At 73.1% G+C, this 56,630-nt stretch carries 45 protein-coding genes and 2 tRNA genes; 32 read left to right on the top strand and 15 right to left on the bottom strand.

Going from position 1 to position 56,630, the window contains the following annotated elements:
- Positions 1–237: 237 nt before the first annotated feature.
- The 4 genes from ACIGQF_RS32615 to ACIGQF_RS32600 form a co-directional block, all read right to left on the bottom strand.
- A complete protein-coding gene (locus ACIGQF_RS32615; RefSeq protein WP_361563837.1) occupies positions 238–516 on the bottom strand; it encodes a hypothetical protein in 279 nt (92 codons plus the stop codon).
- Between the two features lie 342 nt (positions 517–858).
- Positions 859–1,086, bottom strand: coding sequence for a DUF3107 domain-containing protein (locus tag ACIGQF_RS32610; RefSeq protein ID WP_361563840.1), 228 nt, complete (start codon positions 1,084–1,086; stop codon positions 859–861).
- Between the two features lie 249 nt (positions 1,087–1,335).
- Positions 1,336–1,977, bottom strand: coding sequence for a TetR/AcrR family transcriptional regulator (locus tag ACIGQF_RS32605; RefSeq protein ID WP_361563842.1), 642 nt, complete (start codon positions 1,975–1,977; stop codon positions 1,336–1,338).
- A 147-nt stretch (positions 1,978–2,124) separates the two neighbouring features.
- Positions 2,125–2,340 (bottom strand): hypothetical protein, encoded by a 216-nt coding sequence (locus ACIGQF_RS32600; RefSeq protein WP_399717834.1) that lies wholly within the window; start codon positions 2,338–2,340, stop codon positions 2,125–2,127.
- A 204-nt stretch (positions 2,341–2,544) separates the two neighbouring features.
- Between ACIGQF_RS32600 and ACIGQF_RS32595 the strand changes: the two genes are divergently transcribed.
- The 9 genes from ACIGQF_RS32595 (at position 2,545) to ACIGQF_RS32555 (ending at position 12,867) form a co-directional block, all read left to right on the top strand.
- On the top strand, positions 2,545–3,621 hold the full coding sequence (locus tag ACIGQF_RS32595; protein WP_399717831.1) for an alpha/beta fold hydrolase: 1,077 nt from the start codon (positions 2,545–2,547) through the stop codon (positions 3,619–3,621).
- An 8-nt stretch (positions 3,622–3,629) separates the two neighbouring features.
- The gene (locus ACIGQF_RS32590) at positions 3,630–5,048 is read left to right on the top strand and encodes a DUF3152 domain-containing protein (protein WP_399717829.1); all 1,419 of its coding nucleotides are present in this window, start codon (positions 3,630–3,632) and stop codon (positions 5,046–5,048) included.
- Between the two features lie 242 nt (positions 5,049–5,290).
- Positions 5,291–7,150: a glycosyltransferase gene (locus ACIGQF_RS32585; protein WP_399717826.1), complete on the top strand. Its 1,860-nt coding sequence runs from the start codon at positions 5,291–5,293 to the stop codon at positions 7,148–7,150.
- Positions 7,147–8,817, top strand: a complete 1,671-nt coding sequence (locus ACIGQF_RS32580) for a hypothetical protein (protein WP_399717824.1) — start codon at positions 7,147–7,149, stop codon at positions 8,815–8,817. The genes ACIGQF_RS32585 and ACIGQF_RS32580 overlap by 4 nt, the downstream gene beginning before the upstream one ends.
- Positions 8,818–8,924: 107 nt before the next feature.
- Positions 8,925–9,056, top strand: coding sequence for a hypothetical protein (locus ACIGQF_RS32575; protein ID WP_399717822.1), 132 nt, complete (start codon positions 8,925–8,927; stop codon positions 9,054–9,056).
- Positions 9,053–10,033, top strand: coding sequence for an NAD-dependent epimerase/dehydratase family protein (locus ACIGQF_RS32570; protein ID WP_361563860.1), 981 nt, complete (start codon positions 9,053–9,055; stop codon positions 10,031–10,033). Before ACIGQF_RS32575 ends, ACIGQF_RS32570 begins: the two co-directional genes overlap by 4 nt.
- Positions 10,021–10,836, top strand: a complete 816-nt coding sequence (locus tag ACIGQF_RS32565; RefSeq protein WP_399717819.1) for a spherulation-specific family 4 protein — start codon at positions 10,021–10,023, stop codon at positions 10,834–10,836. The genes ACIGQF_RS32570 and ACIGQF_RS32565 overlap by 13 nt, the downstream gene beginning before the upstream one ends.
- A gap of 63 nt (positions 10,837–10,899) precedes the next feature.
- Positions 10,900–12,078, top strand: a complete 1,179-nt coding sequence (gene moeZ, locus ACIGQF_RS32560; RefSeq protein ID WP_361563866.1) for an adenylyltransferase/sulfurtransferase MoeZ — start codon at positions 10,900–10,902, stop codon at positions 12,076–12,078.
- A 132-nt stretch (positions 12,079–12,210) separates the two neighbouring features.
- The gene (locus tag ACIGQF_RS32555; protein ID WP_399717815.1) at positions 12,211–12,867 is read left to right on the top strand and encodes a hypothetical protein; all 657 of its coding nucleotides are present in this window, start codon (positions 12,211–12,213) and stop codon (positions 12,865–12,867) included.
- A gap of 80 nt (positions 12,868–12,947) precedes the next feature.
- Here the strand turns inward: ACIGQF_RS32555 and ACIGQF_RS32550 are convergent, their stop codons facing one another.
- Positions 12,948–15,998: a lysylphosphatidylglycerol synthase domain-containing protein gene (locus ACIGQF_RS32550; protein ID WP_399717813.1), complete on the bottom strand. Its 3,051-nt coding sequence runs from the start codon at positions 15,996–15,998 to the stop codon at positions 12,948–12,950.
- A 173-nt stretch (positions 15,999–16,171) separates the two neighbouring features.
- On the opposite strand from ACIGQF_RS32550, the gene ACIGQF_RS32545 reads away from it, so the two are divergent.
- From ACIGQF_RS32545 to nudC, 5 genes are all read left to right on the top strand, one after another.
- Positions 16,172–16,645 (top strand): MGMT family protein, encoded by a 474-nt coding sequence (locus tag ACIGQF_RS32545; RefSeq protein WP_399717810.1) that lies wholly within the window; start codon positions 16,172–16,174, stop codon positions 16,643–16,645.
- Positions 16,646–16,985: 340 nt separating this feature from the next.
- Positions 16,986–20,594, top strand: coding sequence for an ATP-dependent helicase (locus ACIGQF_RS32540; RefSeq protein ID WP_399717808.1), 3,609 nt, complete (start codon positions 16,986–16,988; stop codon positions 20,592–20,594).
- A gap of 116 nt (positions 20,595–20,710) precedes the next feature.
- Positions 20,711–24,418, top strand: coding sequence for a UvrD-helicase domain-containing protein (locus ACIGQF_RS32535; protein ID WP_399717805.1), 3,708 nt, complete (start codon positions 20,711–20,713; stop codon positions 24,416–24,418).
- Between the two features lie 10 nt (positions 24,419–24,428).
- Positions 24,429–25,829, top strand: a complete 1,401-nt coding sequence (locus ACIGQF_RS32530) for a dipeptidase (RefSeq protein ID WP_399717803.1) — start codon at positions 24,429–24,431, stop codon at positions 25,827–25,829.
- Positions 25,830–25,920: 91 nt separating this feature from the next.
- Entirely contained in the window at positions 25,921–26,856 is a 936-nt protein-coding gene (gene nudC, locus ACIGQF_RS32525; protein WP_399717801.1) for an NAD(+) diphosphatase, read from the top strand.
- Between the two features lie 95 nt (positions 26,857–26,951).
- Here nudC and ACIGQF_RS32520 read toward each other — a convergent pair whose 3' ends face one another.
- Positions 26,952–27,209: a mycoredoxin gene (locus ACIGQF_RS32520; RefSeq protein ID WP_399717798.1), complete on the bottom strand. Its 258-nt coding sequence runs from the start codon at positions 27,207–27,209 to the stop codon at positions 26,952–26,954.
- A gap of 176 nt (positions 27,210–27,385) precedes the next feature.
- Here ACIGQF_RS32520 and ACIGQF_RS32515 point away from each other — a divergent pair, with 176 nt between their 5' ends.
- The 5 genes from ACIGQF_RS32515 (at position 27,386) to ACIGQF_RS32495 (ending at position 31,760) form a co-directional block, all read left to right on the top strand.
- A complete protein-coding gene (locus ACIGQF_RS32515; protein ID WP_399717795.1) occupies positions 27,386–29,731 on the top strand; it encodes an ATP-dependent DNA helicase UvrD2 in 2,346 nt (781 codons plus the stop codon).
- Positions 29,732–29,924: 193 nt separating this feature from the next.
- On the top strand, positions 29,925–30,278 hold the full coding sequence (locus tag ACIGQF_RS32510) for a hypothetical protein (RefSeq protein ID WP_399717793.1): 354 nt from the start codon (positions 29,925–29,927) through the stop codon (positions 30,276–30,278).
- A gap of 145 nt (positions 30,279–30,423) precedes the next feature.
- Positions 30,424–30,777 carry a WhiB family transcriptional regulator gene (locus ACIGQF_RS32505; protein ID WP_399717790.1) on the top strand — a complete coding sequence of 118 codons (354 nt, stop codon included), beginning with the start codon at positions 30,424–30,426 and terminating at the stop codon, positions 30,775–30,777.
- A complete protein-coding gene (locus ACIGQF_RS32500; protein WP_361563895.1) occupies positions 30,774–31,091 on the top strand; it encodes a hypothetical protein in 318 nt (105 codons plus the stop codon). The genes ACIGQF_RS32505 and ACIGQF_RS32500 overlap by 4 nt, the downstream gene beginning before the upstream one ends.
- Positions 31,092–31,409: 318 nt before the next feature.
- Positions 31,410–31,760 (top strand): hypothetical protein, encoded by a 351-nt coding sequence (locus ACIGQF_RS32495; protein ID WP_399717787.1) that lies wholly within the window; start codon positions 31,410–31,412, stop codon positions 31,758–31,760.
- Positions 31,761–31,877: 117 nt separating this feature from the next.
- Here the strand turns inward: ACIGQF_RS32495 and ACIGQF_RS32490 are convergent, their stop codons facing one another.
- Positions 31,878–33,392: an ABC1 kinase family protein gene (locus ACIGQF_RS32490; protein WP_399717785.1), complete on the bottom strand. Its 1,515-nt coding sequence runs from the start codon at positions 33,390–33,392 to the stop codon at positions 31,878–31,880.
- 269 nt (positions 33,393–33,661) lie between these two features.
- Complete coding sequence (locus ACIGQF_RS32485; protein ID WP_399717783.1) at positions 33,662–34,834, bottom strand: ThiF family adenylyltransferase; 1,173 nt, start codon at positions 34,832–34,834, stop codon at positions 33,662–33,664.
- Positions 34,835–35,236: 402 nt separating this feature from the next.
- On the opposite strand from ACIGQF_RS32485, the gene ACIGQF_RS32480 reads away from it, so the two are divergent.
- From ACIGQF_RS32480 to ACIGQF_RS32465, 4 genes are all read left to right on the top strand, one after another.
- Positions 35,237–35,836, top strand: a complete 600-nt coding sequence (locus ACIGQF_RS32480; protein ID WP_399717781.1) for a M48 family metallopeptidase — start codon at positions 35,237–35,239, stop codon at positions 35,834–35,836.
- Positions 35,837–35,960: 124 nt separating this feature from the next.
- A complete protein-coding gene (locus ACIGQF_RS32475) occupies positions 35,961–37,679 on the top strand; it encodes a TerD family protein (protein ID WP_399717778.1) in 1,719 nt (572 codons plus the stop codon).
- 11 nt (positions 37,680–37,690) lie between these two features.
- Entirely contained in the window at positions 37,691–38,374 is a 684-nt protein-coding gene (locus ACIGQF_RS32470; protein ID WP_399717775.1) for an AIM24 family protein, read from the top strand.
- A gap of 20 nt (positions 38,375–38,394) precedes the next feature.
- A complete protein-coding gene (locus ACIGQF_RS32465; protein WP_399717772.1) occupies positions 38,395–39,153 on the top strand; it encodes an AIM24 family protein in 759 nt (252 codons plus the stop codon).
- 165 nt (positions 39,154–39,318) lie between these two features.
- Here the strand turns inward: ACIGQF_RS32465 and ACIGQF_RS32460 are convergent, their stop codons facing one another.
- Entirely contained in the window at positions 39,319–39,849 is a 531-nt protein-coding gene (locus ACIGQF_RS32460; RefSeq protein WP_399717769.1) for an NUDIX hydrolase, read from the bottom strand.
- Positions 39,850–39,851: 2 nt separating this feature from the next.
- Positions 39,852–41,342: a zinc-dependent metalloprotease gene (locus ACIGQF_RS32455; RefSeq protein WP_399717766.1), complete on the bottom strand. Its 1,491-nt coding sequence runs from the start codon at positions 41,340–41,342 to the stop codon at positions 39,852–39,854.
- Between the two features lie 247 nt (positions 41,343–41,589).
- Between ACIGQF_RS32455 and ACIGQF_RS32450 the strand changes: the two genes are divergently transcribed.
- The 4 genes from ACIGQF_RS32450 to ACIGQF_RS32435 all read left to right on the top strand — a co-directional run bounded on the left by ACIGQF_RS32450 (position 41,590) and on the right by ACIGQF_RS32435 (position 45,137).
- Positions 41,590–42,741 carry an SDR family oxidoreductase gene (locus ACIGQF_RS32450; protein ID WP_362208445.1) on the top strand — a complete coding sequence of 384 codons (1,152 nt, stop codon included), beginning with the start codon at positions 41,590–41,592 and terminating at the stop codon, positions 42,739–42,741.
- Between the two features lie 241 nt (positions 42,742–42,982).
- Positions 42,983–43,462: a molybdenum cofactor biosynthesis protein MoaE gene (locus tag ACIGQF_RS32445; RefSeq protein ID WP_399717763.1), complete on the top strand. Its 480-nt coding sequence runs from the start codon at positions 42,983–42,985 to the stop codon at positions 43,460–43,462.
- A gap of 319 nt (positions 43,463–43,781) precedes the next feature.
- Complete coding sequence (locus tag ACIGQF_RS32440) at positions 43,782–43,967, top strand: hypothetical protein (RefSeq protein WP_361563923.1); 186 nt, start codon at positions 43,782–43,784, stop codon at positions 43,965–43,967.
- 75 nt (positions 43,968–44,042) lie between these two features.
- Positions 44,043–45,137 carry a PDZ domain-containing protein gene (locus ACIGQF_RS32435; protein WP_399717761.1) on the top strand — a complete coding sequence of 365 codons (1,095 nt, stop codon included), beginning with the start codon at positions 44,043–44,045 and terminating at the stop codon, positions 45,135–45,137.
- Between the two features lie 165 nt (positions 45,138–45,302).
- Here the strand turns inward: ACIGQF_RS32435 and ACIGQF_RS32430 are convergent, their stop codons facing one another.
- Positions 45,303–45,857, bottom strand: a complete 555-nt coding sequence (locus ACIGQF_RS32430) for a PPA1309 family protein (RefSeq protein WP_361563929.1) — start codon at positions 45,855–45,857, stop codon at positions 45,303–45,305.
- 136 nt (positions 45,858–45,993) lie between these two features.
- On the opposite strand from ACIGQF_RS32430, the gene ACIGQF_RS32425 reads away from it, so the two are divergent.
- From ACIGQF_RS32425 to ACIGQF_RS32410, 4 genes are all read left to right on the top strand, one after another.
- Entirely contained in the window at positions 45,994–48,933 is a 2,940-nt protein-coding gene (locus ACIGQF_RS32425; protein WP_399718052.1) for a UPF0182 family protein, read from the top strand.
- Between the two features lie 51 nt (positions 48,934–48,984).
- Positions 48,985–49,058 (top strand) — tRNA-Met (locus ACIGQF_RS32420).
- Positions 49,059–49,259: 201 nt separating this feature from the next.
- On the top strand, positions 49,260–51,095 hold the full coding sequence (locus ACIGQF_RS32415) for a tetratricopeptide repeat protein (RefSeq protein ID WP_399717758.1): 1,836 nt from the start codon (positions 49,260–49,262) through the stop codon (positions 51,093–51,095).
- Positions 51,096–51,200: 105 nt separating this feature from the next.
- Positions 51,201–51,274, top strand: a tRNA-Met gene (locus ACIGQF_RS32410).
- 57 nt (positions 51,275–51,331) lie between these two features.
- On the opposite strand, the gene ACIGQF_RS32405 is transcribed toward ACIGQF_RS32410, so the two are convergent.
- From ACIGQF_RS32405 to ACIGQF_RS32390, 4 genes are all read right to left on the bottom strand, one after another.
- A complete protein-coding gene (locus tag ACIGQF_RS32405; protein ID WP_399717756.1) occupies positions 51,332–52,207 on the bottom strand; it encodes an ABC transporter substrate-binding protein in 876 nt (291 codons plus the stop codon).
- A gap of 284 nt (positions 52,208–52,491) precedes the next feature.
- Positions 52,492–53,358 carry an ABC transporter permease gene (locus tag ACIGQF_RS32400; RefSeq protein ID WP_399717753.1) on the bottom strand — a complete coding sequence of 289 codons (867 nt, stop codon included), beginning with the start codon at positions 53,356–53,358 and terminating at the stop codon, positions 52,492–52,494.
- Entirely contained in the window at positions 53,355–54,200 is an 846-nt protein-coding gene (locus tag ACIGQF_RS32395; protein WP_399717749.1) for an ABC transporter ATP-binding protein, read from the bottom strand. Before ACIGQF_RS32395 ends, ACIGQF_RS32400 begins: the two co-directional genes overlap by 4 nt.
- Before the next feature lie 284 nt (positions 54,201–54,484).
- Positions 54,485–54,901 carry a Fur family transcriptional regulator gene (locus ACIGQF_RS32390; RefSeq protein WP_399717747.1) on the bottom strand — a complete coding sequence of 139 codons (417 nt, stop codon included), beginning with the start codon at positions 54,899–54,901 and terminating at the stop codon, positions 54,485–54,487.
- A gap of 154 nt (positions 54,902–55,055) precedes the next feature.
- Between ACIGQF_RS32390 and ACIGQF_RS32385 the strand changes: the two genes are divergently transcribed.
- Positions 55,056–56,519, top strand: coding sequence for a catalase (locus ACIGQF_RS32385; protein WP_399717744.1), 1,464 nt, complete (start codon positions 55,056–55,058; stop codon positions 56,517–56,519).
- Positions 56,520–56,630 lie beyond the last annotated feature (111 nt).

Here is a 56,630-nt window from a genome sequence, read left to right as displayed (position 1 = left end):
GGGGGGGGGCGCCGTGGGCGCGGGGGGGGGGGGCCGGCCGCCCCCCCCCGGGGCGGGTTCCGCCCCCGGCCCGTTTGGGGGGGGCCCCCCGGGGGGCCCCCCCCCCCCGCGGGCGGGGGGGGGCCCCACGGTGCGGAACACGCCGTTTCTCCGTCCCGACATCGGCCGGAAAGCGCCCGTCACGCTCCGCCCGTGCCGGAGTCCCCGCCGGACGGCGGGCGGGCCTCCCACGGCGCCTCAGGCCGTCGCTGATCGGCGCAGCCGACGGGCCGGCCGGGGCGCGGGACGCAGCAGCAGCGAGAGCAGCGCGGCGCAGACGCCCACGGCCACGAGCAGCACCGCGGGCGCCCAGCCCGGGCCGAGGACCGTGTGGGCCAGCAGCGCCCCGAAGACGGCCGCGCCGGGCCCCGTGGCCAGCGTCAGGCTCCGGGTCGGGAAGCGGCCGGGCAGCCGCCGCACGGCGGCGAGGGCGATGGCGAGGCCCAGGACTGCGGCGCCGAGCACTTCGAAGATCATGTTTCCCCTCCCGCGCGATGACGCCGTCCTGATACGGCGGAGTCACTGTCGTTCGTGGGCGGTCGTACCCAGGGCGCGCCACGGGCAATCGTGCCGGGCCGGACAAAGGTGCGATCACGGTCCTGAGCAGGGAAAAGCGGCCGAGAGCGCGCGGCGGCGGGCGAGCGCGGCACGCACAACGGGCGGGGGGGCGGGGGGGGGGGGCCCCCCGGCCCCCCCCCCCCCGCGGGGGGGGGGGGGGGGCGCGGGCGGGCCCGCCCCCCCCCCCCCCCACCGCCCCCCCCCCCCCCCCCGGCCCCCCCCCCCCCCGCCCGTCATGCGTGCTGTGCCTGCGGCAGCGTCCTACAGCGCGCCGAAGCCCACCTTGCGCCCGGCCGGCTCGCCGATCTCGACGTACGCCAGGCGGTCCGCCGGCACCAGGATCTTGCGGCCGTGTTCGTCCTCCAGGCTCAGCAGCTGCGACTTGCCGCCCAGCGCAGCGGAGACCGCGCTCTCGACATCCTCGGCAGACTGCGAGCTCTCCAGGACGATCTCGCGGGGCGCGTGCTGCACGCCGATCTTGACCTCCACGGCTTATGTCCCTCCGACGGTCTCGGTCCCCCCGGTCCGACCAGGGGGCGGGGTGCGCGACGATCCGCGCCGTACGCAGCACACATTAGCCCGGTACGGGGACGGACAGGCCGTCCCGGAGCACGCCCGCAGCGAACACGGGAAGCGCGCGTCGCGCCGCCGTACCCGGAGCGGGCGCCGGGTCGCAGCCGGGGCGTGCCCCGGTGACGGCTGCCGACGCCCGCTTCGGGGGTGGGCCTGCGCCCGCCCTCAGTGGCCTTCCGTGCCGTGCAGCGGGAACCCCGCGATGCCCTTCCAGGCCAGCGAGGTGAGCAGCTGCACCGCGGTGTCGCGCTGCACCGTGCGCTCACTGGAGAGCCAGTACCGCGCGACGACCTGGGACACTCCGCCCAGGCCCACCGCCAGCAGCATGGACTCCTCCTTGGAGAGCCCGGTGTCCTCCGCGATCACGTCACTGATCGCCTCGGCGCACTGCAGCGAGACCTTGTCCACGCGCTCGCGGACGGCCGTCTCGTTCGTCAGGTCGGACTCGAACACCAGCCGGAACGCGCCGCCCGGGTCCTCCACGTACGCGAAGTACGCGTCCATGGTCGCGGCGACCCGCTGCTTGTTGTCGGTGGTGGAGGCCAGGGCCGTCCGCACCGAGTGCAGCAGCGCCTCGCAGTGCTGGTCCAGCAGCGCGAGGTAGAGGTCGAGTTTGCCGGGGAAGTGCTGGTAGAGCACCGGCTTGCTGACGCCGGCCCGCTCGGCGATGTCGTCCATCGCCGCAGCGTGGTACCCCTGTGCCACGAAGACTTCCTGTGCAGCGCCCAGGAGCTGGTTGCGCCGCGCCCGGCGCGGCAGGCGCGTGCCCCGAGGGCGCGCGGCCTCTGTCTGCTCGATGGCGCTCACGCCGCCTCCCAGTGTCGTTCCGTACGAGATGCACACAGCCCGGTGCACCGCGCCCGCCATCGTACTTTTGGGTAACGAGGCTGTGCGCGGTCCGGACCGAGAATTTATCCGCCCGGCGCCTGCGGGAAGCCGACATACCGGCTCAGGTCACCGGTAATCGTCCTCGTCGAGGTCGACGACGCGGGCCTGTTCTGCAAGGTCCGCTTCATTCGCTGTGTCGGGATCGCCGCCGGTCAGGGCGTCGTCGTGGTGCGGAGCGAGCTCGGCCAGCTGCTCCTGGGCGTCCGCCTCCGGTGCTTCCACGTCCATTTCGGCCGCCTCATCCTCGTCGAAGGTTTCCGGATCTGTGGGGTCGACAGGCATGGTGGCTCCCCTTTCCTGGGCGAGCGTCCTTTACACGAGCCTATGAGAGGGGAATGTCCGGCGCGACGTGGTACGCGCCGCGAACGGGTGGCGGCCGGGGTAGTGCGGACACGGTGTGCAGCCCCGCGGGCGCCGACCGTGACGCGAGAGACGTGTGATGGCGAACACACCGGAAGGGGTGTGATCGTCTCGTAACATCGACGCATGTCTTCCACGGAGCCGCCGGACACCCGAACCGCGCTCCCGGTACCGCCCGGGGGGCCGGGCCCGTACGTGGGCGCCGAGGAGACGCTGCGCAGCGTGAGCCTGCCGGGGGTGACGCTCAGCGTGCGCGCGTCCGCCGGAGTGCGCGACGGGCTGCCGCCCGCCCTGTACGTCCACGGCCTCGGCGGCTCGTCGCAGAACTGGTCGGCCCTGATGTCGCTGCTCGCCGACCGGGTCGACGGCGAGGCGCTCGACCTCCCCGGTTTCGGTGACTCCCCGCCCCCGGACGACGGCAACTACTCCATCAGCGGCCAGGCCCGCACGGTGATCCGGTATCTGGATCACCGCGGCCGCGGCCCCGTCCACCTCATCGGCAACTCCATGGGCGGCGCGGTCTCGACCCGGGTCGCCGCGGTCCGCCCCGACCTCGTGCGGACCCTGACGCTCGTCTCGCCCGCCCTTCCCGAACTGCGGCCGCAGCTCAGCGCGCTGCCCACGGGCCTGCTGGCGCTCCCCGGCGTGACCGGCCTCTTCAGCCGCCTGACGCGGGACTGGACGGCCGAGCGCCGCACCCGTGAAGTGCTGGCCCTCTGCTACGGAGACCCGGGGAAGGCCACCCCCGAAGAGGTGGCGGCGGCGGTCGAGGAGACCGCGCGCCGGCTGGCACTGCCGTACTTCTGGGAGGTCATGGAGCGCGCCTCGCGCGGCATCGTCAGCGCCTACACGATCGGCGGCCAGCACAGCCTGTGGCGGCAGGCGGAGCGCGTCCTCGCCCCCACCCTGCTCATCTACGGCGGGCGGGACCGGCTCGTCTCCTTCCGGATGGCCCGCAGGGCGGCGGCCGCCTTCCGCGGCTCGCGTCTGCTCACCCTCCCCGAGGCGGGTCACGTCGCGATGATGGAGTACCCGCCGACCGTCGCCCGGGCGATCCGGGAACTGCTGGCCGACACGGAGGACACGCCCGCCGAGGGCCCGAAGGGCCGTGCCACGCGGGGCACCCGTGGCGGCGCCCTCGCTCCGGAGAGCGGCGCGGACGGCGCGCCGGGTGACACGACCCCCGACGCGGGCAGGAGCTGACGGGCCCAGTGGGACGCCATAGCCGCCGGGCCCAGGACGGGACCGCCGACACGACCGAGACCGACGTCTTCATGGACGGGCAGGCCGCGGCCGCCCCGCCGCCCCGGCAGTCCGCGGAAGCGCGCGGTGCCGCCCAGGGGCCCCGGCCGGACGCGGGGCCCGGCAGGGGCCGCCGGCGGCGCGGCGAGGACGGCCCGCCGGAGGCCCCGCCGGTGCGCGGCGGCCATCCGGCGCACCGGGAGGACACCGGCGGCCCGCGCCACCCGCAGGCGCCGGCCGTCCCGCTGGTGCCGCATCAGCGCGGTACGGGCGGCGGCCGGCCCGGTGTGCTCGGCACGCCCGTCGATCCGGGCGGCGGCCGGCCGGGGCCGCGCCAGGAGTACCTGGACGCCTTCGCCGACGACGGTCACTTCGCCGCGCCCGCTCCCGGCGCGGTGTCCGGCCCGCGTGCCCCGAAGGGCGCGCGGCTCCCGGAGGGGGGCCCGCCCACCGCGCCCGTGCCGCCCTCGGGGGCTGCGCAAGGGGCGCCTCCTGGGTACCCGCCGTCCTCCGGTCCCGAGGAGGACACGGACCTTGCCGCATACGAAGCGGAGTTCGCCGGGCGGGAGCCGTCGCAGGACGCTCCCGCCCGGCGGCGCGGTGCCAAGGGGCGCACGTTCACGGGAGTGGCCGCCGCCGCGGTGACCACCGTGCTCGCGGTGGTGGTCGCGGGCCAGGTCGCCGACGCCCGCAAGAACGGCGTCGAGGGGGCGCCGGTGAGCGGCGGGGACGCCTCGCCGGACGCCGACGCCGCGAGCCCGCGCCCCGGGCCCACCGCCGCACCCGCCACGTACGCGGCCAAGATGGCCAAGGTCTATCCGCTGGCCGCCGATCTGAAGGGGCCGGGAACGTTCCGGCCGGCCGGCGGCGCGGCGGCGGCACCGGGCCGCGGAGACGTGGTGCGCTACCGCGTCGACATCGAGGACGGACTCGGGCTGGACGGCGGACTGTTCGCCGAGGCGGTGCACAAGACGCTGAACGACGAGCGCAGTTGGGCGCACGGAGGGCGGCGGACGTTCGAGCGCGTCGCCTCGGGCAAGGCGGACTTCGTGATCACCCTGGCGAGCCCGGGCACGACGGACGAGTGGTGCGCCAAGTCCGGCCTGGACACCAGCCAGGAGCGCGTCTCCTGCGACTCCGCCGCGACCGAGCGCGTCATGATCAATGCCTACCGGTGGGCGCGCGGCGCCGAGACGTACGGCGCCGACAAGATGTACGCGTACCGGCAGATGCTCATCAACCACGAGGTGGGGCACCGGCTGGGCCACGACCACGAGGGCTGCCACCGGCAGGGGGCGCTCGCGCCCGTGATGATGCAGCAGACGAAATTCCTGAGCACGGACGGCGTCACCTGCCGCCCGAACGCCTGGCCGTTCCCGACCGCCTGACGCCGGCACGTTCCTGGTGCCGCGCCTTCGCACCTGCGGCCGCCACTCCATGTAGCGCTCTGTGTGCGTAGCGCATCAGAACGCCGGGTTCGGTGGAAAGTTACGCCTCTTCACCCCTTTTGGTGGCGCGATGGACAACCGTCCGTCGCGCCACCGGTGCTTCTGCGTAGCGTCGGGGCGCAGGCGGTGCCGGATCCGGCACCGCCCGGAAGGTCGCCGATCCGAGGAATGGGGGTGTACTTGTGCGCATAGGTCTGCTCACCGAGAGTGGCGATACATACGCGTGTGGTGAAACGCGCGCCTGGTGCGACCGGCTCGTGCGCGGGCTCACCGGTCATGACTTCGAGCTGTACGCGCTCTGCCGGGACGCCTCGGCCCAGCCCGGTCCGGCCGGGTTGCCGAAGCGGGTCCGCGTGGCACGCACGGCCCCGCTGGGGGGCGAGCTGGCCGACGCGGACCGCTGGTGGCCGGCCGGCGCGAAGGCCCGGGCCGGGCGCCGCGTACGCCGACGCTTCGCCCGGCACTTCGCGGACCTCACAGCAGCGTTCTGCGGGACGCCCGGTGATCCGGCGGACGAGCCGGCGAAGGCGGCGTACCCGCGCGGCACAGGCGGCGTGAGCAGCGGTGCGCAACCGCAGGCGGACCGTTTCGCCGCCGGGCTGTACGGCCTCGCCGAGCTGGCCCGCAGCGACGGCCTCCTGCCCGAACTGCTCCGCTCCGAGACGGCCGTCCGCGTGCTCGAAGCGGCCTGCCGGGCGCCCGGCGCCACGGTGGCCGCGCGCGCCGCCCAGGTGAGCGACCTGCTGGCCGTCACCGAAGCGCTCGAAATCGCGCTGCGCCCGCTGTCGCTGGACTGGTACGGCGACGGGGAGGGCGGGCAGCACGAAGGTGCGCGGGATGCCGGGTGCGCCGACGAGCGGGGGCTCGGCGGAGTCGACCTCTGCCACGTCACGAGCGGCGGCCCGGCAGCGCTCGCCGGACTGCTGGCCAAACGCTTCTGCAACACTCCGCTCCTGGTCACGGAGTACGGCGTACGGCTGCGCGAGCACTACCTCGCGCGCGGCGCCGCACCGCTCAGCACGCCCGTGCACGCCCTGCTGGCGGCCTTCGAGGCGGCGCTCGCCACGGAGACGTACCGCGTGGCCGACCTGATCACCCCCGGCAACACCCGCATCCGTCGCTGGCAGGAGCGGTGCGGCGCGCCCCGCGACCGGCTCCGCACGGTCTACCCGGGCATGGACGCCGCCCCGTTCGCCGCCGTCCCGGACGCAGCCGCCGACGGCTCCAAGACCCTGGTGTGGGTCGGGACCGTCGAGCCCGAGAAGGACCTCATCGGCCTGCTGCACGCGTTCGCCCGGGTCCGCGCCGCAGAGCCGGACGCGACCCTGCGGATCATCGGCGCACCTGGTGAGGGGCCGGAGTCGGCCGCGTATCTCGCGCACTGCAGGGCGCTCGCCGCGCAGCTCTTCCCGGACGAGGCGGCCGACGCGGTCACGGTCGGCGAGAACCCGGTCTCGTTCGAGGAGATCGGCGATCCCGGCGTGGCACGCCTCGCCGACGCCTACGAGGCGGGTGCGGTGCTGGTGCTCTCCAGCGTCGTCGGAGGGTTCCCGAGGACGCTGGTGGAGGCGATGTTCTGCGGCCGGGCCACGGTCTCCACGGACGTGGGCGCGGTCTGCGAGGTCATCGGCGGCACGGGCCTGGTCGTACCGCCGCGCAACCCCCGGGCGCTGGCCGAGGCGTGCACCGCGCTGCTGAGCGACCCGGCGCGGCGGGCCCGGCTGGGCGCGGCGGCGCGCGCCCGGGCACTCGAACTGTTCACCGTCGAGCAGAACATCGGGGCATTTCGTGGCATCTACCTGGAGCTGATGGCGCACACCCCGCTGCTCCACGCCGAGCGGGACGTGGACGGCGCGCCGCGCCTCTTCGCGCGCACCGCCGAATCGCAGCTTCCGGGCCGGTGGTCCGCCGCCCGCCCGGCGTCCGGGCCGCAGGACCGCGGCCACACCCCCAGCTGGGCCCGACCGCCCGCGGGACCGGACCACGCCGGGCCGCGGGTGCCGGCCGGCGTGGCCCGGACGAGAGGAGGAGCCGACGCATGACCGCGTACCGGACCCGGGCCGCGCACCGGCCCGAGCTGCCCACCACCCCGCGCAGCCCCGGAGGCTGGGACCCCCGCTCCAGCGCGCTGCTCGGCCGGGCCGCCGGGAGCGCCGCTCCCGCGGGCGACGTGGCCCCCGCCGACGGGTCCGCCGCCGGCGGGAAGGCCTCAGGGAGTGCCGCTGCCTCAGGGAGCGCCACCGTCTCCGGGAGCGCCGGTGTATCGGAGAGCGCCGCCGTCTCCGAGAGTGCCACTGCCTCCGCGAGCGCCGCTGCTTCCGAAGGCGGCGCGGCCGACGCCCCAAGAGGGGCCGGCCTCGGACGCGCCCCCGAGGCGGTGCGGGACGCGGGCCACGAAGAGGAGCCGCACTCCGCCCCCGAAGAGGGCCCCGCCCGGAAGGCGCCGCCCCGGAGGGGGCCCGCCGACCCCGTACGGGAGCTGATGCACCGCCACCGGGAGTTGTGCGAACGGGCCGTGGACCCGCTGGAGATCGCCGCGGGACTGGAGGCGCACGGCGTGACCGACCGTACGGCCGCCCGCTTCCGGCACCGTGACGTCTTCTCGCTCGCCGAGGAGCTCTACGCCCGTGTGCCGCGCGCCGACGCCCCCGGCGCCGCGCGCCCCGCCGACCCGGCGCCGCTGCCCTCCCGCCGCGTCCGCGCCGCGCTGCAGGCACTGCCCGGCGCGCTGGCCGCGGCCACCGTCGCCGCCGTCGCCTCGGTCCAGGGCCCGGCGCCCGCCCCGTACGTCCGCCCGGCCCTGGCCGTCGCCGGCGCGGCGTGCGTCTTCCTGGCGCTGCGACTGTGCCTGCGGAGCGGACCGATGGGCGGCGGGCACCGCACCGGCCGCGTGGCGACCCTGTGGACCGGCTGGCTCGCCGGTTACGCGCTCTTCGGGGACCGGCTGTTCCACCTGCTGCAGTCCGGCGGCCCCGACGTGCCCTCGGGCGGGTGGCGGGCCGCCTTCGAGGCGCTGTTCACCGCGGCCCCGGAGGCTGTCGGCGGCCCGCTCCGGCTGCCCGGCCTGACCCCGTACGGCACGGCGACCGCGGTCGCACTGTGCTGCGCGGTCGTGCCCGCGGCCTGGTGCGCGCGCCGGTTCGCGGTACGCGGGCGGCGCCGGCTCGCGGCCAGCCGGGGCCTCGGCGAGTTCGCGGCCCGGATGCGGCCCCTGCTGATCGGCACGGTGCTGCTCTTCGTGGCCGCGGTCACCGTGCTGCTCACCGCCGCCGGCCTCTTGACCGGCACGCCGGGCGCCGGCCCCGGGCCGCTGCCGCTCCGCGCCCTCGCCCCCTCCGCCGCCGCCCTGGCCCTCGCCGCGCTGCTGTTCCTGGCCCGCCTCCTGGCCGTCCACGGCTTCCCGGCGGCCGCGGGCGCCGGCCTCGCCGCGGCCGGCGCGCTGGAGGCCGTGGCCCTCGCCACGCTGCCCGCCGGGCGGCTCCCGGGGCTGGACGCGGTGGCCCGTCCCGTGGAGGCGGCGGCCGGCCTGCTCGGCCCCGCCGTCGTACCGGCCGTCGCCTGCACCGCCGCCGCGCTCGGCCTGTTCGCGTACGGACTGCGGGCCCTGACCGGCGCCTCGGCGCACTCCCCGGAGCCCGGCACCGCCGCGCTCCGGCCCGGTCCCGCCGGCCCGCAGCCGCCCGGCCCGCCCGCGGCGACCACCCCCTGATCCACGCGGCCGCGCAGCCACGCAGGCACCGGCCGCGCACCGCCACCCCCCGCTCCGTACCCCGAACCCCGACCCCCTTCACGACCCCCTCTGAGGAGCCCTCGCCCATGACCGTCCAGCACGCTGTACGAGGACCACTCGTACGTGAACCGGCCGTACGGAAGCCGGCCACCGCCCCGGCCCTGCGCGAGCGGGCCACCGTCCGCCCGGCCGTTCCGGAACTGGGGGGCGCGCGATGAGGGTTCTGCTCGTCGGTGCCAATGGGTACCTCGGCCGGCACGTCGCCGACCGGCTGCTCGCCGACCCCGCCGTCCAGCTCACCGCGCTCGGCCGCGGCGACGACGCCGACGTCCGCTTCGACCTGGCCTCGGGCAGCCCGGGCGCGCTCACCCGCTTCCTCGACGCGGTGCACCCCGGCGTCGTGATCAACTGCGCGGGGACGACGCGCGGCGGCGCCCGCGACCTGACCCGGCACAACACCGTCGCGGTCGCCACGATCTGCGAGTCGCTGCGGCGCAGCGGCTGCGGCGCCCGTCTGGTGCACCTCGGCTGCGCCTCCGAGTACGGGCCGTCGCAGCCCGGGTCGTCCACCGCCGAGGACGCGGTGCCGCGCCCCGGCGGCCCGTACGGCGTGAGCAAGCTCGCCGCGACCGAACTGGTGCTGGGCTCCGGCCTGGACGCGGTCGTGCTACGGGTCTTCTCGCCGGTCGGCCCCGGCACGCCGGCCGGATCCCCGCTGGGCCGGCTCGCCGAGGCGATGCGCCGCACCATCCAGTCCGGCGAGGGCGAGCTGAAGCTGGGCGGGCTCGGCGTGCAGCGCGACTTCGTCGATGTGCGCGACGTGGCGCGCGCCGTGCACGCCGCGTCGCTCTCCGCCGCCCAGGGAGTGGTGAACATCGGCACGGGCAAGGCCGTACGACTGCGTGAGGCCGCCGCCGTGCTCGCCAGAGTCGCCGGGTTCGGCGGCGCGCTGCACGAACTGGACACGCCGCCCGGATTCGCTCCGGGCGGCCACGCCCCCGCGCGGGTCGCGATCCCGGGCCAGAGCGGCGAGCACCCCGGCGGCGGCCTGCCCGCCTACCCGTACCCGGACGGCTGCGGCAGCTGGCAGCAGGCCGACGTCCGGACCGCCCGCGACCGGCTGGGCTGGCGCCCGCGCATCGGGCTGGAGGAATCGCTCGCGGACATCTGGATGGAGGCCGCATGTCGCATCTGACCGCGCCGACCCCGAGCCTTGAGGCGGCGCTCGGCGCCGGCCCGCTCGGGGTCGGGGTGCCCGGGTACGGACACCCGCTGCTCGCCCCGGCCGAATGGGGCGAGCTGCACCGGCTGGCCCAGGAGGGCCCGCATCCGTACGGCGGCGGGCCGCTGCACTGGGCGGTGCTGAACGTTGCCGACGGCCCCGGCTCCCGGCCCGACCCGCACTGCCTGGCCGCCGTCGCCCGGCTGCGGGCGGCGACCGGCCCGGACCGGGGAGCCGGCGGACGGCGGCCCGGTCCCCGGCTGCTCGGCCACCTGAACGCGGCGTACGGCTCCAGGAGCTTCGGCGAGCTGGTGTCCGAGGCGCACCGGTACCTCGACTGGTACGGGGTGGACGGCTTCGTCCTGGACCGCTGTCCCACGGAGCGGACACACCTCGCCGAGACCCGCCGCGTCGCCACCACGCTGCGGGCCCTGACGGACGACGCGTACCTCGTCTTCCGGCACGGCGAGCATCCGTGCGCCGGGTACGCGGAGAGCGCCGACCAGCTGGTCACCTTCGCCGGCCCGTGGACGGAGTACCGCTGGTCACAGGTGGCGGAGTGGACCGCGGACCATCCGCCGGAGCGGTTCTGCCACCTGGTGCACGGCATCCCGCGCACGCACCTGGAGGAGGCGCTGCGCATCGCCCGGTGGCAGGGCGCCGGCACCGTCTTCTTCACCGACCGCCGGGACACCGGCGCCGGGGACGCCTGGCAGACGCTGCCCGGTTACTGGGACGAATTCGTCTCGCGCATCGGACCTGGTGTCTCGGAATGAAGAAGGGCGTGGCAGTGTTACCGACAGAGCAACTGTCATGAATTACCGACCAACGGAGTCCCCGTGTCGCTGCCACCCCTGGTAGAGCCCGCTTCGGAGCTCACCGTCGATGAGGTCCGCAGGTACTCCCGCCACCTGATCATCCCCGATGTCGGGATGGACGGGCAGAAGCGGCTGAAGAACGCCAAGGTGCTGTGTGTCGGCGCCGGCGGCCTGGGCTCGCCCGCGCTGATGTACCTGGCCGCGGCGGGTGTGGGCACGCTCGGCATCGTGGAGTTCGACGAGGTCGACGAGTCGAACCTGCAGCGCCAGATCATCCACAGCCAGGCGGACATCGGCCGCTCCAAGGCGGAGTCCGCGAAGGACACCGTCCTCGGCATCAACCCGTACACCACGGTCAACCTGCACAAAGAGCGCCTCGACTCCTCCAACGTCATGGAGCTCTTCGCGCAGTACGACCTGATCGTCGACGGTACGGACAACTTCGCCACCCGTTACCTGGTCAACGACGCCTGCGTGCTGCTGAACAAGCCGTACGTGTGGGGTTCGATCTACCGCTTCGACGGCCAGGCGTCGGTCTTCTGGTCCGAGCACGGTCCCTGCTACCGCTGCCTGTACCCGGAGCCCCCGCCGCCGGGCATGGTGCCCTCCTGCGCCGAGGGCGGCGTCCTCGGCGTGCTGTGCGCCTCGATCGGCTCCATCCAGGTCAACGAGGCCATCAAGCTGCTCGCCGGCATCGGCGACCCGCTGGTCGGCCGCCTGATGATCTACGACGCGCTGGAGATGACCTACCGCCAGGTCAAGGTCCGCAAGGACCCCGACTGCGCGGTCTGCGGCCCGAACGCCACCGTCACCGAGCTCATCGACTACGAGGCCTTCTGCGGCGTCGTGTCGGACGAGGCCCAGGAGGCGGCGCTCGGCTCGACGATCACTCCGAAGCAGCTCAAGGAGATGATCGACGGCGACGAGAAGATCGAGATCATCGACGTCCGCGAGCCGAACGAGTACGAGATCGTCTCGATCCCCGGTGCCAAGCTGATCCCGAAGAACGAGTTCCTGATGGGCACCGCCCTGCAGGACATGCCGCAGGACAAGAAGATCGTCCTGCACTGCAAGACGGGCGTCCGCTCCGCCGAGGTCCTCGCGGTCCTGAAGTCCGCGGGCTTCTCGGACGCGGTGCACGTCGGTGGCGGTGTCATCGGCTGGGTCAACCAGATCGAGCCGGACAAGCCGGTCTACTGACCGTGCGCGCCCGCTGAGCGCAGGAAGGCCCGTCCGCATCGCGGACGGGCCTTCCGCATGCTGGGCGCACGGCATCATGGCCGCGCCGTAAACCGGTACCGCGGCGGAACGGCGCCGCCGTACGGTTGCCGCATGGACTTCTTTCCGCCGCCCCGGCCGAGGGACGAAGAGCCGGTCGAGGAACCGGTGTTCATGCGGGTCCCCTGGGAGGGAGCGCCCGAGGACGTGATCGGCGGCATCGTTCCCCTGGAACGGGTGCTGGCCCGTAACGACCACCTCGCGATCGTCGCGACCCAGGCCGTCGCCTACGAGGACGGCGTGGAGATCCGGCTGCGGCTGCGTGCCCGGCGCCGGCCCGGCATGGGCCGTGAGGAATGGGCGCTGGTCTCCCGCGGGATGTGGGGGTACGACGACGATCCCTGGCAGGTGGCGGAGGCGGAGGAAGCGGCCGCGCAAGGCCGGCACCCGGACGGGCTGCTGCGCTTCGGGGTGCGCTTCGCGGACGGCTCCGTGGTGACCACCGTCGACGAGCACGACGAGGACGAGGACGACTGGCCCGGGCAGCGCCCGGAGCGGCCGGTGCTGAGCCTGAACGAGGAGGGCGGCGGCAGCTCCGGCGAGGACATCGACACCGAGTACGCGCTCTGGCTCTGGCCGCTGCCCCCGCCGCAGCTCTTCGAGCTGGCGGTGGAGTGGCCCTTGCTGGGGGTGGACCTTGCCTTCACACCCCTGGACGGCGCGGAGATCGCGGCGGCCGCGGCCCGCGCCCGGCCCTTCTGGGACGACTGACCGGGCGTACGAAGGCGCGCGGCAGAAGCCACGCGCCTTCGTACGCTCGTCCCGCCGTGCCTAGCGGCTCTCCGGCCGCCTCACAGCGATCCCTTGCGCGTCAGGAACGTGAAGGACAACCAGCCCGGCAGCACCGGCAGCCAGAACGTCATCAGGCGGAAGAGCAGCACCGCCGACAGGGCCGTGTCACTGCCCAGGCCGGCCGCCGTCAGCAGACCGGTCAGGGCCAGCTCCACGGCGCCGACGCCGCCCGGTGTGGGCGCGGCGGAGCCGAGCGCGTTGCCCGCCAGGAAGACGACCGCGATGCTCGCGTAGGAGATCTGGTCGCCGCCCCCGAAGGCCCGGATCGAGGCGTCCAGGCACATCACGTTCGCCGCCGTCAGCAGCAGCATGCCGCCGATGCCGGCGACCAGCTTCTTCGGGCGCTGCAGCACGTCGAGCAGGCGCGGCACCACGCCGGCGAACAGCGACCGCACCCGGGTCACCACGAACTTGCGCAGCGCCGGAATGGCCGTGACCACCAGGGCCAGTACCGCCGCCGTCAGCAGCCCCGCGATGACCGTACGGGACGGCGACAGCGAGGGCGTGCGTTCGGTGCCGGTCAGGTAGCCGAAGGTCAGCAGCAGCAGGATGTGGCTGCCGAGGCCGAACAGCTGGGACGCGCCGACGCTCGCCACGGCGAGACCCGGCCGGATGCCGGCCCGTTGGAGGAAGCGGGCGTTGAGCGCCACGCCGCCGACCGCGGCCGGCGCGACCAGCTTCACGAAGTTGCCCGCGACCTGCGCGATCACCGTCCGTACGAAGGAGACCTTCTCGGGGACGAAGCCCAGCAGGGCGAGCGCCGCCGCGATATAGGTCAGCGCCGAGAAGAACATCGCGGCCGCCACCCAGCCCCAGTTCGCCTCGCCGATGACCTGGTCGAACTTCACGTGTGTGAGCTGCGAGAGCAGGAAGTACGCGGCGAACGCGCCGGCGATCCAGCTCACCAGCGTGCGCGGGCTGATCCGTTCCAGCTTGGCCGGTTCCACCGGCGCGGTCGGCCGGATCAGCAGCACCTGGCGGCGGATCTGCGAGAGCAGGTCCTCCTCGCGGGCCTCCTCCATCGCCTCGTCCAGCGCCCGCTTCTCGGCGTTCTTCTCGGCGCGCAGCGTCTTGCGGTCGGTACGGCCCTCCTCGGCCTTCGCCGCCTTTGCCGCCTGCGAGGCCGCCAGGACGGCCTCACGCTCCCGCTTGGCCCGCTCCCTGGCCAGGTGGCGCAGGGTCGCCCGGGTGGTCCGGCTGAGCGCGATCGGCTGCAGCAGCGGCAGGCTGTCCGCCACCGCGTCCGGGCCGAGCACCTCCACCGCCGCCTGTACGCTGCGCTCCGCGCCGACCCGCAGGCCCAGCGTGGTCATCAGCTGTGCGACGTCCATGCGCAGCACCACGTCACCGGCGGCGATCTCACCGCCTCGAAGGTCGGTGAGGACGACCGTGCCGGAACGATCCACCAGGAGCGCGTCACCGACCAGTCGCCGGTGCGCGATGCGCCGCGACTGCAGTGCCGCGACCTGCTGCCAGGCGTTGTCCATCAGCTCGTCGGTGATCTCCTCGTCCGCGAGCGCGTCCAGGGTGCGGCCCCCGACGTGCTCGTACACGAGCATCACGGCGTCCGGGCCCAGCTCGGAGGTGGCGATCAGCTTGGGCGCGTTCGCCCCGGCCGCGATCGCCGCGTACGCCAGCAGCGCCTCCTGCTCCAGCGCCTGGCGCAGCGACTGAAGGCTGCGGCGCTGGTTGATGCCGCGCAGTGAGAGCCTGCGCCACACGCGGTAGAAGAAGCCCTGCGCCTGCTGCTCACGGTCCACGACGGTGACGTCGATGGGCGGGCCGTCCTCCAGCGTGACGATGTACCGGCGGCCGCGGTCGGAGTGCTCCGGGTACGCGGTGTCCTCCGCGCGCAGCGCGCTGACCGGCCGGAAGCCGACCCGGCGCAGACCGGCGAGGAGGTTCTGGCCGGTCGGCCGGACGTTCGGGGAGCCGACCGCGTACAGCGTGCCGAAGGCGACCGTGTAGCCGATCAGTACGGTCGTGACGATCGCGAACGGGGTGGTGTACCGGCCGACGAGCACCGCGAAGGCGTCGAGCAGCAGCACGCACCACATGGCCACGCGCCAGCGCGGCCTACGGGACATGCCGACGGCCGTCATGTAGGCGATGACGGGCGCGAGGTAACTGTGCACGGGTGCGGTGATCGCCCCGTTGGCCAGCGGCTGGGTGAGCGCGTCCCGGATGGACTCCGGTGCGGCCTCGGCCACCCAGAGGTCCGTCGCGAGTGACACCCCGTGGGCGAGGACGGCCGCGAGCACGCCGTCGGCGATCCGCAGGCCGTCCCGTTTGATCAGCCGTTCGATCGCGAAGGCCACCGGAACGATCAGGACCGCGATGCTCGCGGTCAGCCCGGCGAAGGTGATCAGCAGCTGGGGTGCCTGTCCGGCGCCCTTGCCGATGTCGTTCTCCAGGCCCTGCGTGGTGCCGTGCGCGAACGTCGCCAGCCCCAGGACCAGCGCGATCCCCACGATGCCGAGCAGGAAGCGCAGCAGATCGAAGGGCCGGTGCACGCGCGCGGGCAGCAGGGGCTCGTCGCCCGAGACGTGGTCGACGTGGAACTCGCTGCCGACCCCCTCGTCGCCGACCCGGTCGCCCTTGGTGAGGCGGTCGTCCCCCTCGGGGCGGTCGCTCCGCTCCGTACGGAGGCGCTGCGCCGTCCCGGGTCTGTCGGCGTCCTGGCCGCTCGCGTCGTCGCGCGTGGCCCCCGGCGGCGGACGCTCGTCCTTCGGGCTCCGGCCGGCGGCTGCGCCCGCCCCTTCGGGCACGTCGGCCCGTCCGGCCTGCTCGGTCTTGCTTGCCATGTCGGTGGTGGAAGCCCTTCCCCGTTGTAGCGGCTGTCCCGGTGTCTTCTCCGGCTGGTCCGGCTGCTCCGGCTTCCTCTTGATCGTTCCGTCGTTCTCGTGCTCGGCGGTGCTGGTGTCGGCCTCGGTGGAGCGGTGGTCGGCGGTGCCGCCACCGGGCCCGGACAGCGCGTCGGGAGCGCCCGCCTCCCCAGGAGGCGCCGCGCCCTGATGTTGCTCAGCCGTCTCTTCTTGATCTCGTATCACCAGTCACCGCCCGGAAGATGGTGGCACGGCCCCGGAGCGGAGGGGGGCATCAGGGTGCATTTCGGAGGCGCGGGAAGCGCAGCGTACGCCGCGTCGGCCCTTCGTGCACGCGGCGTCACCGCCGTGGCGGGGAACGGCGGGCGTTGTCGGTGGCGTACGGCAGGATGGGCCGAATGAGTGGGACCGGAGAGAACGGGGGCGACGCCCCGGGCGGCGAGCTGCCGGAGTACGCGGACCGCGTGCTCGACCTGGCCGATCGGATTCCGCCGGGCCGCGTGATGACCTACGGGGACGTCGCCGAGTACCTCAGTGAAGAGGTGCACCCCGATGCGCACCCGGAGGCGGGCGGTGGCGGGCGCCGGATGGGGCCGCGGCAGGTGGGACGCGTGATGGCGCTGTACGGCGGCGCCGTGCCGTGGTGGCGCGTGGTCCGCGCCGACGGCGTCCTGCTGCCGGGCAGTGAGCGGCGCGCGCTCCAGCACTACCGCACCGAGGGCACGCCGCTGCGCGAGCCGAAGCGCACCGCCGGCTCCCGCGAGGAGCGCGGGATACCGCGGCTGGACATGGCGCGGGCGCGCTGGGACGGCAGCGAGCCGGACACAGGCGGTTCTCCGGACGCGGGCGGCGCCCCGGACCACGAGGACTGAGCGCGCGGCTTCCGGAGGCGCGTACGGGACGCGTGAGACCCGCTCCGGAGGCGCGTGCGGGACGTGCGCGGTCAGCGGTTCACGCCGCTCGCTCGCGGGACGCGCTGCGGCTCGTGCGCCACCTGGCGTAGCGTCGGGCGCAGCCCGCACGACGGACACCAGCACCCATACCACCCCGCACTTCGGCATCACACGTATCGACAGCCTTGTCCGTACCACCAGCATCACCGCAGATCGGACGTCCGGCATCACTCACCGGACACCCGTCTCCACCGCATCCGCACACCAGGACCCCAGTACCACCGCAACCGCACCTCAGACCCCGGCACAGGCGATCCACGTGAGTTCCTCCCCCTCGGCGATTCCGCAGCCCCGGCCGTACCCACGGCCGGAGCGGCGGGATGCGCCCGGCGCGTACCGCCTGGTCCGCAGCCGGCCGGACGCGGTGCGCCCTCCTGTCTTGGACGCACGTCAGCGCGCGGTGGTTGACCATGAGGACGGCCCGCTTCTCGTGCTGGCCGGCCCCGGTACGGGCAAGACCACGACGCTCGTCGAGGCGGTCACCCGGCGGGTGCGGGAGGGCACCGACCCCGAACGGATCCTCGTCCTGACCTTCAGCCGCAAGGCGGCCGTCGAGCTGCGCGACCGGATGGCGGCCCGGCTGAGCCACGAGAGCGCGTCGGAGGACAGGCCGGGGGACGTGGGAGGGGCAGTGCGCCGGGCGGGCAGCCCGCAGGCCACCACCTTCCACTCCTTCTGTTACGCGCTGGTCCGCGCCCATCAGGACGCCGACCTCTTCGCCGACCCGCTGCGCCTGCTGTCCGGACCCGAGCAGGACCTCGTCGTGCGCGAGCTGCTGGCGGGCCAGGCGGAGCTGGCCCGGGAGGGCCGCGCGCCGGTCGGCTGGCCGGACGAGCTGCGGGCCTGCCTGACCACCCGCGGCTTCGCCGACGAGGTGCGCGCCGTGCTCGCCCGCAGCCGCGAGCTGGGTCTCGGCCCGGACGCGCTGGGCGACTTCGCGCGCCGCACGGGGCGGCCCGACTGGGGCGCCGCCGCCGGCTTCCTCGCCGAGTACCTCGACGTCCTCGATGCCCAGGGGGTGCTGGACTACGCCGAACTGGTGCACCGCGCTGTGCTGCTCGCCGAGCGCCCCGAGGTGGCGGCCGAGCTGGCGCGCCGGTACGACGCGGTCTTCGTCGACGAGTACCAGGACACCGACGCCGCGCAGGTCCGGCTGCTGCACGCGCTGGCGGGGAACCGCGGGCCCGCGCGTCCCGGGGCCGGCGGCGGCCGCACCCTGGTCGCCTACGGCGACCCCGACCAGTCCATCTACGCCTTCCGCGGCGCCGACATCAACGGCATCCTCGACTTCCCGGAGACCTTCCGGCGCGCGGACGGGGCGCCCGCGCCCGTAGAGGTGCTGCGCACCGCGCGCCGTTCGGGGGCCGCGCTCGTCGCCGCCACCCGGCTGCTCACCCGCCGCATGCCGCTCAACCGGCTGCCCGCCCGGCAGGTCAGGGAGCACCGCGAGCCCACGCCGGTACGGGACGGCGGCCGGGCCGAGGTGTACACGTACCCGACGGCCGGGGCCGAGCTGGACAACATCGCCGACATCCTGCGCCGGGCGCACTTGGAGGACGGCGTTCCCTGGCAGGACATGGCCGTCCTCGTGCGCGCCGGCGGCCGTTCGATCCCTTCCGTACGCCGCGCTCTCACCTCGGCGGGCGTCCCCCTCGACATCGACGGCGACGACCTCCCGCTGCGCCACGAGCCCGCGGTCGCGCCGCTGCTGCTGGCGCTGCGGGTGGCGGCGACGGACGCGCCGGTGGCCGGCGCGCCGGGCGCGGACGAAGCCGGGGAGGAGCCGGCGGACGGCCTGGACGCGCTCTTGACGGCCGACGAGGAGGCCCGGGCGCCGGAGGAACCCCTGGGGGAGGCCGGAGCCCCGGACGAGGCCGCAGAGGAGCCCACGGAGCCCGCCGCGTCCGCTGCGCCGTCCGGGGCCGCTGAGCCCGCCGCGTCCGCTGCGTCGTCCGGGGCCGAGGCGCCCGCCGCGTACACGCGCATAGCCCCCGAAGTGGCCATAGAGCTGCTGACGTCGCCGCTGGGCGGGATGGACGCCGCCGATCTGCGGCGGCTCGGGCGCGCCCTCCGGGAGGAGGAGCGGGCCGCCGGGCAGGCCGTGCCGCGCCCTTCGGACGTACTGATCGCCGAGGCGCTGGACGAGCCGGAGCGCCTCGTGGCCCACGACCCGGCGTACGCACGGGGCGCACAGCGTCTCGGGGTGCTGCTGCGCAAGGCCCGCGAGCTGCTCGCCGGCGGCGGCACCGCCGAACAGGCGCTGTGGGAGCTGTGGGACGGAACGCCCTGGCCAGGCCGGCTCGAACGGACCGCCCGGCGCGGCGGTGCCGCGGGCCGGAACGCCGACCGCGACCTGGACGCGGTGGTCGCCCTGTTCGAGACCGCGGCGCGCGCCGAGGAGCGCACCGGCGGCCGGGGCGCCCTGAACTTCCTGGAGGAGCTGGACAACCAGGACATCGCCGCCGACACGCTGACCCGCCGCACGGTGCGGCCCGAGGCGGTCCGCCTGATGACCGCGCACCGCTCCAAAGGCTTGGAGTGGCGCCTCGTCGTGGTCGCCGGCGTGCAGGAGGGGCTCTGGCCCGATCTGCGCCGCCGCGGCTCGCTGCTGGAGGCCGACCGGATCGGCCGGGACGGTCTCGCCGAACCGCTCACCCCGGGGGCACTGCTCGCCGAGGAGCGCCGGCTGTTCTACGTGGCGGCCACTCGCGCCCGGGAGCGCCTCGTCGTCACCGCCGTGAAGGCCGCGGCCGACGACGGTGACCAGCCCTCCCGCTTCCTCACCGAGCTGGGCGTCGACCCGGTCGACGTCACCGGGCGGCCGCGCCGCCCCCTCTCGGTGGCCGCGCTCGTCGCCGAGCTGCGCGCCACCGTCGTCGACCCCGCCGCCTCCGAGGCGCTGCGCACCGCCGCCGTCGAGCGGCTCGCCAGGCTGGCCGCGCTCCGGGACGACGAGGGCCGCCCCCTCGTGCCCGCCGCGCACCCGTACCGCTGGTGGGGCCTGTACGAGCCGACGCACAGCTCCGTACCGCTGCGCGACAAGGACGCCCCCGTGGCGCTCTCGGGCAGCGCGCTGGACCAGCTGGCCAACACCTGCGCGCTCCAGTGGTTCCTGGGCCGGGAGGTCAAGGCGGACGCGCCCGCGACCGCCGCGCAGGGCTTCGGCAACGTGGTGCACGTCCTGGCCGACGAGGTCGCCTCCGGCCGCACCCCGGCCGACCTCGCCGTGCTGATGGAGCGGCTGGACTCCGTATGGGACTCGCTCGCCTTCGACGCACCGTGGAAGTCGCGTCAGGAGAAGGACAGCGCACGCGCCGCCCTGGAGCGCTTCCTGCGCTGGCACGTCATGGAGCGTGAGACGCTCGGCCGCGCCACGGTCGCCACCGAGCACGGTTTCGACGTCACCCTGAAGGCCGGTGCCGCGGAGGAGTACGCGGTCCGCATCCGCGGCAGCATGGACCGCGTCGAGGCCGACGCGGACGGTCATGCGTACGTCGTGGACTTCAAGACCGGCAAGAGCCGGCCGACCGGCCCCGAGGTGGCCCGGCACCCGCAGCTCGCCGTGTACCAGCTCGCGGTGCGCGAAGGGGCCGTCGACGAGGTCTTCGGGGGCCGCACCCCGGAGGCCGGGGGAGCGGAGCTGGTGCACCTGCGCCAGGGCGCGGCCAAGAAGGACGGCGGCGACGCGCTGCCCGTGGTCCAGGGGCAGCAGCCCCTGGAAGGCGAGTGGGTGGGCGACCTGCTGGCCACCGCCGCCGGCCGCGTCCTGGAGGAGCGCTTCGTCCCCTCGACCGGCCAGCACTGCACGCACTGCGCCTTCAAGAGCTCCTGTTCGGCGCGGCCCGAGGGACAGCACGTCGTCGAGTGACGGCATGCTTCCGGGGAAAGCCCGCGGGCGCGTGACGGTCCGCGTCCGAGTGCCGGCCCGCCCCACTGACCGGCTGTTTTGCTCCGTTGTCAGTGCCGCCCGTTACCGTCTCGGACGTGTCCGCGCGCATCACCGACCCCGAACAGCTCAAGGAGCTGCTGGGCATCCCGTTCACCCCGGAGCAGCTGGCCTGCATCACGGCACCGCCCGCTCCGCAGGTGATCGTGGCCGGTGCCGGCTCCGGCAAGACGACGGTGATGGCCGCGCGCGTGGTGTGGCTGGTGGGCACCGGACAGGTCGCCCCCGAGCAGGTCCTCGGTCTGACGTTCACGAACAAGGCCGCGGGCGAGCTGGCCGAGCGGGTGCGCGCCGCCCTGCTCGCGGCCGGCGTGACCGACCCGGACCCGGCGCCGCCCGGTCACGGGAGCGCCGACGAAGCCCCCGGCGAGCCCCGTATCTCCACGTACCACGCCTTCGCCGGCCAGCTCCTGAAGGACCACGGGCTGCGCATCGGGGTCGAGCCCAGCGCCCGGCTGCTCGCCGACGCCACCCGCTTCCAGCTCGCCGCCCGGGTGCTGCGCGAAGCGCCGGGCCCGTATCCCGCGCTCACCACCTCGCTGCCCACCCTCGTGGAGGACCTCCTCGCCCTCGACGGTGAGCTGGCCGAGCACCTCGTCGCCCCCGAGGAGCTGCGCGCGTACGACACCCGGCTGCTCGCCGAGCTCGGCGCCGCCAAGCTCAGCAACGCCGAGCTGCGCAAGATCCCCGAGGCGGTGCAGGGCCGCCTGGAGCTGCTCGACCTGGTCGGCGCGTACCGCAGCGAGAAGCGCCGCCGCGACCTCCTCGACTTCGGCGACCAGATCGCCCTCTCCGCCACGCTCGCCACCACCCGCGCCGAGGTGGGCCGCCTGCTGCGCGAGGAGTTCGCCGTCGTTCTGCTGGACGAGTACCAGGACACCTCCGTGGCCCAGCGCCTGCTGCTCTCCGGACTCTTCGGCGGGGGCACCGGCCACGCCGTCACCGCCGTGGGCGACCCCTGCCAGGCCATCTACGGCTGGCGCGGCGCCTCGGTGGCCAACCTCGACGACTTCCCCCGGCACTTCCCGTTCGCCGACGGCAGCCCGGCGCGCCGCTTCGCGCTCAGCGAGAACCGCCGCAGCGGCGGCCGCCTGCTGGACCTCGCCAACGGCTTGGCCGCCCCGCTGCGCGAGCGCCACGAAGGCGTCGAGGCCCTGCGGCCCGCCCCGGGTGCCGAGCGCGACGGCGTCGTGCGCTGCGCCCTGCTGCCCACCCACGCCGACGAGATGCGCTGGCTCGCCGACTCCCTCGCCCATCTCGTCCGTACGGGCACGCCGCCCGGCGAGATCGCCGTCCTGTGCCGCACCGCCGGCGATTTCGCCCGCATCCAGGGCGAGCTGGTCGCCCGCGACGTCCCCGTGGAGGTCGTCGGCCTCTCCGGGCTGCTGCACCTCCCCGAGGTCGCCGACACGGTCGCCGTCTGCGAGGTGCTCCAGGACCCCACGGCCAACGCCGCCCTGGTCCGCCTCCTCGTGGGGCCGCGCTGGCGCATCGGCCCCCGGGACCTCGCCCTGCTGGGCCGCCTCGCCCGTACGCTCGTCCACCGCGACGGGCCCTCCGACGACCCCGAGCGGCGCCTCGCCGAGGCCGTCGAGGGCACCGACCCGGCGGAGGCCATCTCGCTCGCGGACGCCCTGGACACGTTCCTCGGGACGGACGCCGGCGCCCCGGGGGAGGACGGGCCGGGCGCCGCGCTGCCCTTCTCGGCCGCCGCGCGGGTTCGCTTCGCGCACCTCGCCGCCGAGCTGCGCGAGCTGCGCCGCTCGCTCGGGGACCCCCTGATGGACGTCCTGCACCGCGTCCTGGCCACCACGGGGCTGGACGTCGAGCTGTCCGCCTCCCCGCACGCCCTGGCCGCCCGCCGCCGCGAGACCCTGGGCTCCTTCCTCGACATCGCCGCGGGGTTCGCGGCCCTGGACGGCGAGGCCACGCTGCTGGCCTTCCTCGGGTTCCTGCGTACGGCCGTGCAACACGAGAAGGGCCTGGACAGCTCCCTCCCGGGCGGCGAGAACACCGTCAAGGTGCTGACCGCGCACAAGTCCAAGGGGCTGGAGTGGGACGTGGTCGCGGTCCCCGGGCTGGTCGAGAAGCAGTTCCCCAGCAGCCGGGCCCGCGAGTCCTGGACCAGCCAGGCCAAGGTGCTGCCGCACGCCCTGCGCGGTGATGCCGACACCCTCCCCGACGTACCGGAGTGGGACAGCCGCGGCCTGAAGGCCTTCAAGGAGGCGATGAAGGACCACCAGGCCACGGAAGAACTGCGCCTCGGGTACGTCACGTTCACCCGCCCGCGCTCCCTGCTGCTCGGCTCCGGCCACTGGTGGGGGCCCGACCAGAAGAGGCCCCGCGGCCCGTCCGCCTTCCTGGACGCGCTGCGCGCGCACTGCGAGGCGGGCCACGGCGAGATCGAGGAGTGGGCCGACCCGCCCGGGGAGGACGCGGAGAACCCCGCCCTCGTGGCCGCGGACGACGACGCAGGGGAGTGGCCGCTCCCGCTGGACCCGGAGGCGATGGCCCGCCGCCGGGCCGCGGCCGAAGCGGTACTGGCCCGGGTGCAGCGCCTGGAGCACGGCACGGAGCAGGTCGGGACGGACCTCTCCGCGGCACCGGAGGCCCCGGCCGGCCCCGGCCCGGCGGACGACCCGGAATGGCCGCCCGAGGAGCCCGCGTACGAGGACGAGGAGAGGTACGGCGATCCGTACGGCGAGGACGAGGCCTACGAGCCCCGGCACGGAGAGGACGACGAGGACGGGCCCCACGAGCCGCCGTACGGCGAGGACGGCACGTACGCCGCGCCGGACGACGCCTCGCACCCCGGCCACCCCGCACGCGCCGTCCCCGACCGCACCGGGCACACGCCCGCCGTTCCCGCCGCCCGGGACGGCGACGAGGCGGACGCCATGGCTTCGCTGGTCCCCGAGGAGCGGCGGGCCGTTGCGTCCTGGGACCGCGACCTGGACGCGCTGGCGGGCGAGCTGCGCCGGTCCCGGGCGCGCGTCCAGGAGGTGCCGCTGCCGTCCTCGCTCAGCGCCTCGCAGCTGATGCGGCTGGCCGCCGACCCGGACGGCTTCGCGCGCGAGCTGGCCCGGCCGATGCCGCGCCCCCCGCAGCCCGGCGCGCGCCGCGGCACCCGCTTCCACGCCTGGGTCGAGTCCCGCTTCGAGGAGCTGACGCTGCCGATGCTCGGCCCCGAGGAGCTGCCCGGCGCCGACGAGGAGACGCCGGCCGAGGAGGGCATCGCGGACGAGCGGGACCTCGCCGCCCTGAAGGAGGCGTTCGCGCGCACCCCGTATGCGCGGCGCACGCCGTACCGGGTGGAGGTGCCCGTCCAGCTCACCCTCGGGGGCCGCATCATCCGCGGCCGCATCGACGCCGTCTACCGGCTCGCCCCCGACCCGGAGGCGACGGACGGCCACGACGGCCCGGTGTACGAGATCGTCGACTGGAAGACCGGCCGCAGCCAGGACGCCGACCCGCTCCAGCTGGCCCTGTACCGCCTGGCCTGGGCGGAGCAGCGCGGCGTCCCGCTCACCGCCGTGCGGGCCGCCTTCCTGTACGTGCGCAGCGGCGAACTGGTCCGCCCCGCGGGGCTCCCCGGCCGCCGTGAGCTGGAACGCATCCTGCTGGGCGAGCCCCCGGGCGGCACCGACGGAACGGCCGCCGCACCGGGCGCGTACGGCGCCGACACGGCGTACCCGGCCGGTCACGCAGGCGAGACCGGCGACCGTACGACCCATACGGGCCGATAGGCTCAGGGGTATGAGCAGCACCCCGGACAGCGCTGTCCGCACGTACATCAGCAGCCGACGTGAGGCCTTCCTCGACGACCTCGGCGCCTGGCTGCGCATCCCCTCGGTGTCGGCCGACCCCGGCCACGCCCCCGATGTACGCCGCAGCGCCGAATGGCTGGTCGCGAAGCTCGCCGAGACCGGGTTCCCGACCGTCGAGATCTGGGAGACCGAGGGGCTGCCCGCGGTGTTCGCCGAGTGGCCGTCCGGTGATCCGGACGCCCCGACGGTGCTCGTCTACGGCCACCACGATGTGCAGCCCGCCGCCCTGGAGGACGGCTGGCACACCGACCCCTTCGAGCCGCACACCGCCGACGGCAAGCTGTACGCGCGCGGCGCGGCCGACGACAAGGGCCAGGTCTTCTTCCACACCCTCGGGGTGCGGGCGCACCTCGCCGCGACCGGCCGTACCGCCCCCGCCGTCAATCTCAAGCTGATCGTCGAGGGCGAGGAGGAGTCCGGTTCGCCGAACTTCCCCGCGCTGATCACCAAGCACGCGCACCGCCTCGCGTGCGACGCGGTGATCGTCTCCGACACCGGCATGTGGGCGGCGGAGACGCCGACCGTGTGCACGGGCATGCGCGGCCTCACCGACTGCCAGATCGACCTGTACGGGCCCGGCCAGGACATCCACTCGGGCTCCTTCGGCGGCGCCGTGCCGAACCCGGCCACCGAGGCGGCCAGGCTGGCCGCCGGGCTGCACGACGCGGACCGCAGGGTCGCCGTCCCCGGCTTCTACGAGGGCGTGGTCGAGCTCACCGAGCGGGAACGGGAGCTCTTCGCCGAGCTGCCCTTCGACGAGGAGGCGTGGCTGCGTACGGCGCATTCCCACGCCGCGCTCGGCGAGGCCGGTCACACCACCCTGGAGCGCATCTGGGCCCGCCCCACGGCCGAGGTCAACGGCATCGGCGGCGGCTATCAGGGCCCCGGCGGCAAGACCATCGTGCCGTCCCGGGCCCGGCTGAAGCTCTCCTTCCGGCTGGTCGCCGGCCAGGACGCGGCCGCCGTCCAGGAGGCCGTCCGCTCCTGGGTCGCCGAGCGGCTGCCGGCCGGCATCCGGCACGAGATCACCTTCTGGGGCGCCACCCGGCCCTGCCTGACCCCGCTGGACCACCCCGCCCTGCAGTCGGTCGCCCGCGCGATGGGCCGCGCCTTCGAGCAGAAGATCCGCTTCACCCGGGAGGGCGGTTCGGGGCCCGCCGCCGACCTCCAGGACGCGCTCGGCGCCCCGGTGCTCTTCCTCGGCATCTCCGTGCCCTCCGACGGCTGGCACGCGCCCAACGAGAAGGTCGAGCTGGACCTGCTCATGAAGGGCGTCGAGACCGCGGCGTACCTGTGGGGCGACCTGGCGGAGAACTGGCGCCCGGCATGACCCGACCACCGCGGCCGCGGCCCCCTGCCGGCCCGCGCCCCGCATCCGTACGCAGCCCGCACCTCTCGCACAGGGGGAGTTGGAAACACCAGTGACCACCCGGACCGATCACGACGCACACCGGCCCATCACCTTCAGCGCCGACAGCGGCATCGACCGCAGCGCGCATCACCGACTCGACGAGGCATGGCTCGCCGCGGCGTGGAGCCACCCGACGACGCGCGTCTTCGTGGTCTCCGGCGGCCAGGCCCTGGTGGACGACACCCCCGACGGCCGTACGGAACTGGTCATGACGCCCTCCTTCGAGGCGCCGATGACCGAGACCCACCGTTACTACCTCGGGCAGGACGAGGACGGCGTCCGCTACTTCGCGCTCCAGAAGGACTCGCTCCCTGGCCGCATGGACCAGTCCGCGCGCCCGGCGGGCCTGCGGGAAGCCGGTCTGCTGCTGTCCGAGCGCGACGCCGGCCTCCTCGTGCACGCCGTCGCCCTGGAGAACTGGCAGCGGCTGCACCGCTTCTGCTCGCGCTGCGGCGAGCGCACGGTCATCGCGGCGGCGGGCCACATCCGCCGCTGCCCGGCCTGCGGCGCCGAGCACTACCCGCGTACCGACCCGGCCGTGATCATGCTCGTCACCGACGAGGAGGACCGCGCGCTCCTGGGGCGGCAGGTGCACTGGCCCGAAGGCCGGTTCTCCACGCTCGCCGGCTTCGTGGAGCCGGGCGAGTCCATCGAGCAGTCGGTGCGGCGCGAGGTCTACGAAGAGGCCGGCGTGGTCGTCGGGGACGTCGAGTACGTCGCCAGCCAGCCCTGGCCCTTCCCCTCCAGCCTGATGCTCGGCTTCATGGCCCGTGCCACGCACCCCGAGATCCAGGTGGACGGCGAGGAGATCGAGGAGGCCCGCTGGTTCTCCCGCGAGGACCTGCGCGAGGCCTTCGAATCGGGCGAGGTCCTGCCGCCGTACGGCATCTCCATCGCGGCCCGCCTGATCGAGCTCTGGTACGGGAAGCCGCTGCCGAAGCCGTAGCTGCCGCGGGCATGCGCGAGGGCCGGAACCGTACGGTTCCGGCCCTCTGCGTGTCCGGCCTCACAGCGCGGGCCGCGCAATGGTGTGCGCGGGCCTCAGGCGGCGAGCTTCTCCTTGATCCACGCGAGCGGCGGGTTGCCCATCGCATGCTGCTCGCCGCCGGCCTCGGGGACCACGACGACGGTCGGCACCAGCTGGTTGCCGCCGTTCACGGTCTCCACGTACTTCGCGGACTCGGGGTCGTGCTCGATGTTGATCTCGGTGTACGCGATGCCCTCGCGGTCCATCTGGCTCTTGAGCCGACGGCAGTAACCGCACCAGGTGGTGCTGTACATCGTGACAGTGCCCGCCATGAGTCTCGCGCTCCTTCTTGCTGCTGCTTGGCGTGGTGCGGCGGATTGCCGCGACCGCAGTGGTTCAACGCGCACCTACCCCGGACCATTCCCCGGTCCTTCGGGGCGCTCGCGGGTGAGTATTCCCGCCTCCTTCCGGCGCTTCCCGCCCCGCGCGCTTCCGGCCCCTTCGGGACGTGCGCACAAGTACGACCACCGGCCGCGCCTGTGGACAACATTCCCGGCCGCCGCCACGGACCTGGCAGCATGGCGGGGTGACAGCAGCATCGGACCCCACCCTCTTCCCGCAGGCACCGTCGGCGACGAACTTCCCCGCCGCCCCGGCGGACGCCGACGCGGTGCTGGAAGGGCTCGACCCCGAGCAGCGCGAGGTCGCCACCGCGCTGCACGGCCCCGTCTGCGTGCTGGCCGGTGCGGGGACGGGCAAGACCCGCGCGATCACCCACCGCATCGCGTACGGCGTCCGCGCGGGCGTCCTCCAGCCCAACACCGTCCTCGCCGTCACCTTCACCAACCGCGCGGCGGGCGAGATGCGCGGCCGGCTGCGCCAGCTCGGCGCCGCCGGCGTCCAGGCTCGTACGTTCCACTCCGCCGCGCTGCGCCAGCTCCAGTACTTCTGGCCCAAGGCGGTCGGCGGCGAGGTCCCCCGGCTGCTGGACCGCAAGGTCCAGCTGGTCGCCGAGGCCGGCGCCCGCTCCGGTATCCGGCTGGACCGCACCGAGCTGCGTGACGTCACCGGCGAGATCGAATGGTCCAAGGTCACCCAGACCGTCCCCGCCGACTACCCGGCAGCCGTAGCCAAGGCCACCCGTGAGGCCCCCCGCGACCCCGCCGAGATCGCCCAGATCTACCGCACCTACGAGGACCTCAAGCGGGGCCGCGGCGTCATCGACTTCGAGGACGTGCTGCTGCTCACCGTCGGCGTGCTCCAGGACCGCCCCGACATCGCCGAGCAGGTCCGCTCCCAGTACCAGCACTTCGTCGTCGACGAGTACCAGGACGTCAGCCCCCTCCAGCAGCGCCTCCTGGAGCTGTGGCTCGGCGACCGCGACAGCCTCTGCGTGGTCGGCGACGCCAGCCAGACGATCTACAGCTTCACCGGCGCCACCCCCGACCACCTGCTCAACTTCCGTACCCGCCACCCCGGCGCGACGGTCGTGAAGCTGGTCCGCGACTACCGCTCCAGCCCCCAGGTCGTCCACCTCGCCAACGGCCTCCTGTCGCAGGCCAGCGGCCGCGCCGCCGAGCACCGCCTGGAGCTGGTCTCCCAGCGCGAGGCCGGCCCGGACCCGGTCCATGTGGAGTACGGCGACGAGCCCGCCGAGGCGGAGGGCACGGCGCGCCGCATCCGCGACCTGATCGCCTCCGGCGTGCCCGCGGGCGAGATAGCCGTCCTCTTCCGTATCAACGCCCAGTCCGAGGTCTACGAACAGGCGCTGGCCGACGCGGGCGTGCCGTACCAGCTCCGTGGGGCCGAGCGGTTCTTCGAGCGCCCGGAGGTGCGCGAGGCCGGTCACAAGCTGCGCGCGGCCGCCCGCTTCGGGGGGAACGACGCGCTGCTGGACGATGCCCAGGACCTGCCCTCGGAGGTGCGGGCCGTCCTGAGCGAGATGGGCTGGGGCGACCGGCCGCCGGCCGGCTCCGGCGCCGTGCGCGACCGCTGGGAGTCGCTGGCGGCGCTGGTCCGGCTCGCCGAGGACTTCGCCCGGGCGCGCCGCGAGGCCACCCTCGCCGACCTGGTCGCCGAGCTGGACGAGCGGGCGAGTGCCCAGCACGCCCCGACCGTCGACGGTGTGACGCTCGCCTCGCTGCACGCCGCCAAGGGCCTGGAGTGGGACGCGGTCTTCCTGGTTGGCCTCACCGACGGCATGCTGCCGATCACGTACGCCAAGACGGACGAGCAGCTGGAGGAGGAGCGCCGTCTGCTGTACGTGGGCATTACCCGCGCGCGGCGCCATCTGAGCCTCTCGTGGGCCCTCTCGCGTTCTCCCGGCGGCCGGGCCCACCGGAGCGCCAGCCGCTTCCTGAAAGGCCTGCGGCCGGGCTCCGGGGCCGTGGGGCACCGCTCGCCCGGCGGGGGCGGCGGCATCGAGCGGGGCGTCGGCGGCACGGCTGCCCGGGGCGAGGAGCGGGAGGCGGTCCGCCGCACGCGGCGCGGGCCGATCCGCTGCCGGGTGTGCGGCCGGGTGCTCTCCGACGGCGGCGAGATCAAGCTGATGCGCTGCGAGGACTGCCCCTCCGAGCTGGACGAGGGGCTGTACGAGCGGCTGCGGGACTGGCGCGAGGGTCAGGCCGCTGCGCTGGGCCAGCCGGCATTCTGCGTCTTCACCGACAAGACGCTGATGGCGATCGCCGAGGCCGTGCCGGGAACCGAACAGGAGCTGGCGGGCATCCCTGGAGTTGTACGGCGCAAGCTCGGCAGATTCGGTGCCGACGTCCTGGCCCTGTGCGCGGGGGAGGAACTCCCGGGTGGAGAACTCGCGGCGGGCCGGGCCGAAGGTGACGAGGACGCTGCGGAATGAAGGCTTCCGGGGAACGTCTCCGATGACGCGGAAAAGTCGTCGGAAAAATAGTTTGCGCGCGCGGAGCGCATCCCCATAGCCTTCGGAAGCACGGAGACAACGGGCCTTCCGAGAACCGTTGGATTCGTGCTGTACTGAACAACCCGGACCGGTTCGCGCCGGTCCCCGAAGACGCCGAAAGGAGGCGAGACCAGTGATCAGCTTCATCGAGACCCAGAAAATGACCGATCTCTCGGTCGTCGCCACCTGCCCGCTCGGCTCTTCGCTCCGTGGCACCGGTCTGTCCGGAGCCGGCCTGTCCGGTTCCGTCCGCCTGTCCGGCGTCGCGGCCCCGCGTCCCGCGTCCCTCGCGATTCTCCCGATTCGCGAGCGCAGCGAGCGACCGACCGAGGCACCTGAGGTAGCAGCAGCGGCAAACGCGCATGCCTTTGCCTTCGCGGCGGCCAATGGTGCCGAATCCCTGACGCAGTACGGCACGACCGAGTACACGCAGCAGAACGACATGTGGGCCTTCCGCGGGCTCGAACCCTGGAGTGATCCAGCCTGATCGGCGAGATCAGGTCGGCACCTTCCAGGGCCGCGGAACCCACACCGGGATCCGCGGCCCTTTTGTTTGTCCTCCGCAGCCGGCGGAGGACGCGATACGACAGCCCAGCCACCAGCCGGGCCGAACAGACGAGGAACACACCACCGTGCAACTCCAGACGCACACCCCGTCCGTCGCCACCGACCTGATTCCCCCGCCCGACGCCCAGGAGAACTCCTTGCTTCCCCTCACCGAGCTCGACGACGAGATCGACCGCCTCGGCGCCGCCGTTCCGTGTCGTACCTACGACCCGGAGGTTTTCTTCGCCGAATCCCCGGCCGACGTCGAGTACGCCAAGTCGCTGTGCCAGACCTGTCCGGTGCGCGAGGCCTGCCTGGCCGGCGCCAAGGACCGCCGCGAGCCCTGGGGTGTCTGGGGCGGTGAGCTCTTCGTCCAGGGCGTTGTCGTCCCCCGGAAGCGCCCGCGTGGCCGTCCGCGCAAGAACCCGGTCGCGGCATGAACACCACCGGCACAGGAACGATCGACCGTCCCGTCACCCGGGACCCCCAGAAGCAGGATCCGACGATGAACCCATCCCTCACCGACATGCCCGCCCCCGCGAACTCCGGCGCGAACGAGCGTCGCCAGAACAGGACCCGCGAAATGCAACTCATCCCAGAAGCCCTGGCTCGCGCGCATATCCATGAGAGGTTGCGCGAGGCCGAGAGGGACCGCAGAGCTCACCGGCTCGCCACGGCCCGCCGCATGCAGCGGCGTGCCGAACGCGCCTCGCTCCGCGCCCGCCGCGCCCTGGCCATGGCCGTCATGCAGTGACTGCCCCCGAGCCGTTCGACTCACATGGCGCGCCCCACGCCCTTCCCGGGCAGTGCGGCGCGCTATGCGCTTTTCCGAGCGATGACGGGGGAGGGAGACCCGGGGGAGACCAAGGGCATGGGGGAGCGGAAAGCACGTAAACGTGCGCCGTGGCTTCCGTTCCATGCGCCCGTTGGATGGCACATGCACCCGATGGTCGAACTGTGCGCCGGGTCGCCCGCACCGTGCGCCGGAAAGGCGAACCCGTGCTCCGACACGATCCGCATTACCAGTGTCTTCTGCACGTATTGTCGGCCTTGACGGAGATATCGTCGGGCAGTGGACGACGAGACGCATGAGCGGGCGGAGTTGACCGGCAAAACCGACCGGGAGGGCGGCACCCTCAGAACGGACGCACACCCCCGAACGACGGACCCACACCCCGGACGGACGGCTCCGAACTCCGGAACGCCGGACCCGCGCCCCGCACCGAATGACACGCCCGAGAGCGGCGAAACGTTCGGGCCCGAGGAGACCACGGTTTGTGCCCGATGCGGCGCCGTGACCGACGGCACCCCGCCGACCTGGACCTGCTCCGTCGAAAACGGCACCCGCCGCTACTTCTGCGAAGCCTGCGCCCGAACCCACCTGCGGGCCATCGAATCCCGCCTGGACTCGGCCTGGTGGTGACCCCACCGCCCCCTGTCAAGCAGCCGCCCGCACGGCAATGGCCCTGACCCGCCCCTCCGGGGCCGCCCCGGCTCCCGAGGGCCGGGGACGGGGGCCGGAGTCACCTGGTGCGGAGGGTCAGGCGGAGGACTCTTCGGCGGTGTCCTCCTCCGTGGCATGTGCTTCCGTGGTGTGTGCCTCCGTGGTCTCGGGGCTGGTCTCGGGACCGGTCTCGGGACCGGTCTCGGCACTGGTGTCGCGGGTGGCCTGGGTGGGGATCGGGGCGGACTCGGGGTCCGGCACGGGGATCGGGGCGGGCTGGACGAAGCCCGGGAGCCAGCTGATGAGTTCGTCCCGGAGCCGGACCGTCGCACCCAGCTGACACAGCACGCCGATCGTGCTCAGCGTCACCCGGTGTATGAGGAGGTACGACGGCGGGAGGTTCAGCTGCTTGCCCAGCTGGTGGGCGGGGGAGCGGGGGTCGGCGATCCGGGTGGCCTGGTTCCGGATCCAGCCGCGTGTGAAGGTGAACTCCTCGGCCTGGGCCGGCTCGATGATCGGAAGCAGGTAGTCCAGGACCGCGTCCGGTTCCAGCTCGATGGAGTCCTTGACGAACCCCTCCTCGCACAGCAGCTCGTAGACCTCATCGGCCCGGCCGTCCAGCGTCATCCGCAGCGACGTACCGATCGTGGGCGGCAGCCCGTCGGGCAGTCGGTCGACGGTGCCGAAGTCCAGCACCCCCAGCTGCCACTCCTCCGGCGGTCCGTCGGGTGCGTCACCGGTCAGCAGGCGGAAGTTGCCCGGGTGCGGGTCGGCGTGCAGCAGGCCCGTACGCGCGGTGCCGGAGAAGAGGAAGCGGGCCAGCAACTGCCCGGCACGGTTCCGCTGCTCGGGCGTACCGTGCGAGACGATCTCGGAGAGCGGGATTCCCTCCATCCACTCCGTGACCAGTACCTCGTCACCCTGGTGGACGACGGCCGGCACGACGACGTCCGGGTCGCCGGCGAACTCCTCGGCGTACGTCCGCTGGGCTGCCGCCTCCAGGCCGTAGTCCAGCTCCTCCGAGACCCGGTCGCGCAGCTCGGTGATCAGCGGCTTGACGTCCATGCCGGGCACCAGCGGCCCCAGCAGCCGTGCGAACCGCCCCAGTTGAGCGAGATCGGAGAGCAACGCCTCGCCGGCGCCCGGGTACTGCACTTTCACCGCGACCTCGCGGCCGTCGTGCCAGACCGCCCGGTGCACCTGCCCGATCGAGGCCGCGGCCGAGGGCTTGTCGTCGAACTCCGCGAACAGCTCCCGCCAGTCCTCCCCGAGCCGCTGGGCGAGAACTGTGTGCACGGTGGCCGAGGGCAGCGGCGGGGCCGCCTCCTGCAGCTTGGTCAGTGCGGCACGGTAAGGCCCGGCGATCTCCTCAGGCAGCGCCGACTCGAACACCGACAGCGCCTGCCCGAACTTCATGGCACCGCCCTTGAGCTGGCCCAGCGTCGCGAAAAGCTGCTCGGCGGTGCGCTGCTGGAGCTCGGTGGCGATCATCTCCGCCGGGCGTCCGCCGATGCGCTTGCCCAGTCCGAGTGCGGTGCGCCCGGCGAAGCCCAGGGGGAGGGCGGCGAGCTTGGCCGTCCGCACGACGGCCTTGCGCGGCAGATCAGACATGTGCGCGTCCTCCCAAGATCCCCGCTCCGGCGGGGCGCGTTGTTCCCACGAGTCAGGTCAGTGCTCGGTCAATCGGGTTGCTCGGGTCAATCGGGCTGGTCGGATCAATCGAGGGGCGGATCGGCCGGACCGGCCCCACCGGGGGCCCGTGGCACCGGTCGCACCCTTCGGGACGGCCGGGACGGTCGGTCGAGGGGAAGGCGGCGGACGTGTCGGCTCGGTGTGGTGCCGCCATGTGCCCCTCCAACTCGCTCCGGTCCCCTGTGGGGTTACTCCGTCATTGTGGCGTGTCGGGGACGAGGATCCGAGGCGGCTGCGGTGGCAGGGGAGCGCGCCGCGCCACAGACGCACTCAGGATGCGCCTCGATCCGATCGATGTCCCAGCTCGTACAGGGGAGCGCAAGCTCTGTCCGTGCGCCCGTACAGGGTGGCAGATACCCGTCGAGGAAGGTCAGGACCTGTGTCGCGGCGAGCCCTGCCACCGTCGTCGCCAGCGCCGCGTCACACGCGGGAACGGCCGGGGCGGCGCGGCCGGAGCGCCACTGGGCCAGCAGTCGCGGCCAGGCCGGTTCGACCTCCGTGCGGCGCAGCTCCCAGCAGCCGGCGCAGGCCGTGTCCCCGGGGAGCACCAGCGGCCCCACCACTCCCGTGGCCTCGACGACGCCTGCGTACAGATGCGGTATGCCGGAGGTGAGGAGCGGTTCGGCGAGCCGGGGGTCGGGGGCGTAGGCGGCCAGGCCGTCGCGCGGAGCGAGCACTGTCAGGACGAGAGGGCCCGGCTCGCCGATCCGTTCCTCACCTGAGGGCGGTGTGGTGCCGGACGGCGCGGCTCCGGGCGAGGAGCGGGGGCGCTTGGTCCATGGAGAGCATTCGTTGACCAGGCGCCGGGCGGAGACGTCCCGGCGTGCGCCGACGCGGTCGGCGGAGAAGCCGGCGGGCAGCACGTCCCACGGCTCGACCCGGCCGCCGTCCAGCACCTCCACCTGCCCGACGCCCGCCGCGGAGAGCAGCGCCGCGATCGACGCGCCCACCCGGCCCGTACCGCGTACGCGGACCCGCGCCGAGCGGCGTGCCCACATCCGTTCGTCCGGACCCGTCCTGTCGCGATGGTGCACCGACAGGCCGGCCAGGTCCGGGCGCAGCCGGTCGAACGCGGGGAGGTCGGTCGGGAGCGCTTCGCCGACCGGGGTGGCGGGCGTCGGGGTGTCCAGCAGCCCGGCGGCGTCCAGGCGGTGCACCACTTCTCTGGTGTGCTCCGGCGGCAGCTGCAGCGCGGTGGCCTCACGCTCCAACTGCTCGACGCTGCGGGTGCCGTCGATCAGGCTCAGCAGACTGCCGGTCGCGCTGTCCACGGGGCCCATCACCACGGCATGGGCCGGTGCGACGCCGAAGCGCACGGTGGAGCTGTCCCGCCAGCCGCGCCGCAGGGCGGGCTTGAGCATCGGCCGCGGACCAGAACGTGAAGCCGGACGAGTGGTGGAAGAAGAGAGGGACGGGGAAGAGGGAGGGGCGTGTGGCGTCGTCGGGTGTGGGTGTCGCATGTCGTCCCCCGTTGGTGTGGTGCTGGTCGGTGTGTGACCGGGCGGTGGTGCGGATGCGACGTGGGGCTCGCGGAGACGCCTGCCGGTCGTTCGCCGAGGCCCGGATCTGTCGCACGGATCGAGCATGCGGCAAGTGCCTGGGCCGGCGCCCGAAGTTGTCCACAGGCGGCGGAGATAGTCGTACTAACGTCGAGTGTCTCTGTGTACCAGTGCCGGGCGTCCGCGTACTCGTCATGGAGGGATTCGCCGGCAACCCGGCTCGGGGACGGGACTTCCCCCGCCGCCAACAGGTAACGTCGGGGCGTGCCCGCCGACCCACTGCAACGTGCCGCCGACCCGCAGCGCCGGAACGCCGCGAGCCCGCAGGGCAGCGGCGCCACGACCAGCGCGGTCGAGGTGCGCAGAAGCTCACGGCGGCGGCGGACTGTCTCGGCGTACAGGGAGGGCGACCGGACGGTCGTCCTGATCCCGGCCCGGATGTCCGAGGCCGAGGAGCGCCGCTGGGTGACGGTCATGCTGGACAAGCTGGCCGCGCAGGAGAGCAAGCGGATCCTGGGCGACGACGAGCTCGCCGAGCGCGCCGAGCGGCTGTCGGCGCAGTACCTGGGCGGCCGGGCGCGCCCCGCTTCGGTGCGCTGGGTCACCAATCAGAACACCCGCTGGGGATCGTGCACCCCCGCCGAGGGCAGCATCCGGCTCTCGCACCGGCTCCAGGGCATGCCGGAGTACGTCATCGACTACGTGCTGCTGCACGAGCTGGCCCACCTGCTCGTCCCCGGGCACGGCCCCAGCTTCTGGGAGCTGTTGACGTCCTACCCCCGTACGGAGCGGGCGCGCGGCTACCTGGAAGGGGTGGTCGCCGCCGGCCGGCTGCCGCACCTGCCCGCCGCGCGCAGCGAATGAGCCGCACGGCGCTCCCGGGATTTTCGTGACCGAACCGTCGAACCCCGGCATCGTCCCGTGTCCGAGCCAGCCGTTAGCCTGACGCGCAACGCAATCAAGCTCGGATGGGGGACGGTCGTTACGTATGGCCAGGGAATTCCAACGGGGCCACAAGGCCAGGATCAGTGACCTGACCGCGGGTACGGATCTGTACGTGGGCGTACAGATCGCCGCTCCCGGTCTGACCTTCGACATCAGCTGTTTCGGCCTGGACGCCGACGAACGGCTGTCCGACGACCGGTACTTCGTCTTCTTCAACCAGCCGAAGTCGCCCGAGGAGTCCCTCCAGCAGCTCGGCCCTCAGGCCGGCGACACCGAGTCCTTCCGGGTCACGCTCGACCGGATCCCGCAGCACATCCAGAAGCTGTCCTTCACCGCGGCGATCGACGGCGCGGGCCAGATGTCGCAGATCGGCCCGGGCTACATCCGCATCGTCGCCGGGGGGCAGGAGGTCGCGCGCTACTCCTTCACGGGCGCGGAGTTCAGCACGGAGCGTGCTGTCATGCTCGGCGACTTCTACATGAAGGACGTGTGGCGCTTCGCCGCCGTCGGGCAGGGCTTCGACGGCGGGCTGGAAGCGCTGCTGAGGAACTTCGGCGGCGAGGTCGCCGAGGAGGCCGAGGCCGCGCCGCAGCCGGACGCCGCGCCCGGCTTCGCCCCGCCCGCAGCCGCCGAGCCGCCGCCCGCTTTCGCGCCGCCCGCCGCTTCCGAACCGGCCCCGGACTTCGGCGTCCCGGCCCAGCAGTCGGCCGCCCCGGCGCCCGTGCCGCCGCACGCCACGCAGCCGGAGCCCGTCGCCCAGCAGCCGGACGTGCCGCAGCAGTACCCGGCTCCTCAGGCACACGTCGCCCCGCAGCATCAGGCACCCCAGCCGCCCGTCGCCCCGCAGGGCGACCAGCAGGCGCAGATGCACGCGGCCCCGACGATTGCCGCGCCCATGGCGCCGCCCGCAGCAACGCCTCCGCCCCAGGCCCCCTACGGAGCGCAGATCCAGCCCGCTCCGTACGGGGCTCCGGGAGCGCACCCGGGGCAGCCGGTGCCGCCGCCCGGCCAGCCCGGCCCGTACGGCCAGCAGCCGCCCGCCTACGGGCAGCCGGCGCCGCAGGGAAGCGGCGCTTACGCCGTGCCGCAGCAGGGTGCGGGAGCGGGTCTGGAGGCCTCGCTGCAGAAGTACCGGGAGGCCGCCACCGGGCAGCGCTGGACGCCGCAGAGCGAGAAGCTGATCCGCGCCGACCTCGGCATCGACGGACAGCCGGTGCTCGCCCGGCAGGGCAGCATGGTGCTCTACCAGGGCAAGGTCGACTTCAGCTACAAGGGAGCCGGCTTCCGCGGCCGCATCGTGGGCAACGCCACCGGCCAGGAGATGCAGCTGATGCGCTGCTCCGGCCAGGGCCAGGTCTTCTTCGCCGAGAACAGCGCTCACGTGCACCCGATCGAACTGCAGGGCGACGCCATCTGCGTCAACGCCGAGAGCGTGCTCGCCTTCGACGAGTCGCTGCAGCACGAGGTGCGGCGCATCGAAGGGCACGGCATCCCCGGGGGCGCGCTGTTCACGATGCAGTTCCAGGGCACCGGCACGGTCGTCGTGAAGACCTCCGGTACGCCCGTCGTCCTGCCCGTCACGCCGACCACCTTCGCGGACGCCAACGCCATCGTCGCGTGGTCCGCCGCGTCCCAGGTGATCGTCTCCAGCCAGGTGCGGCTGCGCCGCAACGCGTACCCCGGGCACTCCGGCGAGACCGTGAACCTGCAGTTCCGGGGCGCCCCCGGCAACTTCATCGTCGTCCAGCCCTACGAGGTCTGAGGGAGCCCGTCATGACTCAGCAGCAGCTTTCGGGCTATGCCCCGACCGCACCCGCGGCCCGCATGGAGAACCACGGCAGTGCGATGGTGAAGATCGCAATGCAGAGCGGCCAGGACGTCTTCTGCCGCACCGGTTCGATGGTCGCCTACGAGGGCTTCGTCCAGTACGAGCCGAACCCGCCGGCCGTCCGCCAGATGGCCTCCCAGTGGCTGACCGGCGAGGGCGCGCCCCTCATGAAGGCCAGTGGGGACGGCCTCCTCTACCTCGCCGACTACGGCGCGGACGTCGTGTGCCTGAACCTCAACGACGACGCGATCTCCGTGAACGGCACCAACCTGCTCGCCTTCGACGCGCACCTCCAGTGGGGCGTGCAGCGCGTCAAGGGGATGGCGAAGTTCGCCGGGCAGGGATTGTTCAACGTGGGGATCTCGGGGACCGGATGGGTCGCGCTGACGTCCCGCGGCACCCCGATCGTCGTCGACTGCGGTCGTGGTGAGGACGAGACCTACGTGGACCCCGACGCGCTCGTGGCCTGGTCGACGAATCTGAACGTGAAGGGCAAGCGCAGTTTCAAGGCGTCATCGATGATCGGGCGCGGCAGTGGCGAGGCGTACCAGCTCGGCTTCTCCGGCCAGGGCTTCGTGGTCGTACAGCCCAGCGAGGACAGCGCCGACCGGCTCCGGTCCCGGGGCTGAGGGGGAGGACTTACGTAACCATGCAGAGCCCGCTTTTCGCCTACACAGAGGCGCAGACGCAGGACCGGTACGCACTGCAGAACCCGCAGCTCCTGCGGGTCGCGCTGACCGGTCACGAGGACCTGCTCGCCCGTAAGGGCACGATGGTCGCCTATCAGGGGCTGCTCGAATTCGACGGGGAGTACCAGACCCCGAACCAGCGCCGGCAGCGCGCCAGGGCCGGTGAGGGCCTGGACCTGATGCGCGTGTCCGGGCAGGGCACGGTCTACCTGGCCAACCTCGCCCAGCACGTGCACCTCGTGGACGTCGACCACGACGGCCTGACCGTCGACAGCAACTACGTGCTCGCGCTGGACTCCACGCTCCACTGGGAGGTCATCTCCGTGGACAGCCAGTACGGCATCTCGGGCACCGGCAAGTACCAGCTCAACATCTCCGGGCAGGGCAAGGTCGCGCTGATGACCTCGGGCCAGCCGCTGATGATGCAGGTGACGCCCGACAAGTACGTGAACGCCGACGCGGACGCGGTGGTCGCCTGGGCCACCTCGCTGCGCGTCCAGATGCAGGCCCAGACGCACTCCTCGGGGGTGTGGCGGCGCCGCGGCAGCACCGGCGAGGGCTGGGAGCTCAGCTTCCTCGGGCAGGGCTACGCGCTCGTTCAGCCCAGCGAGCTGCTGCCCCCGCAGAACGCGGCCATCGGGCACGGCCTCGCGGCGCAGTACGGCATGGGCCAGCACGGCGCCCGCGGGCAGAATCAGGGCAACATCTTCACGAACTGACCGGGTTCACGACCCGACCGGATTCAGGAACCGACCGGACGCCGCCGGTCCGGATGCGCAGGGCGCCTCCGGACCGACAGGGCGCCCGCCAGGGACACGTGGGAGGGCCCGGCACCTTCCCGGCGCCGGGCCCTCTCGTGTCCCCTCAGAACCGCGCTCGTCGCCTCAGAGCAGCGCCCGGGTCCGTTCCACGAGCCGGACCACCGACTCGTCGGCCACGCCGGGCACCTCGTCGTACGGGAACCAGCGGAGGTCCAGCGACTCGTCGCTGATCGCCTCGGTGGCACCCTCGGGGGCCAGCGCGGCGTACTGCACGTCCAGGTGCCACGCGCACGGCGTGTGGTGGCGGTCCAGGCGCACCGGGCCGCCGGGCAGCAGCGTCAGGCCCCGGGCGATGCCGGACTCCTCACGCGCCTCGCGCAGCGCCGCGTCCGCCAGCGTCGCGTCCTCGGGCTCGCAGTGGCCGCCCATCTGCAGCCACATGCGCAGCTTCTTGTGCAGCGTGAGCAGCACCCGGCCGCGCGACGGGTCGACCACCAGGGCGCTCGCCGTGACGTGCCCGTCGCCGCAGGGCTTCCACATGCCGTCGGGGTGCGCGGCAAGGTGGTCCAGGTAGGCCAGGCGCAGCTGCTCCTGATCGGGCGCGTGCGCGGGCCACTCCTTCAGGACCCGCGCCGCGTCCTCATGAAGGCTCACGGTCACTTGCCGCCGTCGCCCTCGTCGCCGTCCTCACGCCCGGAAGCGTCACCCTCGGGGCGCTCGCCCTCGGCACCCTCGCGCTTGGTCAGGTCCGGCCGGCCGCCCTCGGCCGTGCCCTTCGCCGCCTCGCCGAGCATCTTGTCCAGTTCGGAGAAGTCCAGCTGCTCGCGGTGCACGAAGCCGTCCGGGTCGTCGAGGTCCTGCGCCGTGGGCAGCATGTCCGGGTGCGACCACAGGGCGTCCCGGCCCTCCAGGCCGCGCGCGTCCGTGAGCGAGGCCCACAGCCGCGAGGCGTCCCGCAGGCGCCGCGGACGCAGCTCCAGACCGATCAGGGTGGCGAAGGTCTGCTCGGCCGGGCCGCCGGTCGCCCGGCGCCGCCGCAACGTTTCTCGCAGCGCGTCGGCCGACGGGAGGTGCGGTGCCGCCGCGGCGTGCACGACCGCGTCCACCCAGCCCTCGACGAGCGCCAGCGCCGTCTCCAGACGGGCCAGCGCGGCCTTCTGCTCCGGGGTGTCCTCGGGCTGGAACATGCCCTGCTGAAGGGCGTCCTGCAGCTGCTCGGGGTGGGCCGGGTCGAGCTGGCCGACCGCGTCCTCCAGCTTGCTGGTGTCGACCTTGATGCCGCGCGCGTAGCCCTCGACCGCGCCGAAGAGGTGCGAGCGCAGCCACGGCACGTGGGCGAAGAGTCGCTGGTGGGCGGCCTCGCGCAGGGCCAGATACAGCCGCACCTCCTCGGGCGGCACGCCCAGGCCGGAGCCGAGCGCCTCGGCGTTGCCCGGCAGCAGCGCTGCCTTGCCGGCCGGTCCCAGCGGCAGCCCGACGTCCGTGGAGCCGACGACCTCGCCGGCCAGAGTGCCGAGCGCCTGCCCGATCTGCGTACCGAACATCGCGCCGCCCATGGAGCGCATCATCCCGAGCAGCGGGCCCGCCATGGCCTGCATCTCCTCGGGGAGCACATCGCCCATCGCCGCGCCGACCCGCGCGGCGACCGGGTCCACGAGCTCGCGCCACACCGGGAGGGTCTCCTCGACCCACTCCGCACGGCTCCAGGCCACCACGCTGCCCGCACCCGAGGGCAGCGACGTCACGCCGTCCAGCCACAGGTCGGCCAGGCGCACGGCCTCCTCGACCGCCGCCCGCTCACCGGGCGCGACGCTGGCGTCCTTGCTGCCGTCCGGGGCGCCCTGCGCCACCGTCTGCCGGGCGATGTCCTTGGCCATGTCCCAGTTCACCGGGCCGCCCTCGTACGAGAGCATCTGGCCGAGCTTCTGGAAGGCGGCTCCGAGGTCACCGGGGTTCATCTCGCCCCCGGGCCCGCCCATGCCGCCGAAGAGCGCCGCGAACGGGTTGTCCGCGCCGCCGCTCCCGCCGCCGAACCCGAACGGATTCGCGGGGCCCTGGCTACCTCCCTGGCCGCCCTTCTGCTTGCCGTTGTCGCCGTCCTCCGGCTCCTCCGGCGGAAGGCCGAATCCGAATGGGTTGTCACTCACGGGTTTCCTCGGCTCGTAGGGCCGCCGGCCCCGGGCCGACGGCGGCTGCCCGACATTCCCTTCCAGCCTAGAGGGTGCCCGGCCGTTCTCCGCGGCCACGGAGAAGACGGTCCGACGCCCCTGTGACACCCCGCGCCGCTGAGGGGCTCGGTGCTTGGCTGTCGGGGTGCCTGCGGCAGGATGGACGCACGCTGGTCCGTACGCGCCGGTGCGCATACGTACTGAAGACAACCGCTGGAGACGCCCGGTGAGTTCCCCAGATCCGACCGTTCGCGCAGCGCGAAACGACGCTGCCAGGCCCGAGAAGACGCCCGAGACGACCCTCGCCGCGGCAGGGGCACCGCAGCACCGCCCCGTCGTGGCGGTCACCGGCGCCGCGTCCGGGATCGGCACCCTGCTGACCCGCGCCCTGCTGGAATCGGACGAGGTCAAGCGGGTCGTGGCCATCGACGAGCGACGCGGGGACGAGGAGGGCGCCGACTGGCACGTACTGGACGTCCGCGACCCCGCCATCGCGGAGAAGCTCCGGGGCGCCGACGTCGTGGTGCACCTCGCGCTCGACCTCGACCTGGAGACCGATCCGGCCGCCCGCACCGCGTACAACGTGCGCGGCACCCAGACCGTCCTCACGGCGGCCGCCGCGGCCGGCGTGCACCGGGTCGTGCTGTGCACCTCGGCGATGGTCTACGGGGCGCTGCCCGACAACGACGTCCCGCTCTCCGAGGACGCCGAGCTGCGTGCCACCGCCGACGCCACGGGGGTCGGCGACCTCCTGGAGATCGAACGCCTCGCCCACCGGGCGCCGCGTGCGCACCCGGGACTGAACGTCACCGTGCTGCGCCCCACCGTCCTCGTGGGCGGCACCGACACGGCGCTCACCCGGTACTTCGAGTCGCCGCGCCTCCTGGTCGTCGCCGGTTCCCGCCCCACCTGGCAGTTCTGCCACGTGGAGGACCTGGTCAGCGCGCTGGAGTACGCGGCGCTGGAGAAGGTCGAGGGCGAACTCGCGGTCGGCTGTGACGGCTGGCTGGAGCAGGAGGAGGTCGAGGAGCTCACCGGCATCCGCCGCATGGAACTGCCCTCCTCGGTCGCCCTGGGGGCCGCGGCCCGGCTGCACCGCATCGGGCTCACGCCGTCGCCCGCCGGCGACCTGGCGTACACCATGCACCCGTGGGTGGTCAGCGGCAGCAGGCTGCACGAAGCGGGCTGGCGGCCGCGCTGGACCAATGAGGAGGTGCTCGCGGAGCTCCTGGAGGAGGTCGCCGGGCGGCACACCGTGGCCGGGCGCCGGCTGGGCCGCAAGGACGCCACCGCGGCCGGTGCCGCGGGCGCGACCGTCGCCCTCCTGGGCACCGCTGCCCTCGTGCGCCGCGCTCGTAAGGCCCGGCGGCGCCTCTGAGCGTGCCGGGCGCCGCCTCCGAAGCGGACGGCCGGCGACCCGCCCACGCCTCCCGGGCCCCGCACGCCCCGGACGTGCCGGGGACCGTACGGAAGCGGTGGCTCCCTCCGGACGGCGGGAAGGCGTCGTCCGTACTCGCCGTCCGTCCCCCTACGGTCTGGTAGGACCCTCCATACGGCGGTCCGTACACCAGGTGAAACAGCCATTCCCCAGCGCCGTGTCCGTGGGGCACGATGGGCGCATGTCAGGTACGAACCACCACCCGTCGACACATCCCGACCACCCCGGTGAGCAGGGGGTGGCGGATCCGGTCCGGCTGCTGGCCGTCCGGGACACGCCGCTGTCCGTGGACGAGGTCTTCGCCGCAGTGGGGGACGCCGCGTCCGGCGGGACCGCCCTGTTCGTCGGCACGGTCCGCTCGCACGACGGCGGCTCGGACGTCGACGGGCTCGGCTACTCCGCACACCCGTCGGCCGAGGCGGAGCTGCGCCGGGTCGCGGAGAAGGTGGCGGCGGACTTCCCGGTACGGGCGCTGGCCGCGGTCCACCGGGTGGGGGACCTGGCCATCGGAGACCTCGCGGTCGTCGTCGCGGTGTCCTGCGCGCATCGCGCGGAGGCCTTCGAGGCGTGCAGACGGCTGATCGACGACCTCAAGCACGAAGTACCGATCTGGAAGCACCAGACGTTTTCGGACGGGACAGAAGAATGGGTGGGCGCGTAAGCGCCGTCTCTTCTGGGGGGAGGTCGGGCGACGGGAGGGCGGGTCGGCGCGTAACCCCCCACTGTGGTCCGGGGCCCACGCCCCGAATGGCGTAAAGAAAGCGTGTAGGACGCATACATGGGGCGCACGGGGGCGGTGAGCTGTTCCTGAGTGGGTACGCGCTCTCCACGGGTGCCCCGCCGCAGTCGCCCGTTGATCAGCCGGACAGCCGACATCATCCTCCGGTTGCGTAACCCGCACCCGGGCGTGAGCGTTGAGCTGGCGGATGGTTAATCTGCTAATTCTTCGTTGCGGTTGTACAAGGGGTCGGGAGGCCGCTATGGGTGCGCTCCTCTGGTTGCTGATTCCGCTTCTCGCCGCGCTGGCTGCCACGGTGTGGAGCAGTTGGACGACGCGTAACCGCAAGGCCGGCGACGTCGCCGAGCTGGCCGGTTATGCCCGGTTCCGCGAAGCGATGGAGCGGTCCGAGGACGCGCGTCCACGGGAGCATTCGGACGCGGCCTGAGCCGCCGGGGCGAGCCGGGACCCGTACGGACGGCCCCGCGGGCCGCTTGTCATACTCGTCCCGTACTGTCGTTCCATGCCACGCCGGACCGCGACGCTCCTCGCCTCGACCCTCCTGCTGATCGCGCTGTTGTGCGCCGGGGTGCTGATCCCCGTGCCGTACGCGCAGATGACGCCGGGGCCGACGGTCAACACGCTGGGCGATCATGCCGGCGAGCCGGTGCTCCAGATCGAGGGCCGCAAGACGTATCCGACGACCGGTCATCTGAACATGACGACGGTCCGCGTCACCGGCCCCGACTACCGCATGAACCTCTTCGAGGCGGCGTACGGCTGGCTGGCCCACGACAACGCCGTGGTGCCGCACAAGACGCTCTACCCGGACGACCAGACCGCCGAGCAGGCCGACCAGGAGAACGCCGAGGAGTTCAGCCAGTCCCAGGAGAGCGCCAAGGTGGCGGCCCTGAAGGAGCTGCACATCCCGGTCGACACGCAGGTCGTGGTCGCCTCCGTCATGAAGGACACCCCGGCCGACGGCGCGCTGCACGCCGGTGACGTGATCAAGGCGGTGGACGGCAGGGCCGTGAAGCAGCCGACCGACGTCGCCGGGCTGGTCACGAAGCGCAAGCCGGGCGAGAAGGTCACCTTCACGCTGATCCCGGCCAAGGAGGCGGCCGCGGCGGAGAAGAAGGGCAAGAAGCCCACGGGCGGCCGTGACGTCTCGCTGACGACCAAGAAGGCCACCGACGGCCGGGCGATCGTCGGCATCCAGGCCGGGCTCGACCACACGTTCCCGTTCGACATCGACATCAAGCTCGCCGACGTGGGCGGTCCGAGCGCCGGCCTGATGTTCGCGCTCGGGATCGTCGACAAGCTCACGCCGGCCGATCTGACCGGTGGGAAGTTCGTGGCCGGTACGGGCACGATCGACGACAAGGGCGTGGTCGGGCCGATCGGCGGCATTTCCATGAAGATCGTCGCGGCCCGCGACAAGGGCGCCGAATACTTCCTGACGCCGAAGGACAACTGCGCGACCGCGGCCAAGGACACTCCGGACGGCCTCCGCCTCGTCAAGGTGAACACCATTCACGACGCGACGCGGGCTCTCGCGAAGATCCGGAAGGGCGACACCAAGGATCTGCCCAGCTGCACGCCGGCCGGGCGTTCCTGACGCCGGAACGGCCTCCGTAGCAGAGCGGGGCGCTCCCCCCCCCGGAGCGCCCCTACGGCATCCCCAAGCCCCCCCCGGCACGTTGGAGCCCCCCGGCGCTGGCCCCCCAAGGCCCCGACAGCGCCCCGCCCCCCCCCGGAGCGCCCCCGGAGCCGCTGCTTCTCTCTACTCCTCGAACGTCGCCGTCAATGCCTCGGCCAGACCCGGTACGAGGTCGGCGCCGGTGAGCACCTCGGCGGTGGAGTCCTTCTCGCGCAGCCGCAGCGCCGATTCGCGCCGGCCGTCCCGCAGCACCGCCACGGTCATCCGGACCTCCTGGCGATCGGGGTGCTCGGCGACCCACTTGGCGAGCTCGTCCTCGTCCATGCCGGCCGGCACGGATTCCTCGGCGGACGGCGGCAGCATCAGCCGCTCCACGGTCATGGCGCAGCCGGCCACCGCGTCGGGCCAGGCGATGGTGGCGAGGAACTCGTCGAGCGGCACGGTGGCGGGCACCTCGTCCTGCTCCACGGGGGTCAGGGAGGCGTCGGCGTTCTCGTCGATGCCCAGCTGGGCGGCGAGGGCGGGTTCCTGGTCGCGCAGGCGCGCGGTGTCCACAAGAGCGAAAAGTCGGGCGGGCTGGTCCCAGCCGATCCCGGCCGCGTACTCGTCGATTTCGAGCACGGCGCGGGTCAGCGGGTCGGCGGCGAGAGGGGTGCCGTCCACGGGGAGGTTGGTCATGTGGAATATCGTGCCCTGAACTTCCCGGAAAACGGGAACCGGGTAAAGCCTTAGTAAGTTGCAACAGTGGGTCCTACTATCACCGGGCCCGCTTCATACGACAGCGAACTTCGAGGTGCGCACCTTGGCTTTCCAGATGCCGGACCGCGGCTCAGGCCCATCGGGGCCACGGACGAGAGTGGGCCGCCCGTCCCGGCGGATGCGGACCGGGCTTTTGACCCTGGGCGTGCTGGCCGTGCTGGCCATGCTCTTCGTGATGTTCTCCGGGTTCTGGACCGACTGGCTGTGGTACCGCTCGGTGAGGTACTCCTCGGTCTTCACCACGACCCTGTGGACCAAGGTCGGGCTGTTCTTCTTCTTCGGCGTGCTGATGGCGGCGGCCATCGGGGTCAACGTCTGGCTGGCCCACCGGCTCCGCCCGCCCCTCAGCGCCATGTCGCTGGAGCAGCAGAGCCTGGACCGCTACCGGATGAGCATCGCGCCGTACAAGAAGTGGGTGCTGGTCGCGGTCACCGCGCTGGTCGGTCTGATCGCGGGTGCGTCCGCCTCCAGTCAGTGGCGCACCTGGCTCCAGTGGGTCAACGGTGTGCCGTTCGGCCAGAAGGACCCGCAGTTCGGCAAGGACATCTCCTTCTACTCCTTCGACCTGCCCTGGTTCCGCTTCCTGCTGAGCTTCGGCTTCGCGTGTGTGGTGCTGTGCCTGATCGCCGCGGCGCTCACGCACTACCTGTACGGCGGTCTGCGCGTCACGAGCCCGGGTTCGCGGGCCACGGCCGCGGCCACCGGCCATCTCTCGGTGCTGCTGGGCATCTTCGTGTCGCTGAAGGCGATCGCGTACTGGCTGGACCGGTACGGCCTCGCGGTGAAGTCCAGCGGGCTGAAGTCCGCCGAGGGCTGGACGGGCCTGCGGTACGTCGACGCGCACGCCTACCTGCCGGCGAAGACGATCCTGTTCTTCATCGCGGCGATCTGCGCCGTGCTCTTCTTCGCCACCCTCTGGCGGCGGACCTGGCAGCTGCCGGTCATCGGCTTCGGCCTGATGGTGCTCTCCGCCGTCCTCATCGGCGGGCTGTACCCGGCCATCGTGCAGAAGTTCCAGGTCCAGCCGAACGAGCAGGCCAAGGAAGCGCCGTACATCAAGGAGAACATCCAGGCCACCCGGGACGCCTACGGCATCGGCGGCTCCAAGGTCACCGGCTACAAGGGCGACTACAAGCCCACGGACAAGGCGGACAACGAGCGGCTGCGCGCCGACGCGGACACCACCGCGAGCATGCGCCTGCTGGACCCGAACGTCGTCTCGCCCACGTTCCAGCAGCAGCAACAGGTCCGCGGTTACTACCAGTTCCCCGCCACGCTCGACGTCGACCGGTACAAGGACGACAAGGGCAAGGAGCAGGACACGGTCATCGGCCTGCGCGAGCTGAACATCGCCGGCATCCCCGAGCGCAACTGGATCAACGACCACTTCAAGTACACCCACGGGTACGGCGCGGTCACCGCCAAGGGGACCGGCACGGTCAACGAGGGCGAGCCGGACTACACCGAGAAGAACCTCCCGGCCAAGGGCCACCTGGGCAAGTACGAGCAGCGCATCTACTACGGCGAGAAGACCTCGCAGTACTCCATCGTCGGGGGTCCGCAGAAGGAGCTGGACTACTCCGACGACAGCGGCGAGAAGAGCTACAGCTACACCGGCAAGAGCGGGGTGAACCTCGCCAACCCCGTCAACCGGGCGGCGTACGCCGTGGCCTTCGGCGAGCCCCAGATCCTGTACTCGGGCGCCATCGGCGACGGCTCGCGCATCCTGTACAACCGCACGCCCAAGGAGCGCGTGGAGTCGGTCGCGCCCTGGCTCACCATCGACGGTGACGCCTACCCGGCGGTGGTGGACGGCCGCATCAAGTGGATCGTGGACGCGTACACCACGAGCAACGGTTATCCGTACGCCTCCCGGACCACGCTCGGCGACACCACGGCGGACTCGCTGACCGACGGCCAGCGCGCGGTGGTGGCCCAGCAGAACCAGGTCAACTACATCCGCAACTCCGTGAAGGCGACGGTCGACGCGTACGACGGCTCCGTCAAGCTCTACCAGTGGGACAAGAAGGACCCGGTCCTGAAGACCTGGATGAAGGCCTTCCCCGGCACGGTCGAGTCGAAGTCGAAGATCAGCAACGATCTGATGGAGCACCTGCGGTATCCGCAGGACCTGTTCAAGGTGCAGCGTCAGCTGCTGACCACCTACCACGTCACCGACGCGAACACCTTCTACACCGGCAGCGAGCGCTGGCAGATCCCGAACGACCCGACGACCAAGTCGGCGACCGCGGTTCCGCCGTACTACCTCAGCATGAAGATGCCGGACCAGAAGAACCAGACGTTCTCGCTGACGACGACGTTCACGCCGAACAAGCGGGACAACCTGGGCGCCTTCATGGCGGTCGACGCCAACGCCAAGAGTCCGGACTACGGGAAGATCAGAATCCTCAAACTCCCGTCCGAGACCACGGTCCCGGGTCCGCAGCAGGTGCAGTCGAAGTTCAACTCCGACGACACGGTGGCCAAGACGCTCAACATCCTCAAGAAGGGCGACTCGGAGATCGAGTACGGCAACCTGCTCACCGTCCCCCTGGACGGCGGCCTGCTGTACGTCGAGCCGGTCTATCTGAGGGGCGCGGGCACGAACTACCCGCTGCTGAAGAAGGTGCTCGTCAGCTACGGCAACAAGGCGGCCTTCGAGAACAGCCTCGGCGAGGCGCTGGACGTGGTGTTCGGCAAGAAGGCGCCGAACATCGGTGACGACGGCGAGGAGGACACCACCACGCCGCCGGACGAGGGCAGTACGACCCCGCCCTCGGACCAGTCGGTGCAGGACGCGCTGGACGACGCGCAGCAGGCCTACGAGGACGGCGAGAAGGCCCGCGTGGAAGGCGACTGGAGCGGCTACGGCGAGGCGCAGGAGAAGCTGAAGGCCGCGCTGGACCGGGCGGCCGCCGCCGAGAAGAAGGCGGGCGAGAAGGCCGGTTCGTCGGACAAGGGCGGCTCGGACAAGGGGGACAAGCAGGGCGGCTGACCGCGGATTATGGCTGCGACTCCGCGCCGTGGTACCTTAAATACACAACGGCGCGGGGTGGAGCAGCTCGGTAGCTCGCTGGGCTCATAACCCAGAGGTCGCAGGTTCAAATCCTGTCCCCGCTACTGAAGACGAAGGCCCGGATCCTCAGGATCCGGGCCTTCGTCATGTGTGGCGTCACATATATGCGCGTTAAACCACTCGCATTGGGGAGACTCGTCTTCCGAGCGTTTGGCATGTCGTCGTGTCGGGAAGTCGACAAAACGCTGTAGTGACCTCACTGGCTGCGGTATACCAGGTGTACCCGGGCTTCGGGTGGTGCGACGATGGCCCTTATGGGGGACAAGGCAAGGTTGTTGGAGACAGGACCGTTTGTGCATGCGCCCGACGACGGGCGCGAATCCGAGCTGCCGCCGGTCGCGGACGACGCGACGGACGCGGCCGAGACCGCCGAGCCGCCCGAGGCCGCCGAGGTCCTGGACGAGGTGGGGCACCGCAAGGCGGCCGCCGCCGGCGATCCGGCAGCGGCGAGCATGCTCGGCGCGATGCTGCTGCGGCGCGGCGATCTGGACGGTGCCGAACCGTGCCTGCGTACCGCCACCGTCGCGGGCGACCGGGCCGCGGCCAACAACCTCGGAGTCCTGCTGCACCAGCGCGGTTATGCCGACGAGGCGGCCGGCTGGTGGCGCATCGCCGCCGTGGCCGGCTCCGCCGCCGCGGCGCACGCGCTGGGCCGCCACTACCGCGAGCGCGGCGACGAACCCGCCGCCGAGTACTGGCTGCGCCAGGCCGCGGAGTCCGGCCACTGCCTGGGCGCTTACGCGCTGGCCGACCTGCTGGACCACCGTGGCGAGGAGGGCGCCGAGCAGTGGTTCGTGGCCGCCGCCGAACACGGCCACCGCGAAGCGGCGTACCGCCTCGCGCGCATCCTCGACGAGCGGGAGGCCGACGGCTCCGCGTACGGCGAGCACGCCGAACCGCGCGCTGCAGCCGAACAGTGGTACCGCCAGGCCGCGGCCCGCGGTCACCGCAGGGCGGCGCTGCACCTCGGCACGCTCCTGGAGGAGCGCGGCGAGCTGAAGGAGGCCGGGCGCTGGTACCTCATCGCGGCCAAGGACGGCGAGCCGCGCGCCGCGTGCGCGCTCGGCTTCCTGCTCAAGGACGCGGGCGACGAGGAGAGCGCCGCCGAGTGGTGGCGCCGGGCGGCCCAGGAGGGCGACGGCAACGCCGCCAACGCGCTGGGCGCGCTGCACGCCGACCGCGGCGAGCTGCAGACCGCCGAGCGGTGGTACCGCGCGGCGCTGGAGGCCGGCGACGTCAACGGCGCGTACAACATCGGCCTGCTCTGCGCCCAGCAGGGCAGCGACGGTCGCAGCGAGCAGTGGTACCGCCGGGCCGCCTACGCGGGTCACCGGGAGGCGTCCAACGCGCTCGCCGTGCTGCTCCTGCAGCGCGGTGACGCGTCCGGCGCCGAGCCGTGGTTCTCCAAGGCGGCCGAGGCCGGCAGCGTGGACGCCGCGTTCAACCTCGGCATCCTGCACGCGGGCCGGGGCGCGGAGCGCACCTCCCGCAAGTGGTACGAGCGGGCCGCCGATGCCGGGCACACCGAGGCGGCGCTGCAGGCGGCCATCTCCTTCCTCCGGGAAGGTGAGTGGCAGGACGCCGAGCGGCACCTGCGGCGGGCCGCGGGCGCGGGCAGCACCGAGGCGGCCTACCGGCTCGCCGCGCTGCTGGACCGCGAGGCACGCGGCCCGGAGGAGTCCGGTGGCGAGAGCGAGGAGTGGTACGAGCGCGCCGCCGAGCAGGGGCACCGCGGTGCCCAGGTGCGGATGGGCATGCTCGCCGCGTCCCGGGGCGACGCGGTGGCGGCCGCCGACTGGTACCGCGCGGCGGCCGAGGCCGGCAGCCGTAACGCGGCCTTCAACCTCGGGCTGCTGCTGGCGCGCGAGGGCAGTCTCCCGGAGGCCGCCCTGTGGTGGACGCGGGCAGCCGAGGCCGGGCACGGCCGCGCGGCGCTGCGCCTCGCGCTGCTTGCGGCCCGCCGGGGCGCGCTCGCGGAGAGCCAGCGGTGGTGCGCGCGGGCGGTGGAGCTGGGGCCGCCGGAGGTCACCCAGCGTGCCTCGCGGCTGAGTGACGCCCTCAAGGAGGAGCTGAGCGCATGAGGTCCGGCCGGCTGCGGAAGGCCGGCCGGACACCCGGTGCGCGGGGCGCCGGGAAATGAATTTGCGCTGGTCGTCGGCTTGGGGTTAGAGTTGTGAACACAACGGCGCGGGGTGGAGCAGCTCGGTAGCTCGCTGGGCTCATAACCCAGAGGTCGCAGGTTCAAATCCTGTCCCCGCTACTGAAGACGAAGGCCCGGATCTCAGGATCCGGGCCTTCGTCATATGTGCGTGTGCGGTCACGGGCGGTGGCCGACCGCCTCTGCATAGAGGGCGCGGTCCACGAGCCGGTTCTCCGGGACCGGTGTCCCCTCGGTGACCCCCGCGTCGCGGTAGGCGCGCTGCAGCCGGTCCGCCGTGCCCTTGCGGATCTCCCAGTCCATCCGCAGCGACGGCACCGCCGTCAGGACGTCCGCTTCGACCTTCAGCAGCTTCGCCAGCTCCGCGACGAACTTCCGGTCGGCCTTGTAGTCGCCACGGAAGTAGGTGTTGACGGTTCGGATGTACGCGCGGAGGAAGGCGACGCCGGCGTCCGGGTCGCGCTGCAGCAGGTTCGGGCCGTAGAGGGCGCCGCCGAGCGGTTCGCCCTGCGGCTGGCCGCCGAGGAACGCGTACCTCTTGTCGTGGTCGACCGTCCGCCAGACCGGGTCCAGCAGCCAGGCGGCGTCGACACCGCCGCCGGTGAGCGCGGTCAGCACGTCCGCGGAGCCGAGCTGCTGGAAGGTGACGGAGTCCATGCGGGCGCCGTGCCGGGCGAAGGACCGGTCCATCGGGTACATGATCACGGAGCCCTTGCCGATCATCGTGCCGAGGCTCGCGTTCTTCAGGGACGCCGAGCGGGCGGTCTCGCCCTTGCGGAGGCGGATCCACAGGCCGCTCTTGGAGCGGGGGTCGGGCGAGAAGTTCCCGGCGACCCAGCGGATGTCGAAGCCGCCGGCGATGCCGTTGACGACGGCGGCCTCCGGCGCCGCCCACAGCACGTCCACGTCGCCCTTGGCGAGCAGCGGCAGCGCCTCGGGCGTGGGCAGCACCTTCAGGTGGACGTCCAGGCCCTCCTTGGCGAACTCGCCCTTGGCCAGCGCCATTCGTACGGGCGCGACGTACTCGGCGTTCAAAGTGCCGGTGGCGAGGGTGAGCGACCGCCGCTTCTTCAGGGGGCGGGCGGCCGGCGCTCCCTTGTCGCACCGGGCCGGTGCGCGGTCCGCCGCCAGGTCGGCGGGGTCGGTCCAGGCGCCCGCGCCGCAGCCGGCGACGGGCTTGACCGGCCGGGGCTTCGTGGCCGCTGCGGGGGGGCTCCTGTGCGGTGCAGCCGGCGGACAGGACGAGCGCTGCGGTCAGCGCGGCGAGCGCGGTGGTGCGGCGACGCATGGGGCCTCCGTACGCGAAGAGGGCTACGGGCTCAGCTCTGGGAACGGCCGCGGTCGCGCGGCGCCCAGGGGGTGAGGAGGCGGCCGGCCAGCCGCACCAGCTCGGAGAAGAGCACGCCGAGAACGGCGACGCAGACGATCCCGACGAACATCACGTCGTTCTGGAACAGGGCGCGCGAGTCGAAGATCAGATGGCCGAGACCGTCCGCGGCAGCGATCTGCTCCGAGGCCACGATCACCAGGACCGCGACGCCGGCCGCGATCCGGGCCCCGACCAGTACGGCGGGCAGTGAGGCGGGCAGCAGTACGTGCCGGAACATCTGCCAGGCGCTCGCGCCGAAGACCCGTCCGGCGTCGCGGTGCCCGGCCGGCACGGCCAGCACCGCCGCCATGGTGGAGATCCATACGAAGAAGAAGACGGTGGCCGCGACCAGCGCGATCTGCGGCCCCTCGCCGAGCCCGAACATGTTGAGGAAGACCGGCAGCAGGGCCAGCTTCGGCACCACGTACAGGGCGTCCAGCAGCGGTTCCAGGGCGGCGCGCACGAGGGCGAGTGAGCCCATCAGGAGGCCGAGCGCGTAGCCCGAGACGGTCCCGATGGCATAGCCCGCGAGGACCCGTTGGAGCGTGGCCCACACGTCCGGCCACAGCGCTCCGGCCAGCGCCCGGTCCCAGCCGTCGGCCAGGATCGTGGTGGGCGCCGGGTAGATCCGGGCGTCGATCCAGCCGCTCGTCGCGGCCAGCTGCCACAGCAGCACCAGGACGGCCGGGACGGCGAGCGCCAGACCGGTTTCCAGGGCGCGGCGCCGCCGGTGGGCGCGGCGCGGCTGGAGTTCGCGCGGGCCGGGCCGGCGTACGAGGACGGTCTCGCGGGGCGCGGCGCGGTCGGTGAGCGTCATGCGCGCACCTCCGGCGTGCGGGAGCGGCCGTCCACCTCACAGCGCAGCAGTTCCCACAGTTCGGCCTTGAGCGCGGTGAACTCCGGTGCGCCGCGGACCGCTCCGCTTCGGGGGCGGCCGAAGGGCGGGCGGCGCTCGGCGATGATCCGGCCGGGCCGCGCCGACATCACCAGGACCCGGTCGCCGAGGACGAGGGCCTCTTCGAGGCTGTGCGTGATGAAGAGCGTCGTCGTGTGCGTGTGCTGGGTGAGGTCCAGCAGCTCGTCCTGGAGGATCGTGCGCAGCTGGGCGTCCAGGGCGGCGAACGGCTCGTCCATGAGCAGGATCTCGGGCTCCACGGCGAGCGCCCGGGCGATGGCCACGCGCTGGCGCATGCCGCCGGAGAGGGCGGCCGGGTAGGCGTCGGCGAATTCGGCGAGCCCCATCCTGGCCAGCCAGGAGCGCGCCCGGGCGTCGGCCTCCTTGCGGGGCACGCGTTGGACGTCCAGGCCGAAGCGGACGTTGGCCAGTACGGACTTCCAGTCGTAGATGCCGTAGTCCTGGAAGATCATCGCGGCCGGGCGGGGGCCGGCGGCGCGGATCTCCAGCTCACCGGTGCCGGGTCGGAGCAGCCCCGCGGCGATCCGCAGCAGGGTGGACTTGCCGCAGCCCGAGGGGCCCACGAGGCAGACGAACTCGCCCGGCGCGACATCGAGGTCGAGCGGGCCGAGGGCGGTGAGCGCCTTGCGGCCGCGCCCGAAGGAGCGGCCGAGCGACCGGGCACGGAGGGCGGGCGGGGGCTGCGTCCCGGTGACGGCCGGGCGCGGGACGGCGGACGGGGGCGGCGGGTGCGGCTCTCCCACGGTGTGCTCCTCGCGGATGCGGGCGGGCTGCCGCGGCGGTCCCGGGCAGCCGTGGGGGTGGCGCGGCGCACGATATGACGATCCGTCAGAAACAGGAAGAGGCGTGCGGGCGTACGCCGGGCCGGCCGGGGCGAGGGAGGTCGGCGGCCGCCGGCGGTCGGCCGAAAATCGCTGGTCGGCGACCCCGTCGGGAGGGTGGCATGCCGAAAAGCCCGCCGCGGGAGGCGGCGGGCTGAAAGGGTCGGTGAGGGGAGATCGAGGGGGGTGCCGCGGTGGCTCGGGTGTCAGGCGCTCGCGCAGTTCGGGCAGACGCCGCGGTAGGTGACCGAGACCTCCGAGACCGCGAAGCCGAATCGTTCCGGCTCGGGGAGGGCCGCCAGTGGATCGCTCGCGATGCGCACGTCACGGATCGTGCCGCACTGCGAGCAGACGAGGTGGTGGTGGTCGTGGTGGGCGTTGGGGTCGTACCGCTTGGCGCGGCCGTCCGTGCTCACCTCCAGCACCTCGCCGAGCGAGACGAGCTCGCCGAGCGTGTTGTAGACGGTGGCGCGGGAGATCTCCGGCAGGCGCTCGGACGCCCGCGCGTGCACCTCGTCGGCGGTGTAGTGGACGTGGTCCCCGTCCAGGACCTCGGCGACGACGCGGCGCTGTGCGGTCAGCCGCCAGCCGCGTCCCCGGAGTCGTTCGAGCAGGTCACTCATCACAATCACCCATCAGTCAGATATGAGCCAGAGTACCAGCGGTGTCCATCACCGGAACGCGTATGGGTTTCGCATCCTTCTTGACTTAGACATTGTCCAATGTAGGATCGAGTACGGCGCAAGCCAAGGGCAGGTATTTACACAGGAGGCGCACGTGTCGGTAGAAAGCACCACGGGACCGCTGACCACGGAGTCCGGTGCTCCGGTCGCGGACAACCAGAACAGCGAGACGGCCGGCATCGGCGGCCCCGGTCTGATCCAGGACCAGCTGCTGATCGAGAAGCTCGCACACTTCAACCGTGAGCGGATCCCGGAGCGGATCGTGCACGCCCGCGGCGCCGGCGCGTACGGCACCTTCACCGTCACCGCCGATGTGACCAAGTACACCCGCGCGAAGTTCCTCTCCGAGGTCGGCAAGCAGACCGAGACGTTCCTGCGCTTCTCGACCGTCGCGGGCAACCTCGGTTCGGCGGACGCGGTGCGTGACCCCCGCGGCTTCGCGCTGAAGTTCTACACCGAAGACGGCAACTACGACCTCGTCGGCAACAACACCCCGGTGTTCTTCATCAAGGACGCCATCAAGTTCCCCGACTTCATCCACACCCAGAAGCGCGACCCGTACACCGGCTCGCAGGAGGCGGACAACGTCTGGGACTTCTGGGGTCTGTCGCCGGAGTCGACGCACCAGGTGACCTGGCTGTTCGGCGACCGCGGCATCCCCGCCTCGTACCGCCACATGGACGGCTTCGGCTCGCACACCTTCCAGTGGAACAACGAGGCCGGCGAGGCCTTCTGGGTCAAGTACCACTTCAAGACCGACCAGGGCATCAAGACCCTGACCAGCGAAGAGGCCGCCAAGCTCGCGGGCGAGGACCCCGACAGCCACCAGCGCGACCTGCGTGAGTCGATCGAGCGCGGCGACTTCCCGAGCTGGACCGTCGGCGTGCAGATCATGCCCGTCGCCGAGGCCGCGAACTACCGCTTCAACCCGTTCGACCTCACCAAGGTGTGGCCGCACGCGGACTACCCGGTCATCGAGATCGGCAAGCTGGAGCTGAACCGCAACCCGCAGAACATCTTCGCCGAGGTCGAGCAGTCGATCTTCTCCCCGCATCACTTCGTGCCGGGCATCGGCCCCTCGCCCGACAAGATGCTGCAGGGCCGCCTCTTCGCGTACGGCGACGCCCACCGGTACCGCGTCGGCATCAACGCCGACCACCTGCCGGTGAACCGCCCGCACGCCACCGAGGCACGCAGCCACGGCCGGGACGGCGCGCTCTACGACGGCCGGCACGGCGGCCAGAAGAACTACGAGCCGAACAGCTTCGGCGGCCCGGCCGAGACCGGCCGCGCGTTGTGGCAGCCGCTCCCGGTCGCCGGCGCCACCGGCGAGGCGGCGGCCCCCTCGCACGCCGAGGACGACGACTTCGTGCAGGCGGGCAACCTCTACCGCCTGATGACGGAGGAGGAGAAGGGCCGCCTGATCGACAACCTCGCGGGCTTCATCTCGAAGGTCTCGCGCGACGACATCGCGCAGCGCGCCATCGAGAACTTCCGCAAGGCGGACGCGGACTACGGCAAGCGACTGGAGGCCGCGGTCCAGGCCCTGCGCGGCTGACCGGCCGCTTTCGCGGACCGCGTCGTCCGGGGCCCCTTCACCCCGGAGAGAGGAGGGGGGGCCCCCCCCCGGGGGGGGGGGGCCCCCGCCGGACGGGGGGGGGGGGCGCGG

Source organism: Streptomyces sp. NPDC053560 (genome assembly GCF_044544605.1).
Lineage (GTDB): Bacteria > Actinomycetota > Actinomycetes > Streptomycetales > Streptomycetaceae > Streptomyces.
This window is presented reverse-complemented; position numbering and strand designations above follow the sequence as displayed.

Bases quoted from the DNA above. Each gene is read 5' to 3' on its own strand.
- ACIGQF_RS32615 (WP_361563837.1), bottom strand. From the start codon at position 516: ATGATCTTCGAAGTGCTCGGCGCCGCAGTCCTGGGCCTCGCCATCGCC.
- ACIGQF_RS32600 (WP_399717834.1), bottom strand. From the start codon at position 2,340: ATGCCTGTCGACCCCACAGATCCGGAAACCTTCGACGAGGATGAGGCG.
- ACIGQF_RS32595 (WP_399717831.1), top strand. From the start codon at position 2,545: ATGTCTTCCACGGAGCCGCCGGACACCCGAACCGCGCTCCCGGTACCG.
- ACIGQF_RS32580 (WP_399717824.1), top strand. From the start codon at position 7,147: ATGACCGCGTACCGGACCCGGGCCGCGCACCGGCCCGAGCTGCCCACC.
- ACIGQF_RS32575 (WP_399717822.1), top strand. From the start codon at position 8,925: ATGACCGTCCAGCACGCTGTACGAGGACCACTCGTACGTGAACCGGCC.
- ACIGQF_RS32570 (WP_361563860.1), top strand. From the start codon at position 9,053: ATGAGGGTTCTGCTCGTCGGTGCCAATGGGTACCTCGGCCGGCACGTC.
- ACIGQF_RS32565 (WP_399717819.1), top strand. From the start codon at position 10,021: ATGTCGCATCTGACCGCGCCGACCCCGAGCCTTGAGGCGGCGCTCGGC.
- ACIGQF_RS32555 (WP_399717815.1), top strand. From the start codon at position 12,211: ATGGACTTCTTTCCGCCGCCCCGGCCGAGGGACGAAGAGCCGGTCGAG.
- ACIGQF_RS32545 (WP_399717810.1), top strand. From the start codon at position 16,172: ATGAGTGGGACCGGAGAGAACGGGGGCGACGCCCCGGGCGGCGAGCTG.
- ACIGQF_RS32530 (WP_399717803.1), top strand. From the start codon at position 24,429: ATGAGCAGCACCCCGGACAGCGCTGTCCGCACGTACATCAGCAGCCGA.
- ACIGQF_RS32520 (WP_399717798.1), bottom strand. From the start codon at position 27,209: ATGGCGGGCACTGTCACGATGTACAGCACCACCTGGTGCGGTTACTGC.
- ACIGQF_RS32500 (WP_361563895.1), top strand. From the start codon at position 30,774: ATGAACACCACCGGCACAGGAACGATCGACCGTCCCGTCACCCGGGAC.
- ACIGQF_RS32490 (WP_399717785.1), bottom strand. From the start codon at position 33,392: ATGTCTGATCTGCCGCGCAAGGCCGTCGTGCGGACGGCCAAGCTCGCC.
- ACIGQF_RS32485 (WP_399717783.1), bottom strand. From the start codon at position 34,834: ATGCTCAAGCCCGCCCTGCGGCGCGGCTGGCGGGACAGCTCCACCGTG.
- ACIGQF_RS32475 (WP_399717778.1), top strand. From the start codon at position 35,961: ATGGCCAGGGAATTCCAACGGGGCCACAAGGCCAGGATCAGTGACCTG.
- ACIGQF_RS32470 (WP_399717775.1), top strand. From the start codon at position 37,691: ATGACTCAGCAGCAGCTTTCGGGCTATGCCCCGACCGCACCCGCGGCC.
- ACIGQF_RS32465 (WP_399717772.1), top strand. From the start codon at position 38,395: ATGCAGAGCCCGCTTTTCGCCTACACAGAGGCGCAGACGCAGGACCGG.
- ACIGQF_RS32445 (WP_399717763.1), top strand. From the start codon at position 42,983: ATGTCAGGTACGAACCACCACCCGTCGACACATCCCGACCACCCCGGT.
- ACIGQF_RS32440 (WP_361563923.1), top strand. From the start codon at position 43,782: ATGGGTGCGCTCCTCTGGTTGCTGATTCCGCTTCTCGCCGCGCTGGCT.
- ACIGQF_RS32435 (WP_399717761.1), top strand. From the start codon at position 44,043: ATGCCACGCCGGACCGCGACGCTCCTCGCCTCGACCCTCCTGCTGATC.
- ACIGQF_RS32430 (WP_361563929.1), bottom strand. From the start codon at position 45,857: ATGACCAACCTCCCCGTGGACGGCACCCCTCTCGCCGCCGACCCGCTG.
- ACIGQF_RS32425 (WP_399718052.1), top strand. From the start codon at position 45,994: ATGCCGGACCGCGGCTCAGGCCCATCGGGGCCACGGACGAGAGTGGGC.
- ACIGQF_RS32415 (WP_399717758.1), top strand. From the start codon at position 49,260: ATGGCCCTTATGGGGGACAAGGCAAGGTTGTTGGAGACAGGACCGTTT.
- ACIGQF_RS32400 (WP_399717753.1), bottom strand. From the start codon at position 53,358: ATGACGCTCACCGACCGCGCCGCGCCCCGCGAGACCGTCCTCGTACGC.
- ACIGQF_RS32390 (WP_399717747.1), bottom strand. From the start codon at position 54,901: ATGAGTGACCTGCTCGAACGACTCCGGGGACGCGGCTGGCGGCTGACC.